Here is a 54,723-nt window from a genome sequence, read left to right as displayed (position 1 = left end):
CGGCACTCGGACGGCCTTTTTAACGACACGTCACGTTAAACGCACGCCGACACGCCTACAGCCACTTGGCCTGACCGGCATCATAAACACCACGTTTAGTTCCTATAGGCCGCAAACCGCGAGCCCAATCGTCACAACCTTCTACCGATGCTGGCGGGTGCCTCAGTGTCGGCAGAAGCTGTGGTTTCGACGCCGTGTCCATCTTTCACTTTCTGCCGACGCTGGGGGGGGTGAGCTTCGGTAGAGGCAGATGCATGCAACACGGTGTCGTCAACACGTATGCGACTGGCGTCCCCGTTCCCAAACTGTCTACGCTGAGCCCTCCGTTAGCGTAGACAGTTTGTACCAGACCACAAACTGGTGACGATGGTGGCGTCGTTGTCGTAGACAGTTTGTACCAGACCACAAACTGGTGACGCTGACGAGGGTGTTAGCGTAGGCAGTTTGACAGGCAGGGTTTATTTCTTGCGTAGGGCGCGACGCAGGCGGCCGAGCAATCCGGGTTTGCGCAGCAGGTCCATCGATTCGCCGATTTGGTCCGCCTCGCTTGCAATGGCGAACGTATACGTCTTATGCGAGTTGGGCTTGCCGACCAGGTCGCCGAATTCCAGTAATTGCGTGCGCGGATGATACGGGTGCCGGATATCGAATTCGAACAGCCTCGCCGCCACGCGTGCAGGCGCAGGCCCATACGACCCGAATCCGCAAGTCGGGGAAGCGACCATCAATATGCCATCGACTTCACCTGCGAAACCATTGCGGTGATCATGCCCTGCACAAATCGCGAAATATCGGTCGCCGTTCGTAAGAATCGCGTATTCCCCGCTGTCGGCATCAGGACAGCTCACGCCTTCGCCCAGATAACTGCCAGGCAAGGTCTTGTCTTCGTCCAGAACATAGCTATGCCCAGAGAACACGCGATACCCTTCCACGGCGTGCGCCGCGTTCGGCGGCACCGATTTGAGCAGCCGGTAATACTGCGGGATGGGGAAATGCTGGAACACCATCATGCGAGTGTGCAGAACATCGGGCATGAGGCCAAGGAATTTCAACGCCGCGTCCGATGGCGAACCGTAACCGCCGGAACGGGCATAGTCCCCGGAATCCACCACGGCCAGCCCCAGCACGGTGCGCTTGCGGTCCACATCCATCACCGGCAGCGCGAGCGTCCCCGCCTCACACGGGTAGATGCGCTGGTCGGGGAGTCCGGAACTGGAGCGGGTGCGAGGCAAATCAGGCCGCGATGCGGTTGATTCGGCGTTGAGACACCCGGGGAACTCGCGATAGATGGCGTCCATTTCCTCGCGACTCAGCCCGCATTGACTGTCGTGGTTACCGTACGTGACCACCCACGGGATGCCACGGTCGATCAGCGGCTGGAGAAACTGCCCGATGCTCTGTCGTACCATGTCGCGCGTATGGTCGAGCTGCTCGCGGCTCGCCTCGTTCTGCCGGATACGTTCCAGCGGGGTGCGCCAGCTGCGCTTGCGGAACGTATCGGCGTAAGCGCTGTCATACCCGGCGATCTGATTGCCGGTGAAGATGACGACATCCGGTCGCGCGGCATCTGCGGCGGCAGCGATGAGACGTATCGTATCGCTGGATACCTTCGGGCCGTCCTGGATGTCGGAAAGCTGTAACACTCGGAATTTGCCGGATTCATGGAATTGCAGACGTCCCAGACGTGCGGACACCGATGTCGGACGGTGTGTGGCGTTGCGTGTTCCATGATTGGGACGGCTGTCGGGACGTTGCTTGTCGCTCATGTCATCCACACTAGTGCACGCCGGCCCGGATTGCATGCCGAGTGGCCTGTTCGGCGAGGCCCGGTTTTGCCGTGGCGGGTCACGGAACCCTGTGCCAGCTGGACGCATTTGGTCGAAATGCCCCCTGCCGTTGCCCCGGGGACGATTGCCGTCAGGCTGGATGAACCCGGGCATGAAGCTGAATGATCTGCCATGCAATTGGTAGCGCATACCCAGTGTGCTGCATCGTTGTCCCAAGCATCGGCTGGTTATATAAGAGCTACCGGCAAACGGAACCCCTTCGGAGCGAAGCAAACCGGCGAGGTTTCGTCCGAAGCCCCATAATTATAACTGAACCCTTCTTCTTCTCTTCTCTCTCCTTGGCCCCGGCGGAAACGTCGGGGCTTCTCTTTTACGCATGACAGGGCGGCAGACGCGCAATGATGGACAAGAACCCGCTGACGAGATATCTGAGCATGTCTCGGCTGCCATATCGCTTCGTTGCCTCCAGCTTTTCCAAACTGGTTACGCCAACGGCCTTGTGGGCGTAACCAGTTTGCGGAGAATCGCGGTATCGTTCGACCACCTCGCCGGCTATCCGGCGGCGACAGTCTGTCAAAGAAAAACCTTCTACCGACGCTGACGAGCGTCTCAGCGTCGGTAGAAGGTTATCGGTGATGCCGAGATATCGGCGGACGGTTGCGATTGTTGGAGACCGTCTGACCAGACGGCAGTCTCTCAGCGCTCGCTCTCAGTCCTCTCCCTCAGCGCTCGCCGCTGGCACGCAGCAGGGCTTCGGTGAGGTATTTGCCGGCGGCCATCACGAGCGGGGCGTACCGGCGGCCAGGGGTCGTACCCATGCGGCCAGTCGGCCCGGAGATGGAAATCGCGGCGATGACCTGGCCGGAGGGGTTGCGAATCGGCGCGGAGATGGAGCATACGCCGTCTTCGCGTTCATTGACGGATTCAGCCCATCCGCGCTTGCGCACGGCGGCAAGCTTGGCGGCGGTGAATTTCGCGTGGCGCAAGCCCTGATGCAGGCGTTCTGAATCTTCCCACGCGAGCAGGATCTGCGCGGCGGACCCGGCTTCCATGCTCAGCAGCGCCCCGACGGGGATGGAATCGCGCAGACCACTGGCACGCTCCACGGCGGCGATGCACACGCGCTGGTCTCCCTGGCGACGGTAGATTTGTGCGGATTCGCCGGTGCGGTCAAGCAGAGTCTGCAGAATTGGGCCGGACGCGGTGAGCAGGCGGTCTTCGCCGGCGGCGGCGGCGAGTTCAGCGAATCGTGATCCGAGAACGAAGCGTCCATGCTGGTCGCGGATTACGAAACGATGGCGTTCCAAAGCAATGGCCAGACGATGTGCGGTTGGTCGGGCAAGGCCCGTTTCGTTGACCAGCTGGCCGAGGGTGGCAGGCCCTGATTCGAGCGCATCCAATATTTTGACCGTTTTGTCAAGTACTCCGACGCCGGAATGGATATCGCTATCGGCTTGCGGCGACTGATTTTGATCGAGGTTGGGACCCATGAAATCCTTGGTGTCAAAGCGTTCCGGTCCCACGGGGACGCGCAATGTGGAAGAAGTCATATTCCGGATTATGCCATCTCACATATCGAAACGCAAAAGCAGGCACCCGTCGAAAACCGACATAGTGGAGTACAGAGGGCCATGTGGAAACGCATGGCTGAAGTAATTTTAGGGCGAAAAACGTTGAAATTCCGCCAAAGGAGACAGCATGGGAACCACATTGGCCGAAAAGGTATGGGCTGACCATCTCGTACGGCAAGGCGAAAACGGCGCGCCGGATCTGATCTACATCGACTTGATGCTGATGCATGAGGTCACCAGCCCGCAGGCGTTCGAGGGGCTTCGTCTCGCGGGCCGCAAGCCGCGTCACACGGATTTGCTGATTGCGACGGAAGACCACAACACGCCGACCGTCGACATCGACCGTCCGAACCCCGACAAGACTTCCGCGCTTCAGCTGAGCACGCTGGAGAAGAACTGCAAGGAATTCGGCGTCCGTCTGCACCCGCTCGGTGACGCCGACCAGGGCATCGTGCACGCTTTCGCCCCGATTCTGGGCCTCACTCAGCCGGGCATGACCATCGTGTGCGGCGATTCCCACACTTCCACGCACGGCGCGTTTGGCGCCCTCGCGTTCGGCATCGGCACCTCCGAGGTCGAACACGTGATGGCCACGCAGACGCTGTCGCTCAAGCCGTTCAAGACCATGGCCGTGAACATTGAGGGCGAACTGCCCAAGGGCGTGAGTGCCAAGGACATCATCCTCGCCATCATCGCGAAGATCGGCACCGGCGGCGGCCAAGGCCACGTCATCGAATACCGTGGCGAAGCGATTCGCAAGCTGAGCATGGACGAGCGCATGACCATTTGCAACATGTCCATTGAGGCGGGCGCCCGTGCCGGCATGATTGCTCCTGATGAGACGACCTTCGAGTACCTGAAGGGCCGTCCGCACGCGCCTGAAGGCGAGATGTGGGACAAGGCGGTTGCCTACTGGAAGACGCTCAAGACCGATGACGACGCCGTATTCGACAAGGAAGTGACGCTCAACGCCGCCGATTTGACGCCGTTCGTCACTTGGGGCACCAACCCCGGCCAGGGCGTGCCGATCACCGGCAATGTCCCCGATCCGGCCAATATCGCCGACGCTGAGCAGCGCGCAGCCGCCCAGTCCGCCATCGACTACATGGGCTTGAAGCCCGGCCAGCCGATGAAAAGCATCCCGGTGGACACGGTGTTCATCGGCTCGTGCACCAACGGCCGCATCGACGACCTGCGCACCGCGGCGAAGATCATGAAGGGCCATCACAAGGCCGATTCCATCCACCGCGTGCTCGTGGTGCCTGCATCCTCCCGTGTGCGGCTTGAGGCCGAGCGCGAAGGGCTTGACAAGATCTTCAAGGATTTCGGCGCGGAATGGCGCAACGCCGGTTGCTCGATGTGTCTGGGCATGAACCCGGACAAGCTGGTGCCGGGCGAGCGTTCGATTTCCACTTCGAACCGCAACTTCGAGGGACGCCAAGGCAAGGGGTCGCGTACGCATCTGGCGTCGCCCGCCGTTGCCGCCGCAACGGCGATCCGTGGCACGATTTCCAGCCCCGAGGACCTGTAAACCGCAATCCCACGCCAAACAGGCTGAACAACTTAAGACGCATAAACGCGCAATCCGGCCGCTGACAACACGCCCGCGGCCGGTGAAGGCCGGCAGGCAGACGCCGGCCGATGAAAGGAATCGTTATGGAAAAGCTGACCGTGGTGACCGGAACCGGCGTTCCGCTCCGCCGCTCGAATGTGGATACCGACCAGATTATCCCCGCCGTGTTCCTCAAGCGGGTCAAGAAAACCGGGTTCGAGGATGCGCTGTTCTACGCATGGCGCCGCGACCCTGATTTCGTGCTCAACCGCCCCGAATATAAGCAGGGCAAGATTTTGGTCGCCGGACCGGATTTCGGCATCGGCTCGTCGCGCGAACACGCGGTGTGGGCGCTGCGCGACTACGGTTTCCGCGTGGTCATCTCCTCCCGCTTCGCCGACATCTTCTACGGCAACACCGCGAAGAACGGTGTGCTGGCCGCAATCATGCCGCAGGAAAGCATCGAGCTGCTGTGGAAGTTGCTTGAAGAGGAACCCGGCCGTGATATGACCGTCGATTTGGGTGCGCGTACCGTGACTTGCGGCGACGTGACCCTGCCGTTCGAGGTGGGCGACTACGTGCGCTGGCGTCTGATGAACGGCTATGACGACATCGATCTGACGCTCCAGCATGAGGATGATATCGCCGCCTACGAGAAGATGCGCGCCAAGAAGTTCCCGTTCAAGCCGAAGACGCTGCCGGCCAAGCATTGGCCGGACGTGCCGATCCAATCCGCGCGTGAGCCTGAGCAGGCCAAGCCGTGGGCCGGGCCGATTGGTAGCCGGGAGTAGTCGGGGCATACGCTGTTGGCCGCGGAATCCGTGTGGATTCCGCGGCCTTTTGCGTTGCAGACGCGGGTGGCGGGATGCTTGACTACGGGCGCATTGTGCAGGCGAGCGGTTGCGGGAATCCGGTGAATACAACCATTTCTGGGGCGTCGCTCCCGCGGGACTTCAGAAATCACAAGGCGGAAACCAACACCCGTCTGCTGTTGGCGATTTGGCGATTCGCCGCGCCGGATACGGTACGCTTACGGGGACAGCGCAGCCGCATCCGGACGAAACCGGAGCACGTCCCGACCGGAATGGAGCAACACATGGCGAAATACGCGAACGTCGAGGAATATCTTGGCTCAATTGCCGACGAGCGGCATCGCGCCGAATTCAAGGAACTGCTCGACTGGGTGCATGCCACATGGCCGCAGCTGGTCTGCGAAGTCAAATGGAACCAACCCATGTTCATGGACCATGGCACATTCATCATCGGGTTCACCGCGCTGACCAACCATGTGACCGTCGGCTCAGAACCGCGTGCATTCGAGCATGCCATGCCGCTAATAGAGCAGCAGCATCTCAAGCGTGGCAAGAAAACCTTCCAGATTCCGTATGAGCGTAGTGACGCGTGGGAGGTGCTCGAGCAGATTATCGAATTCACCATCGCGGACAAGCACGACGTGCAGACCTTCTGGGATCAGCGCCGTCCCGGATGTTGATATCCGCGGTTTCGTGAGGTAAGCCGCGGGATTGCCTGCGTGGGTTGGCGGCGGATTATCCGCGGATTGTCCGCGCAGAACCCTAAGCACACGTCAGCTTTCTGTTTCTGCCGACGCTGAGGGCCTCGTCAGCGTCGGCAGAAACATAAAGCCGGGGGAGCCACAAACAGTATGCCCGTGCTGACCTGCTTGCCCGCTCTGATGGGATTGATCTACGCGGTTTGGTTCACGCGCCGATGGCAGCTTTGATGCGCCGGGCGAGCGTCGCATCCCACATGGCGCCGGTCGCGCTCATCACCGCATCTGCACCCGCCTCTCGGTACGCGAGGTAATGTTCCGGCTCGATGACCCCGCCGACGCCGATGATTGCGAAATCAAGCCCGAGGCGCTCACGAATCGCCGACAGGCGGCGGACCATGTCCAGTCCAGCCCCACGGATCGCGTTTCCGCACACACCGCTGCGGTCGCGCCCCTCGCCGGGAAGCGCCTGATTGCCGGAAGCGTCCACGAGTTTCGCGGAAATCGTGTTGATAGTGGAGAAACCTTGTGCCGTGCCATGTCCGACGGTTTCGCGCACCATGGTCTCGAGCTCGATATCCGAGGGGAAATAGGCGAGTTTGACGATGAGCGGCCGGTCGCCGATCTCGTTCTTGACTGCTTCGGTGATGCGGCCGACCAGATGCGGGTCGTGGCACAGCAGCCGGTTATGGCCTTCGTTCGGGCAGCTCGTGTTCATTTCCATGAGCTGTGCGCCGGTTTCGCATACGAGCCGTGCAGTGGCCACGTGGTCGGCGATGTACTCGTCGGTGCTCATGCCGGCGACGCGTGAGCCTTGGAAACTCGGCACCAACAGCTGTCCGGGGCCGGCGGCGGCGATGGCGTCACGCATATCCGGCTGCCATACATCAGGATCGCGCGACGGCACGCCGAAGGAATTGGAAATGGAAATCGGCAAATCATACCGGGTGTCCGCGAGCACGCCTTCATCGAGTTCGGGGCTGCCGGGGGTGAGCGATCCGTCTGCCGCCTTGGGGTGCACGGCCAGTACGTTCGGGAAAGGATTGCAGCCCCATGCGCGCGACCGTACGGTCTTGTACACAGCCAAATCGAATCCCATACGGAAGGCGGCGGTCGTGAACCGTGAGTTGAGCAGCGGGCCGGCGGGAATGCCGAACGGCAGATTCACCGGGAAACCGAGCACGGTTGCGGGTTCTGTGGGGGTTGCGTGTGTCGCAGCGGTTTCATCGGTTGCCGGAGCCGATTCGGAAGTCGCCGCGGAAGCCATCGTGCCGCTGTTGGACGCTGCAGCCTCGCCTTTCAGTGCCGAAGCCTCACCCGCCAGCGCCTGCGCGAACTGGCCGAACGGCCCGCGCCGGTAATTGTCGTCATAGGTGAGGTTGACGTCATAGAACGGCTCGAATTGCTGGTTGGTCATGCTTGCAAACTCCCGTCATTTGCCTTTTGGCACCCGTATTTGCTCCCAGTATATGGATTGGTGCGATTGGTCGTGGCGATGTGCGGCGCTGGTGAGACGATTTGCGCGGCTGATTCAGAACGACCGATTCGGGTGGTATCCCGAAACCGACCGCGCAGTCGATTCCGACCAACAATCACTCGCAGGCTACGCCGTCGCCATCGCGGTCGAGTTTCCTCGAATACCCCGGTTGCCCTTGATACAGCGGAGCCTTGCCCGCCGCGCGGACGGCCGAGCAGTTCTGGTAGTAGACATCCCCGCCGGATTGCTGCGCTGGAGCTGGAGCCGGTGCAGCCTGTGTCTGCGCCGGTGCGGGCGCCTGCACCGGCTGGCTGTCTGCTTGCGCAGAGGCGGCCACACCGCCGCCATCGGGCACGGTCTGCCCCGGGCAGCCGGACAATACGTTGGTCATCGCGTCTTTCTCAGCCTGCGTCACCCACAGTGCGTACTTGTGTTTCACGCCGATCTGCCGTGCGACATACTGGCAGCGGAACGACTTGTTCGACGGCAGCCAGGACGCCGCGTCGGAATCGGATTTCTGCTGGTTTGCCGGCCCGTCCACCGCGAGCAGATTGTATGGGTCATTCGCCAGTTGCAGCCGCTGGTCAGCGTTGAGCTGCTGCGCGCCCTTTTGCCACGCGTCGGACAACGCGACGACATGGTCGATCTGCACGGCGGTCGACGTGTGCTGTCCGCGCACGAAATTGATGGTTTTCCCGGTGTACGGGTCGTTGAGCGTGCCGGTCTTGACCACGCAATCATGCGTGCCAGATTTGAAGGTCACGTTCGTCATATCGCGTTTGAGGATGTCGTTGCGCGTGTCGCAGCCGTTGTGATCGACGTCCGACCAGGCGGCACCGAATTGGGTGCGCGCGTATCCGGTCTTGGGTGCGCGCCCTTTAACCGGCAGGGTTGCCAGCATGTCGACGGCGGCGCCGGACGCGTTGTACGATCCTGAATTTGCGTCGGATTGCGCGGATGCGTCGTCTGACGGACTTGCGCTGGATTCGGACGTTTCGCTCGGAGAGGCGGATTCGGACGGAGTCGCGCTCTCCGACGCGGAATCGCTTGACAACGCCGATGTATCGCTGTCGGACCCGCCGCACGCGGACAACGGCACCAGCATTGTGCCTGCGAGGATTGCGGCGATCAGCTTGGTCAGCGAACGTCCCCTGGAAAAGACGCCACGCGTGATATTCGAATATTGGCGCTCTCCCGCGCCGCCGGAATTGCTCATGTGATGCTCCTCCACATGCTTGATCATTCCAAATCCCTCCGAAGCACCGCCCGATAGCGTGCTTCAACGAGACATTCTATGTCCGCAGGAAGGCTGACAACCGGCATCTCGCAAGCGTGTCATGGACGGTGTTGTCGTTGTTCTGTGGCGATTGGCGGAAAACCGCTTTTCACGTACGATTCGGCTGGTAGCATGTTCATCGCTTATGCACATGCGGTGTGGCACCATGGTGATACCAACCAGTAGTGTGTCAGCGTCGGCCGCCCATTGGGGCGACAGACGCGTCCGGGCAAGGGAATCGAAAGAGGTCGACGTGGTCGAAGAGAAAGACGATGTGCTCCATGTTGAGGGCGGCAAGCCGCTCCATGGCACGATCAAGGTTCGCGGAGCCAAGAATTTCGTAAGTAAGGCCATGGTCGCCGCCCTGCTCGCGCCCGGTAAGTCCGTCTTGAAGAATGTGCCGGAAATCCGCGATGTCCATGTGGTGTCCGATTTGCTGCGCCTGCACGGCGTGGACGTGAATGTGGACGGCAAGAACGGTATCGTCACCATCGACGCCACCTACGTCAAACTCGCGGATGTCGCCGATGTGGACACCTTGTCCGGCTCCTCGCGCATTCCGATCCTGTTCTCCGGCCCACTCGTGCATCGCTTGGGCGAGGCATTCATCCCGGCGCTCGGCGGTTGCAATATCGGCGGGCGTCCGATCAACTTCCATCTCGACACCCTGCGCAAACTCGGCGCCGATGTCGACAAGGAACACAAGGACGGCATCCATATCACCGCTCCGAACGGCCTGCATGGCGCGAAAATCCATCTGCCGTACCCATCGGTTGGGGCCACCGAGCAGACCCTGCTGGCGGCTGTGCTCGCCGAAGGCAAGACGGAACTGTCCGGCGCGGCCATCGAACCGGAAATCATGGATTTGGTCGCGGTTTTGCAGAAGATGGGCGCAATCATCTCCGTGGATGTGGACCGCACCTTCCGCATCGAAGGCGTGGAAAAGCTCCAAGGCTTCACCCACACCGCACTGACCGACCGCATCGAAGCCGCTTCCTGGGCTTCCGCGGCGCTCGCCACCCGCGGCGACGTGTTCGTCAAGGGGGCCACGCAGGCCGACATGATGACCTTCCTCAACGTGTTCCGCAAGGTCGGCGGCAAATTTGACATCACCGACGAGGGCATCCGCTTCTGGCATCCGGGCGGCGATTTGCACCCGGTGGCCATCGAGACCGATGTGCACCCCGGCTTCATGACCGACTGGCAGCAGCCGCTCGTGGTCGCGCTGACCCAGGCGAAAGGCCTGTCGATTGTGCACGAGACCGTGTACGAGAACCGTTTCGGCTTCACCAAGCCGCTGGTACAGATGGGTGCGACCATTCAGCTGTACCGTGAGTGCCTTGGCTCGTTGCCCTGCCGTTTCCAGCAGCGCAACTATAAGCATTCCGCGGTGATTTTCGGGCCGACCCCGCTGACTGGGCGCGACATTGACGTGCCGGATTTGCGCGGCGGTTTCAGCCATCTGATTGCGGCGCTCGCGGCTTCCGGGCCGTCCGACGTGCATGGGATTTCGCTGATTGATCGCGGATACGCCGACTTCCGCGGCAAGTTGCTCGCGCTTGGGGCTGATATCGACTGACGTAGGCATGGTGCTTGACGCTAGGTGCTCTGTACTCGGCGGCTGGTCCGGTAGGTCTGAACCGAGATGTTGCCAGGTTAGCTGATCCCGATGGCTATTGGTACTGATGGTGCCGTTCTCCGATGTGGAGGGCGGCACCACGTGTTTTCGGGCGGTATCTGGACGCGGTGTGATGGGGAAGTCACACGGCGGGCAGATGACGGATGACAGCAACGAGCCGATACCTATCGTCAGCCGCGTGTCGCGATGTTAAGATGGCGCTCAGTTGAGAAGTACAGCCCGGAAGACGAGCGTTGTTGTTCGGTAGGATTCGGGGCGCTGAGACGAAGGGATTCGCCATGTATTGTGGGCACTGCGGATGGAAGAACACCGATGATGCCAAGTTCTGTGCGTCATGTGGCAACCCTCTGCGTCAATCGGGTGCGGGGCAAGCAGCGGCGCAAACCGCGGTACAAACCCAGCCCGGTCAGGTGATGGCACCTGATGACTCTCCGGCTTCGGCTCCGGATCCTGTACGTCCAACAGCGTCGCCATCATCCATCGAACCGAATGCCACTGCATCGAATACCCCTGTGGCTGCCACACACCAGCCCAAAGCCATCATCGCGGCGATTGTCGCAGCGGTGCTTGTCGTCGCAGCGGGTGTAACGGCAGGCCTTACATATCATGCTGAACTCTGGGGCGGCAAGACCTTGCCTGATATCGCTGCAGCCAGTGCGAACGCCGGAAAACAAACAGGAAAGGCGAAAGCTGCCGTCACTGCGGATTCCGTGGTCGCGCAGTTGAAGACCAAAGGCATCACTTCAGCCAAGCGCCAGGAATTTTCCGGGGCTGAGAAAGGCGCCTTCCTTGGGTATGGCAACGCCAAGGCCGGGCAGCGCGTGCGGTCCGGTTCCAGTGTGGTCGTACGTGAATCCGCAGGGCCCGGCGTCCCTAGCAACGTCCAACATGCGAAAGCCAGCACGGCAGTCACCATACTCAAGACCATGGGCGTGCCGGTTCACACCAAGCAGATCGCAGTGAGCTCCTCCTCAAAACTCGCCGGTGGCACGGTCGTTGCGACCTACCCGCTGGCCGGTCAGGCGGTCACCGACGCAACCACCGGCATCTACGTCGGCGTTGCGGCGAAAACCGACAGCAAGACCCCGGCCATCCCCTATGACGCCATCGGTACGGATATCAACAGCGTGAAAGACATACTCGCCAAAGCCGGCGTAAACGTCACCGCCAAGCCTCATTTCTCGTCCAAGAAGAATGTCGGCAAACTGGTCTCTTCAAGCCCGGCGCCCGGCACTGTGCTGTCCTCGGGCGAAAGCGTGACGCTGTACTACGGCATCGGCGCCGACAAGGTGCAGGAGGCGACCGTAGGGCAAAGCAATGCCCCGTATTTCTACGCTTCGGAACTCAACGACACGGTGACTGGCACGTATTGCAAGAGCGCTGTGACCGACGTTGCAAAAGATTGCATCACGCTCGCGCAGGATGAAAACGGCTCGGTATACCGCGTCACGGCGAAAGACACCGGCACAAGCAGTGATGGGCACAGCAACGACATCCTTACCATGTGCTTCCCCTTCGCGGACGGCAACGCCGGCGACATCGGCACCTGCTCGTACGGCGGCTCGCAACTGCCGGCAGGGGAGGGCGGCATGGCGAAGCGCCTGATCGCCAAGCAGTGGGGCGCCTTCGATTTCGGCGAGCTCGGCGGCTCACCAAGCTGCGGCACCGCCATGTTCTCCCCGTACGATGAAGGCTGCAACGCCAGCAAACAGGTTGTGCAAGACTCCCATGACATGTCCGGAGCAACCTTCGACATGCGCGACTTCTACGTGTTCTTCGCTTCCGGAGCGAATCTGGACGCCATCGAGAAGAGCGGGTATTTCGACGACAGCGCGCTCGCGGCTGCGAAGAAAGGTTCGAAGCCGGACACGTCCCGCCCGTTCATCCTCGCCCGTGACGCCTCGCAATACGACACCACCAGTGTCCCGTACAACAAGGCGCCGGTGCCGTCCGGGCAGACGCTGGTGCAGGACCCCTTCGTCCCCGGAGTCGGCGAGTTCTCTGCGTCCGTGAAGTTCAAGCCCGCCCCGACCGACGCGAACGCCTACTATCTCGTCGAATCCGGCCAGCCCGACTGGCAGAGCCTGCCCGACTGCGACGCCAACGGCACAGTGTCCGAAGCCGCCGCGCAAGAGCAGGGATTCTGGCGCCAGGTGCAGGGGAAGTATATTTTCTCCGTTGGTGCTGGCGCATGGTCAACGATAATGACGGTTAATGCAGATGGCACATTCTCTGCTGATTATCACGATTCCGACCTTGGGGTAACCGGCGATGGATATCCGAATGGATCCAGATCGATCGCGTCCGGCACAGGTAAGTTCAACTATTCCAAGCGCAACGATGATGGCTCGTTCAGCATGACATGCGACCCAAAGGCGTTCCACCAGAACGGCACCGTCGGCGACGTGACCATCAAGGACGGTGTCCGGGTGGAAACGGTTGACGGCATCTATGGGCTGACCCCGTGCAACACATTCACCGTGTATCCGACCGGATACGCGACCAGCGCGCTGAGTGACGACGTGAAAAGCTGGATGTATGGCGTGATCAGCAATCCGCTCCCATCGACGCTGGCCGGTCCGCTCATCGTCAATGACCGCGGTACGTTCGCCTTCATCTACGACCAGAACTGATGACGGAGTGGCTATCTTCCGGCAGTATATTGAAATCTTTTTTGCACTGATTGGTTCAGAATAATGATTCAAGGATCGGCCAGATTTTTCGTTAGCCCATCGGAACTGGTGAAGCGTTTGTCGATACGAGCATCCGCCTGTTGCGTGGCTTCGACGCTTGTCAGACTTTCCCGTCTGATTTGAACGGCATACCGTTCTCACGGATGGATTGCCGCGGAAATACGCTGAAAGGCAGGTGATATTCCGGGTAGGCCATTCTGCGCGTATTGCGATTCGCTCCCGGGAGATCTCGCGCGAATCGGTCGAGAACGGGTAAACTCCCGGATTCTTGCGGGAGTTTACGGCAGATATGCGAATACGGTGCTGTTCTCCCAAAATCGGCTTTTGGACCGTTTTTCAGAACCGCGGAATTCCAACGTTCCTGTTGGGAGATTATTTGTCAGGGCACCGGATTGCGCAAAACTCCCACGTCCCGTGCGGGAGTTTAGACGCGAATCGCATGATTCGCCGAGTTCTCCCGCAGGAACGTCCCTTTCGGTGGCGGCAGGGCAATCAGATCAAACCAAGCCGGCTGAACGCGTGAGCGAACCCGTCGTCCTCCACGCTGTCGGTGACCATGTCCGCCGCCTGCTTGATCTCCTCGATTCCGTTGCCCATCGCGACGCTGGTGCCGGCTGCGAGAATCATTGCCATGTCGTTGCCGCCGTCGCCGAGCGCGATGGTGTCCTCGATGCGATACCCGAGTGTGCGCGCGACCTGTGCCACGGCGGTGCCCTTGTCGACGCCGGGGATCAGCAGCTCCCCGTGATTGTCCGAGATCTTGCCGTACGTGCCCGGCACGGCGGTAAACCACCGGCTGAGCGCCTTGCACGTGTCCTCGAACGACGTCGGATTGCCACGATCGGCGAAATACGAGCCTTTGCTCGCCCTGATGGATGCGCCGAGGCTCTGCCCGTGTGTGTCGAGATCCTCGATGACATGCCAGCGGGACGCGAACTGCGGATCCTTCCACGCGGAGCCTTTCGCCTGCAGATACTGCATGTACCCGCGCGACACGTACATGCCGTTCGGCCCCTGCCACTGGTAGTTGCGGATGTCGTGCTCCCGGAAGTACGCGGTCGCCGCATCGATGGCTTCGGGGCTGATTAGATGTTCGAACAGTGTGCGGCCGTTGATGTCCGCCCGCGCCCCGGCGACCGAGACCACGCCATCGAAGCCGAGGTCGAGGATGCTCTGCTCGATTTTCATGAGCGACCTGCCGGTGCAGATGAACAGCAGATGCCCGTTGCGCTGGGCTTGCCGGCACGCGTCGACAGCCGATTGCGGCACGTGATGATGCTCGTCGGCCAGCGTGCCATCGATATCGATGAACACGAGCTTGCTGCCGGCAGGCGCATGCTGACCGGATATACGCGGTTCGGCAGACACCTGTCGGTCGTCCGGTGGCACATTGCTGCGATTTCTGCTGTCCTTGCTGTCCCTGTCGCCCTTTCCACACATGCAGTCCATACAGCTCATGCTGCCAGTGTCGTCCCTGCGGTTCGTGCCATTCGCATCGCTGATATCGCTCATACCGCCACCGTACCGCCCGCCACAGTCAGATTCCTGGCGATTGAACGCCGGGAATCCGCACAAGGTCCGATTTTCGATTGATGCCGGCGATCCGCCGCTGACAACCAGTCGGGCCCCGACGGATTGACGGATTTCATGCGCTCGCAGCCCTCAGCCCCTTCTGCCACTGCCTTGGCTGGCGGTTGCGGCACAATGGTGGTATGACTTCGAAAGGCAAACCATCGCCGCGCAGCGCGGTCAAGCCGCTGAGCGACGAACAGGTAGCGAAACTCGCCCAGCGCCATCATCTGGTCGATCCGACCAAGGAATACCCGACAGGCCCGCGTACCCCGAACGATGCGGAGATCAACGCGCAAAACCCGAAAGCCACCGCCCGCCTGCTCAAAGGCGTGTCCGTGGTGCTCAGCCAGCGCAGCAAAGTGTACGCGTGGGGCTTGGAACATGTCCCGGAAACCGGACCGTTCATCACCGCCGCCACGCATGTGACCATGTACGACGTATTCGTCCCGATGATGAGCTTGTTCCACCTTGGCCGCCGTCCACGATTCATGGCCAAAGCAGAAATGGCACACTGGCCGGTCATCGGCAAATGGTTCCAGATCGTCGGCATGCAGCCGGTACCAAGACGTTCCGGCAAAGCGAAAGCCATCGAAGCGGAATCCATCAACATCCTCACATCCGGGCGCCCGCTGACCATCTGGCCGGAAGGCACCCTCACCCGCGACCCGCAGAAATGGCCGATGAGCATGAAATCCGGCGTCGGATACATCGCGCTCGAAGCCTCACGTCGCCTCGGCTACCAAATCCCGCTGTACTGCTCGGTCACATGGGGCGCGGCAAGCATCAACCAATGGTGGCCGTGGCCGCGCAAGAACGTCGTCATGTGCTATGACGACCGGCTTGATTACGCTGATCTGCTCGCCACCCAGGATTCATGGGGTGACGAACCGCCCGTTGAGCTCGCCCAAGCGCTCGCCGACCGTGTGCGCGCCCGGATGGAGACCGTCATGGCTGAAATCCGCGGCGAAGAGCCGCCGGCTGAAGGGTACTGGGATTACCGCACGATGAGTCGCATACCGCGTCCGCAGATATCCTTCCATCGTGAAGACGGCGAGACGCCGTTCATCACCGCCACGTCAGGCGCCGCACCGAACCCAACCGCTTGAGATCGGTGTGCTCGCAAGAGTTTGCAGTACCCTCACCTCGTCTTCGCGCGTGCATAGGCGGGGGCGAGTACCATGAAGCCCAGCAATACGGAGTCCGCCCGCAGCAGGCGGATCCCGGCGGCAACGATAACCGCCACGACCACGAATCAGGCGCCACACAACGCCTGCAAGGAGATTGACATGAAGAACATCACCGTTCTGGGTGCAGGAGCATGGGGAACCGCGTTCGGCCAAGTCCTCGCCGATGCGGGCAACACCGTGACCATGTGGGCGATCGAGCCGGAAATCGTCACGGACATCCATGAGCATCACCGCAACTCGTACCGTCTGCCCAGCGTCGAACAACTCCCGGCGAATATGGACGCCACCGGTGATCGCGCGCAGGCGGTGGCGAATGCGGATATCATCGTTGTTGCGATTGCGGCACAGTTCGCCCGCGTCGCACTCGCCGAATTCAAGGATCTGATTCCGTCCACAGCGCTCGTCGTCTCCCTGATGAAAGGCATTGAACGCACCACAGGCAAACGCATGGACGAAGTGGTGCGCGAATCCCTGAACCTTCCCGCGGAGCGCTTCGTCGCGATTTCCGGACCGAACCTGAGCAAGCAGGTCGCCGACCGCCAGCCTGCGGCCACGGTTGTCGGCTGCGCTGATATCGCCAACGCGCGCACTGTCGCGCAGGCGTGCGAAACCAAGTATTTCAAGCCTTTTGTCACCACAGATGTCATCGGCTTGGAAATGTGCGGTTCGCTCAAGAACGTGGTCGCGCTCGCCGTCGGTATGGCCCGGGGAGCCGGCTACGGGGAGAATACCGCTGCAATGATTGAGACACGCGGTCTGGCGGAACTCACGGCATTGGGCAAGGCTGCGGGCGCGGATCCGAAGACCTTCGCGGGACTAGCCGGCGTGGGTGATCTGGTTGCCACGTGCGGGTCCCCGCTGAGCCGTAACTACACCTTCGGTGCAAATCTGGGCAAGGGTCTGAGCGTCGAGGAAGCCACGAAGGCAAGCAATGGCGTCGCTGAAGGCGTGCCGACCACTGATGCGGTGGTTGCGCTTGGCCGCCAGCTCGGCGTACCGACCCCGCTCGCCAACGCGATGAGCGATGTGTTGGACAAGGGCATCTCCTGCGCCGACATGCTGGGCGAGTTGTTCGGCGGCGACATTACTGAGGAGTGACGCCGCCGAAAAGCGACATCACCGAACGGTGTCGCTGCACGGGCAGTGGCGCCGTAAAGATTTCCGGCGATTCGTGCCCGCCAGCGGCCGCCGAACCATGGTTCGCGCTATGGTTGCGGCAGACGAACGCGCAGCGATCCGCCGCCACGAGGTCTATTCGAAGTCAAGGTGAGAAACCGGGCGCCCGCGCAAAGGCGGGGAACTACCCATAACGTAAAGGATGATCATGACGAAGCAACGCATTATGGTGCTGTACGGCGGCAAGGCCGACGAACATTCGATTTCCTGCATTTCGACCGCCGGTATGCTCAATGCGCTTGATACCGAGCGTTTCGAGCCGGTTCCGGTGGGTATCACCAAGGACGGCAAGTGGCTGGTCGGCGGAACCGACCCGCGCACCTTCTCGCTGGATGGCGGTGAACTCCCGGTCGTCCAGGCCAGTGCCGACGCGCGCGAAGTGGTGCTTGACCCGGCGCGTGGGGCGGATGGGTTCTTCGCCCGCGAACAGAACGGAACACTGACTTCCCTCGGCCATATCGACGCGGTGTTCCCGGTGCTGCACGGCCCGTACGGCGAGGATGGCACGGTTCAGGGCCTGCTTGAGATGATGGGTGTGCCGTATGTGGGTTGCGGTGTGTTCGCTTCCGCCGCTTGCATGGACAAGCATTTCACGAAGGTGCTGCTCAACGCCGCCGGCATCGCCACGGCTCCGGGCATCACCCTTGACACCCGCGATTTCGATGCGGCCGACGGGTTCGCCACCCAAGGCGAGGCGCTGATCTGCCAGGTGCGGGAGGCGGGGCTCGCATACCCGCTGTTCGTCAAGCCGTCGCGCGCCGGTTCAAGCTTCGGTGTGACGAAAGTCGAGCATGAGGGCGATGCCGCCGAACTGGCTGCCGCCGTGTTCGAAGCTTCCCACCACGACTGGAAGGTGCTGATTGAGCAGGGCATCGACGCGCGTGAAATCGAATGCGCGGTGTTCTCGCCCAAGCCGGGCGGACAGCCGCGCGCCAGCTGGCCGGGTGAGATTGTGCTCGACCGTCGCGACGATGGCGAAGACCAGTTCTACGACTTCGACAGCAAGTACATGGACGCGCAGGCATCTCACGTCGAGGTGCCGGCCAAGCTGCCACAGGAGACGCTCGAGCTGGTGCGCAGCACCGCGATTAAGGCGTTCAAGGCTGTTGACGGCGCCGGATTGAGCCGCGTGGACACCTTCGTGACGAAGGATGGCTCGGTGATGGTCAACGAAATCAACACGATGCCGGGATTCACGCCGATTTCCATGTACCCCAAGGCCTGGGCCGCGACCGGTCTGCCGTATGACGAGCTGATTTCCCAGCTGATTGACGGGGTGCTCAAGCACTGAAACCGCCGTCGTACGCAAGCCGGCGGAACTTGCAACCGCTCGGCTTGCTTCGCGCTTGAAGCATCCCTTGCTATGATGAACCTCACCAGTGCTTTGCGGCGAGGGCTGAGCATGTGGACAGTGGTCGGACAACGCAAGGGATGCTCATGACGTGGATGAATGATAACAATCAGCCGGATGACAGCCAGTCAGGTGACAGCCAACTGGACGGCTGCCGGCAGGACGGCAACGGGACAACGGAATCTCAGCAGTCGGCGCAGCCGCAGATGCCGTCTGCGCCGGAGGGACAGCCATATCAATCGGCCCCGCAGCAAGTGCCAGTGAATTCGGCGGCGCCATTACCGTATACTGTGCCGTATGCTGTGCCGCCGCAATCGCCGGTGTCGCCAGTTGCTCCCGGTCCGTGGGCCATGGCGTATCCTCCGGCGATGGAGTATCCGCCAATTCCACAACCCGCTCCGCAGCAGGTTCCTATGGCTCAACCATACGGGCAACAATACCGGGCGATGCCCCCGCAATACCCCGCTGTGCCGCCGCAGATGCCGCAGTCTGCACCGCAACCGCAATTCCAGACCCTGCCGCCGCAACCCCGGTCAGTGTCACAGCCACAACAAGCACCGCAATTCGAGCAGACGCCACAATCCCAGCAATCCCCGCAGGGTCAGCAGACTCCGCAGTCATCTTTGCCTCCGCAACAGCCGTCGCCGTCCCCGCAACCGCCTTATCAGCCGGCATACTCTGGATATCCAACGTACCCAACGTACCCGGCATACCCAACGTACCCGCCGTATCTTCCGCAGGTCTTCCCGCCCGCCCAATTCGCGCAGATACTTCCTCAGCAGTGGCAGGCATGGTGGCAGGCGAAGCGCCGCACGCAAGCGGCGAAACACGACTACTCAATCATCGGCTGGGCGCTGATACTCATCATCGGGGTGTGGCTGGTCGGCGCGTCCCTCGTGACCGTCGGCGTCGCCTTGTCCCACAATGGTGAAAACATCCCCACCGGTTTGCTTCTTCTGCTGAGCAACCTGCCGTTGTATGCCATCGCGATGCCCCTGTCGTTGCTTGTGTTCCGCAACGTGCCGAGGCTGGCGACCAAGCGGTTCGACATGTCGCCCGGCACATTCATCAAGCTGTTCGTCGCCATTGTGCCGATCATGTATATCGGCGCGATTATCGGCAATCTCGTCTCCGCGCCGTTTTCAGGCGACGACCAGGATACGCTCGAATCGGCGTTGGTGAATACGGACTATTTCTCCCTGTTTCTGTTGACCTGCGTGTGCGCCCCGATTTTCGAGGAGTGGATCTTTCGCAAGGAAATCATCGACAGAACCCGCAAATACGGGGAAAAGACGGCGATTGTGGTGTCCGCGCTGTGCTTCGGACTGTTCCACGGCAATGTGCGGCAGTTCTTCTACGCATTCGGTCTTGGCTTGATTCTCGGATACATGTATGTGCGTACGTCGAAACTGTGGTATTCGATGCTCATGCATGCGCTGGTCAATCTCAACGGCGGAGTCATTTCGATTTGGGTGACGTCCCGTATCGACGACAAAGCGCTGATGCGCGCAATGGAACAGTCCAACGATGCTGCGATGCGTGAGGTGCAGCGCCAGATGGGCGGACTGATTATCGTCGGTGTCTATGTGCTAATCATGTTGGCGTTGTTCATCGCGGGCATCGTCATTCTTGTGCGCAACCGTAAGCGTTTTGTCTTCTTTGATGCGCCCGAGCAGCTTGAACAGGGTACCGGCGTGAAGACGGCGCTCGGCAATCCCGGCATGATCGTGTTCCTCGTCGTCGGCACCCTCATGACCATCAGCGCGTTGGTGATGTCGAAGATTCCGGCGGAGGGATCGTTCGGCGTCGATGATGCGGGTTCGGCAACTATCCTGCCACAGATGCTCGGAGCACTGATCGGCTGAGGGTGCCGGCGTTCCGCCTGTGCCCTGTCGGAGTGTGTTGGAGCTTCGCCGGAGTTCTGCTGGGTCTCCGCAACGCCGTTTTCCGCAGTTTTGATATCGCTGAAATCAATGCCGCTGAAACCCGTTGTGTGAGGATTTGCTCGCACAACGGGAGGCGTGGTAGTCGCGCTCTGCCGGATTGGCGGGGTCTCAGGTAGTCGTGTGAGGATTTGCTCGCACAACCGGACGGATGCCTTTCAGCTCACTCCCCGGTCGCGGCGCGCTGCTCGAGGAACTCCTCACCTGCCAAGGATCGGACTGCGGCATCCCGAATCGTGGACGCGAAGATGCCGGGCTTGGCGAACACCATGATCTCGCCCTCGACCCCATACGGGGAGAAGCCGGTGAACTTGACAAGCGGCGGGTTCCCGTCCGCCGCATATTCCGCTGTCGCCTTGCCGACTGTGGCGATCATCCGCATGGAGGCGGAATCGAGGTCGGTTCCTGATTTCAGTGTGAACGGCACGGTGACGCACCCCTCGCTCGCTTCGGTCACGCGCTCGAGCGACGAGGTGTTCAGCACCGAATTGGGGATGACGATTTCATCGCCGCTGCGGGCTTTGACCACCGTGTGCCGCCATGTGATGTCTTTGACTACGCCTGTCGTACCGGCGACGGTGACCAAATCACCGGGCTGAATCACTTTGCCCAGCATCAGCCCGAATCCGCCGATGACATTCGCGATGGTGTCTTTCATACCGAGGGAGATCGCGACGCCTCCAACGCCGAGCGCGGTAATCAGCGTGGTCGGATTGATGCCGAACACCGGTTGCAGCACGATGGTCACGGCAATCACCCAAATCAGGACGCGCGCCAGATTGATGAAAATCGAGGCGCTTGGCACTTGCGAGCGGTTGAGCAGCGTGCGCAGCCCCCGGCTGACGAGTTTTGAGATGATGACCGCGGCGACGATGACGGTCGCCAGCCAGATGAGTTTGCCTGCGTTGGCGCTTAGCCACGCGATGATATATTCGACGATGCTCATATTCCCTCGATTCCCGGGTTGCCAACGCCGGTGCAGTGCCGATACCGCATTTGGATACCGCATAAATCCGGCAGAACCAATCCGGCAAATCAGATTCGTTCCGTTCCCGTTCCAGTATCTTGTATCTTGCGCCATCGCGTCGCGACTGTGCGCCCGTTCGCGGCCGATTCGCACAGAATCAACGAATTGCCGGCAATCGTGTTGCGGGCATGGCTCGCAGAACTGGAAGAATCGCCGCCATGCCCTGTCACGGTGTTGAACGGTTCTCGATTACGATGATGGTATGGGCAACATCGTCGATTATGTGCGCACCGATTTTCGTACCTTCGCCGAGCATCCGTTCTCCGCTGTTGATTCCTTGGTGCTCAGCGAGCTGTCGTATATCCGTTTGCCGTTGGTGGTCCCGGTGTTCGGGGCGGCGCGTTCGATTGACACCATCGCGTTGACAAGAGTGTTGCGGGCGGAGGATTTTCCGATGATGTTCGCCGCCGACTCCCAGCAGGTCAACAGCGCTCGTCTTGATTTGTTGGTTGCCGTCGCTGAAAGCCCGAGATTCCGCGGCTTGCGCGTGGGCGAGTACATCCAGCGCGACGATGTCGACCGTGAGCAGCAGTTCGCCGCGATGACCTTCGACCTTGGTGATTGCACCGGAATCCGTGGGTTGTTCGGCCCGGGCGGTCTGTTGTATGTCGCCTTCCGCGGCACCGACGGCACGCTGCTCGGATGGAAAGAGGACTTCAATATGGCGTTCCGCTGCCCAGTCCCGTCGCAGGAGTCGGCGGCGAAGTACCTTTCCTCAATCCTTGACCGGTCGGCGGGCGTACCCGGCGGCGATGCCTCCGCCGTGATGGTGGGCGGACATTCGAAGGGCGGCAATATGGCGGTGTACGCGTCGGTTCGTATGGCTGCGCGCGATTTGGATGCCATGCAGTGGCTCGCGGATGAATCCGGCGGATCGCAGTTGCCGATGATTGAGGCGACGTCAATGGCGGGCCGCCGGACATCCGACAAGCAGTTGCGCATCGGTAGCGCCGACCCCGGTGACGCCGGCAATATCAGCCGGGGCGTCCAAGACAGCCAAAACCTCCCCACTGACGGCACCGTCCAACACGTTCAACCGACCCAACGTAACCGGTACGCCGCGCGTATTCGCCGGGTGTTCTCCCATGACGGTCCGGGATTTCCCAAGCGGCTCGAATCCGCGGCGTTTGATGCGGTGGCGTCGCGTGTGGATAAAACCGTTCCGCAGTCATCGGTCGTCGGCATGCTGATGGATGACGGTCTGCCACACCGGGTCATCGAAGCCGATGCCGTCGGTATCATGCAGCATCTGGGCATGTCGTGGCAGGTGCAAGATGGCGAGTTCGTCGCGGCGCCCGGATTGTCGGCGACCGCGATGTTCGCCGGCAGCACGGTCAACGCATGGATGCTCGGTATCGACCCGGCTGACCGTCGGAAGGTGATCGACGAACTGTATGTGATTTTCTCGACTCCCGGCTACCGCAGTTTCGGCGAGCTTGCAGAGCATTGGACGACAGCGCTCCCGGTGATTATCGATGCCACGCGCAAGACGGACCGTGAGACGCGTCGGCTGGTCGCCGGTGTACTGGCCGCGTTGCCGGCGACGGCTTGGCGCAACTTGCCGCAGGTTCCGCAACTGGTGATTGATTCGCTGCGTTGACGGTTCGCGATAACAAAACGTTCGTCGCGCCGGCAGTCGAATCTTGGCAGCCGAGTCCAAGTAGCCATGTCCTGACAGTCAAGCCCCGCCGGCTCTGTGAGCCGCCGACTATTGGATGCGCGGCGCAGCAGACGGGTTGAACACCCGCTTCCAATAGCCAAGCATGTCGGTTTTCGACAGGCTCAGATACATGCTCATGGCTAGTGCGGCGGTATCGTCGTTGAGCAGGTCTTCCGGCTTGATGCGGCCCGACAGTTCCGGCCAGCGCCGCAGAATGCCGAACATGCCGCCGATGGCGAAGTCAAGCATGAGGTCGGTTTTCAAATCCAGTTGTTGCGGGTCGATTTGCAGGATACTCATCAGGTTGAGCCGCGAGAAGTCCCGCAGGGATGCAAGCAGTTCCGCCGAACCGTGCGGCCCGGTGACCAAGGACAGCCGGTCAAGCCGTTCGCGTTGCTCCGGCGACTGCAAAACATTGGCGACATTTGTCCGCCAAGCTGTTTCCGGGTCGGTGCCTGACTGTGGCAGCGAAACCGGGGTGTTCTCCACCATGTGCAAGATCGCGGCGTCGGCGAGTTCGGGCAGGCCGCTGAAATGGTAGTAGAAGGAGTTGCGGTTGACGTCGGCTTCGTGCACGATGTCGGTGACGGTGATCTTCCGGTATTCGCGTGATGCGAGGAGGTCCCAGAATGCGTTCTCCATGCGCTCCTTGGCGGGAGGGATTTCCGAGTCTCGGCGTGGCCTTGCCATACGTGCCTGCTCCTTTTCTTGGGATTGTGGCGTCCGCTGCGCCACAGGTCACCATTGTCGCATTATTGATTGACGTTGCCGAAGATGGACAAGAGAGGGGGGTGGAGAGGGGGTATTGATATCGCGGATATTGGAAGGTTGCGGAATCCTGGTGTCACAATCACCGTCCACCACTAACGACTCGATGCATCTCGGGGGGCTTTCACCGGGACGACCAGTAAAACAAGCAAGAAATCGGTTCCGGCACGGGTACTTTGTCGCTGATTCGCTCGAACTGGTCGAGGAACCCAGGCCTCCGGTGCGGGCTTATGCTCTGGTTTGGCGTTACACCGTGAGATGCCGCGTTTCCTGTATTGTGGATAGCCGGATGTGTCTGACGTACAGTCATCAGGTGTGTTGTATCGAGCAACGCGTCACAATGGCATCCGGCACGAATCCGCATTCCGCGATGCTCGCGTTTGAAGGCATCGGCGGATGTGATGAGAAGAAAGGCAGGCGGCATGCAGGTATTGGAATTCGTGGAGCGGCTGTTCCTGACATGGGTGTTGTACAGCTGTATCGGCTGGATTTGGGAGACCGGGCTGTCAATCGTCGTGCGCCGTCGTTTCGTCGACAGGGGTGTCCTGATCGGACCGCTGTGCCCGATATACGGCTTCGGGGCGCTGCTGGTCCTGTTCCTGCTCAACGATGTGACCAATCCCGTCGCGTTGTTCCTCAGCAGCGGCGTTGTCGCATGTACGTTGGAATACATCTCCTCATACGTCATCGAAAAGCTGCATCACGTCAGATTGTGGGATTATAGCAACAAGCCGTTCAATATCAACGGCCGCGTATACCTCAACGGCTTCATTGCGTTCGGAGCCGGTGCGACGCTGGTCAAACTCTTCGTACAACCATGGTTCATGGGGATTGTCCGTCAGTGGACGCCACTGGCCTTGCATATAGTATGCGGCGTCATCGCAGTGCTGCTCATTGTGGACGTCTCGTTGACCGCGGCATACTCGTGGAGCTTCGACACCAAACTCAAACGCATCAGCGAAGATGTCAATGCGGTGCATGCCGAACAGGTCGCGAATCTTGACGAGAAGGTGGTCACGGCGAGTGAGCGTCTCGAGGAGCGCAGGCGCGCTGTGCTCGATTCGCATGTGTCGCATACGCTCAATTGGCAACAGCGACGATTGATGCAGGCGTTCCCCGCCATGCGTTCAGCGCGCGACAATGCGATCATCGACCAGCTGCGCGAGAGCATGGAAGGGTTGCGTTCCGGCCGTCGGACGCGCGATACACGGCATGACGGCGATGATACGCGCGCTGACAAGTAAACTAAGTAACGCTTGCGGGCAGAGCGTCCCGTCGAAACCCCCGTGCAGTGCGAAGCCCAGAATCGTCAGGCTTGCGCGCCGCCCTGTTCACGGCATGTCTGGCCCAAACGGCGGGACAAGGTAATCGGGTCAAGCAGTTGGTCGAGACGACCGTCGGGCATGTCGGTGCGCTCGCCGGCGACTTCGCGGACCGTGCGCTTGGTACGCAACGCCTCTTTGGCGATGGCCGCGGCACGCTCATAGCCGATTTCGCTGTTGAGCGAAGCCGAGATAGACGGCGATTCGGCGGCAAACTGGCGCCCCTGCTCGAGGTTGACGGTGATGCCGTCCACGCAGTTGAGGCGGAAGGTGCGCATCGCATTGCCCAGCAGGCGGATGCCTTCGAGCAGCGTATGCACGGCGACCGGTTCGAAGGCGTTGAGCTGCAGCTGGCCTTCGGCGCACGCCCAGTTGACGGTCGTGTCCATGCCGAATACGGTGAAGCAACACTGATCTACACACTCTGGGATTACTGGGTTCACCTTGCCTGGCATAATGCTCGAGCCAGCCTGACGTGGGGGCACATTGATGTCGTTGAATCCGCAGCGTGGACCGGAGTTGAGCAGACGCAGGTCGTCCGCAGCCTTCTTCAGGTGCACGGCGAGGTTTTTCAGCGCGGACGAGGTGTTGACGAACGCGCTCATATCGCTGGTTGCGGCGATCGGGTCAGGTGCGGCGGTCACCGGATAGCCGGTAATTTCACCGAGGTGCTCGATCGCGGACTTGCGGAAGCGGATATCCGCGCAGATGCCGGTGCCGATGGCGGTACCACCCAGGTTCATCACCGCGAGTTCAGGCTCCAGCTTGTCGAGGGATGCCTTGTCGGCCTTGAAATACGAGGCGAAGGCGTGGAATTCCTGACCGTAGGTCATCGGGACCGCGTCCTGGAGCTGCGTGCGACCGATGGTCACATCGTTGATGTGCTTGTCGGCGAGCTTGTGGAAGGCGCGGGCGAGCAGCCGGCATTCCTCGATCATTGGCTTGAGTGCGGTGATCAGGGCGAGACGGCATGCGGCCGGGTACGTGTCGTTCGTGGATTGCGACTTGTTCACGTGGTCGTTCGGGTGGATGTACCCGTAGTCGCCGCGCTGGTGGCCGGCGAGTTCGAGCGCGCGGTTGGCGATGACCTCGTTCATGTTCATATTCGTCGAGGTGCCGGCGCCGCCCTGGCGTACGTCCACGGGGAACTGGTCGGCGAGCTCGCCGGCTTCGATGTCACGGCATGCCTGCCGGATGAGTTCGGCGCGCATCGGGTCGATCAGGCCGAGCTCCTCGTTGGCGTCCACGCAGGCGCGTTTGACTTGTGCATACCCGGCGATGAGTTCCGGATGCCTGCTGATGGGCGTGTCGGAAACAGGGAAGTTCTGGATGGCGCGCTGCACGTTGATGCCCCAGTACACATTCGCCGGGACCGGCATTTCGCCGAGGGAATCGTGCTCGATGCGCGCGGGGCCGCTGAACGGCAACGGCATATGGGATACTGTCGCGTCGCGGGGGTCGCGCAGTTGTTCTGTCGCGTCCTCGCTGACCGCCGCTGCGGCGGCTTTCGCGTCGGCGTCGTGCCCGCTGTTGGCCGGCATCGTTGTGATGCCGCTGATGGCGGTGTCCGCGACATCCGCGGTGTCAATGGTGTCGTTGCTGGTAGCTGCTGTATCCATGGTTTCACCCTAGGCTTTCTTCGTTACCTATGATGCCGCATCGTAATACGACACGCCTGAAGCTGAAACTGTGCGGAAACGTGTCCGGGTACATGTGGCCGGTGGGTTCGTGGAGGGGCTATTCCGCGTCCCTGATGAATCGCAGGTACTGCGATGCCGGTTCAAAAATCGCCCATTGCGCTGCGAATCGTTCGTCGCCTCGGTAGATGACGAACCGGTGTTCGGCTGGGATATCCAGCATTGTTCCGACGGTTGACAGATGGCGGACGAAGGTGAGCCGGGCCGTTTGTCCGGATTTGATTTCGATGAGTTTCGGCGATGATTGATCCGTCAGGTCCATGAGGTCGACTTCTACCTGGTTGGAATCACGGTAGAAGCACAGTTGCGGTGTTTGCGCGTGGTTGTAGTAGTGCTTGAGTGTTTCCTCGATGATGAGGTTTTCGAATACGTCCCCGCGTTTATCGCTCGTGTTGTATTGTTCTGTTGTCGTGAATCCGCCAAACGGTGGTATGGACTCGCGTCATGCCGCGGTTTCGCTTGCGGCAGCCGGGTCGCGCTGCAAGACGAGGAACACCAGCGCCACCACAAGCAGCACGCCGATGGACAGCACGCCGAGCGACGCATTGCCGGTGGCCGATGTGGTCGCCGCGACGATGAAGGTACCGAGAATGCTCGCGGTCTTGCCGAAGATGTCGTAGAAACCGTAGTATTCGTTGGCGTGCGACTTGGGGATGATTTTGCCGTAATATGAGCGGCTGAGCGCCTGAATACCGCCTTGGAACATGCCGACCAGGATCGCGAGAATCCAGAATTCGGTGGCGGAACGCAGGAAGAACGCCGCGAAACATACGATGCCAAGATATGCGATGATCGCGGCCATGATCATCGGTTTGCATCCGAATCGCCTGGCAAGCCGCCCGTAGGCGATTGCGCACGGGAAGGCGACGAACTGGGTCACCAGCAGGGCAAGCACCAGCTGCGTGGAGTCGATGCCAAGCTGCGTACCGTATGACGTGCTCATCGAAATCACCGTGTTCACGGCATCGATATAGAAGAAGAACGCGACCATGAACATCCACAACGGTTTGTTGCGGGAAATCTCGCGGAAGGTGTGCCCCAGCTCGGCGAATGTGCCATGTACGGCATCGCGCATATGGTCTGCGGTTTCACGATAATGCGTCTGGCGGTAGCTGCTGATCAGCGGGATGGTGAATGCCGCCCACCACAAGGCGGTGATGATGAAGCTCGCGCGAGTGCAGGCCGCGGTGCTCCACCCGAATGCCGAAGGGCCGGCGAAAATCAACGCTATGCAGGCGATGAACGGGATAGTGGATCCGACATACCCCCATCCGTAGCCGTGCGAGGAGACCTGGTCCATGCGCTCGTTGGTGGTGGTGTCGATGAGCATCGAATCGTAGAAGGTCAGTGAGCCGTTCAAACCGATGGTGGCAAGCATGCATACCGCGAGGAATGCGACCCACCCCAGGGGCAGCGCCATCGCGAAGCAGGCGAGGACGCCGGTGCCGAAGAATCCGATGAAGAACTTGATCTTCATGCCTTGCACGTCGGCGATGGAGCCGAGGATCGGCATCAGCAGCGCGATGATGAGGGATGCGATGGTCTGCATGTAGCCCCAGGTTGACACGATGTTCGATTCGCCGGCGGCCTTGAGCAGGGAGTTGACATAGATGGGGACGACTGCCGTGGACAGCAGGACGAATGCGGAATTGCCGACATCGTAGAGCGCCCACTGCTTTTCCAGACGATTGAGATGGTTGGTGTTACCGGTGCCGTCGGTGGCGGTGTCGGTCTGCGTGCTGGGTGTGATGAGTGCGGTGGGCGTAGTCGGCACGGTCGCCGGTTTGGCCGGCCGTTGCGCTGTGTCAAGAATATTGGTCATGGGAACTCCCGTCTGTCTACCAGAAGGGTATGTTTGTGCAAACAACAGACGGGGTGGATCGGATGAACAGCCCATGAACACTAGGTGATTTTCTCGGGTGGCAGGTGCGAGGCGCGATTGGTGATGGGATGCGGCCGGTGATAGAAGATGGCTGGTCAGAGGGGACGGCCGGTGACGGAAGGCGTTTGGGTTGGCGGCGCCTGTCGTCACCGGTACTGCCGTGAAACCGCCGCTACGCTTGCGCGGAGGTGTCTGTGTCCCCTTCATGCTGTTTGATCAGCGCGATCGCATCCTCGACGGGCGGGCAGTCGGGCACGCCTGCCTTGTTGTTGCTGATGGCAATCGAGGCGGCCGCGTTGGCGATCCGCACCGCGTCAAACAGCGACCAACCCTGGGCGAGCATCGCGCACATCACGCCGGTGTGGCATGATCCGGCGGAACGCGTATGCGTTGATTTGACAGGGAAGCCTTCCACGTGCACTACTTCGCTGCCGGGCACACGCACCCATGCTCCCCGTGCGCCCGCGCGCAGGACGAGCGGGGCGCGCAGCGTCGAGCCGAGCGCGTCGCACAGACCGGTCATCGCGTCGTCGAAACCGCCGCCGATGGTCAGTTTGGAATCATCCATAGGAGGGATTCCGAGCCGCTCGGCAAGCGTATTGGCTTCCTGACGGTTGCACGACCATGTCGGCCGGCATAGCACCGTGTCTTCAATGAGATGATCGCTGACCAGATGCAAGGAATTGGTAGGATTCAGCACAATCGTGTACGGGCGTTTGCCGGGGTTCGTGCCGGCGCGATGCAGGAACCCGTCGATTCCGGCTGCGGAATGATCCAACAACGTGTTGCCACTGATGTGAACGACATCGCCATCCTGCGGTTCGATTGCGTCGAATGTCCGTTCGTCGCCCTGTGCTTCGGCGCCATACGTCGCAATGAAGGTCTTGTGCGATCCATCATTCAGCACCAGCCGGAATCCTGAGTCTTTATCAAGCCGGTCGCCGCCGATATGCTGGATGCCATTCGCCTCGAATTCGTCACGGATCACCGACGACCACAGCCCTGTGCCGATTATGCCCGCGTGCTTGGCGGGCGATCCCGACCGCGCGGCCGCCTGCAACACGCGGAAGCTCCCGCCCACCGACGGCGTCACCGAATCGGCGACGGCGAATCCGCCCGGCTGTGGAAGTTCTCCAACGCCCATCATGATGTCGACCCATACTTGGCCGAGCGAAATCACCGATGCTGCGCTCTGCTCCGGCTTGCGCGAGTTGAGGATATCGTGAAGCATACAACCTCCTGACTCATCCTTGTGCGATGCGTATGCGAGGCAACCGAGGCAACGTGGTTACCGCAGACTGTTCTCACATTCTATCGGTATTTCTGGGATTATTGTGGAGGTTGAAGTTAGACATGTTGCTTGAAAATGCCGGGATTTCGCTGCTATCCACGAATGCGGCACGCAGGTTTGCGCTTGATCGGATTTGGTTGTAGTCTAGTGTAGTTGTGTGTTCGGCGGACGCATATGCGGCGGTCGGGCAGACACGACTTGCAAGTCAAAGAAATGTATAGGGAGTCCATCATGGCAGCTCGTTGCGCAGTGTGCGGCAAGGGACCGCAAACCGGTTTCACCGTGTCGCATTCGCATATTCGCAATAAGCGCACCTTCCGTCCGAACCTGCAGCCCGTCCGCACTACCATTGACGGTCAGAATGTCCGCCTGCGCGTGTGCGTGAAATGCATCAAGGCTGGCAAGGTTCAGCGTGTGGCCGCGTGAATCGCGAATGAAGAAACAAGACCCCGGAACTTCAGTTTCCGGGGTTTTTGCTTTTCTGGTGGCGCTGGGTTGGTGGTGATGCCCCGGATTGACGCGGGGGATTATCGTTGCACAGGCTTGCGTGTGATGATGTCCAGGACGGTGGTGTGGGAGTTTGTCGGAAAATCGGTGGGCTGGGGGTGATGTCCTGAATTTCCCGGGAGTTTATCGCGGATGCGTGGATTCGCCGCTGTTCTCCCGGTCTCGGCTTGTTGGTCGGTTTTTCTGAATCGCGGATTTCCAACGTTCCTGTTGGGAGATTATCCGCAGAGTGCCTGATTCGTGCAGAACTCCCGTGTCCTGTGCGGGAGTTTATGCGCGTTTCGTGCGGATCCGGCACTTCTCCCGGGAGCATTTCGTCCTCCGGGTGCTTTCCCGACCGACAAGCCGCGGACGATTCAGTGGCTCACCGGTAAGGGGCATCCTTGGACCATGACACTATGACACGCTTACCGCACAACGCCGACGGGGATGAGCGGTAATATCTGTGATTCCTACATGCCTATCTGCCTGCTGTGAGATTGGGCTGTCGCGCGGCGGTGAGATACCGACGGTTTCCGATGGCTGGTGGGGGCTATCTGTCTGTGGTGCGACTGGGGTGTCGCACGGCGTTGGGATTGTCGTTGGCTCGCCCCGAGAAGTCGGGACTATCTGTCTGCTGTGCGACTGCGTTGTCACACTGTGACAGGGTGTCGACGGTTATCGGCGGGTGGTGGGGACTATCTGCCTGCTGTGCGACCCTGTCATCGCACGACAGGTGAGTTCCGTCGCCCTCCCGCTGCACGGAACCTGATGTGGGACAATAAGAGGTATGACCGTTTCACTGACCACCCCGCTAGCCAAGCTGTTGACCAATCGTCGTCGGGTCAGCGCGCTGAAAGGCCTTGGCTTGGTCACGTGCGCGGACGTCCTGACGTATTACCCGTTCCGGGTCACTGATCCAGTGCCCCTGCGGGCGGTGCGAGAAGGCCGAATCGGCGAGCCGATGGCTTTCGCCGGTGTTGTGCGCGATGTTCGCGTGATGCAGATGAACGCCCGTCGCGGCTACCGGGTCCAAGCCATGGTCGACGATTCCGCGTTCGCCGCCCAACGCCACGTGCCCGGCTCCGTCACCGCACTCGTGTTCTTCTCCTACAAGCAGCAGTACGTCAATTGGCTCAGCGCCCGACTACACGCCGGCGCATCGGTGGTCGTGTGCGGTACACCCAGCGAATACGACGGCATGCCACAGTTCACCCACCCAGAAGTGCTCACCGTTCCGCCCACCCCAACCGCATCGCAGGAATCCGCCCGTGGCCTGCGTTTCGACGCTGACAGCATCGATGACGCGTTGCGGCGCGTCTGCCGTCCGCGCCCGGTTTACCACGCCAATTCCCGTATTTCCAGCGAGCATATCCACGATTCCATCGTCACCGTGTTGCATGCGCTCGCTGCCGGAGACGATGACGAAGCCGAGCTGTCTACCGCGCAATCCGAAAGAACCGCGCAATCCACACAATCCGGAACACACGGAACGACCGGCACAACCGCAATATCACCGGAACCCGCGGAACCCCAAGAATCCGCACCGTCACTATCCCGCGCATCTTCCCTCTCGCCAGCCCCCGACGGCATAGAGACATCCCCCAAAATCCCTACTGCCGCCTTGTGTCGCGCCATTCCTGACATCCTGCCCGAGAGCGTGCGTGAAGCATGCGGCCTGATGCATCGGGCCGAAGCCTTCCTTGCCATACATGAACCTGATTCGGTGGACTCGTTCCGGCAGGCCCTTCACACCTTGCGATATGAGGAAGCGTTCATCTCGCAGACCGCCGTCCTGCAAGAACGCGAGCAAGCGCGCAAAGCCGAGACCTTCCCCTGCACTGACGGCGACATGCGCGAAACTTTCATCGATTCGCTCCCCTTCACCCTGACCGGCGGGCAGGCCAGCGTCATCGACGACATCGTCCAAGACATGGGCCGCGACTACCCGATGCAGCGCCTGCTGCAAGGCGAAGTCGGCTCCGGTAAAACCGTGGTCGCGCTCGTCGCGATGCTGCAAGCCGTCGGATCGGGCTATCAAGCGGTGCTTGTCGCCCCCACGCAGGTGCTTGCCGAGCAACACGCCGAAACCATCGGCGGCATGGTCAGCAAGGCGGGACTTGACATTCCGGTCACGCTGGTCACCGGCGGCATGAAGCTTGCGGCACGTCGCAAAGCGCTCGCGGCGGCGGCGAGCGGCGAGCCGGGCATCATCATTGCCACGCACGCCGCGTTCTCGAGGACATTCCAAGCGCCGAATCTTGCTCTTGCGGTTATCGACGAGCAGCACCGATTCGGCGTCGAACAGCGCGAAACCTTGCTGCAACGCGGTGAGAAGATCCCGCATCTGCTGGTTATGACGGCCACGCCGATTCCTCGCACGGCCGCGATGACATGGTTCGGCAGCCTTGATTTGTCGTGGCTGACGGAGCTGCCGGGCGGTCGCAAGCCGATCCGCACCTTCGTGATTCCCGAGGCTGACGGCCCGACTATGGCGAATATGTTCCGGCACATTCGCCGCAGGATTGACGCGGGGGAGCGCGCGTACATCGTCTGTGCGCGCATCGACGAGGATGAGAGCGACGACCAGGCCGGTCAGGATGCCGAACTGTTCGAAGAGCCGGACGATGCCTCCGGCTCGGGGGATGGCTCCGGCGGGTCGTCGTCCGCCCAACCCAAGCCCCCGCTGCATGCGGTCAGCGAAATCGCCGCGCGGCTTGAAGCACTCCCGCAATTTCAAGGGGTGCGGTTCGCGACCTTGACCGGGCGAGATGATGATGCGACCAAGCAACAGGTGATGGCTGATTTCGCGGCCGGCGTCACTCCGGCCCTCGTGGCGACCACGGTGATTGAGGTGGGTGTGGACGTTCCGCAGGCCAGTTGTATCGTGATTTTCGATGCGGACCGATTCGGCTTGTCACAGCTGCATCAGCTGCGTGGGCGTGTCGGGCGCGGCGGCACGGATTCGTGGGCGTTTCTCGTGTCCCGGGCGGAACCGGGCAGTATCGCCGAACAGCGGCTGGCTGTGATTCAGGGTTCGCTTGATGGCGCGGAAATCGCGCAGGCGGATTTGGAGTTGCGCGGCGCCGGCGATGTGCTGGGCGATGCGCAATCCGGCGGAAAATCGGGCCTTAAGCTGCTGCGTGTGGTCAAGGATGCGAAGATGATTGCGGATGCCCGTGCCCGCGCTGAGCAGGTGCTCGCGGATGATCCGGGGCTCGACCACGAGGTGCAGCTCGCCGGAGCGGTCCTCGATTTCACGCGCGGCAACGAATCCCACCTCATTAGCAGCTGACTCTCTGTTTCCGCCGACGCTGGCGGGTGGCTGAGCGCCGGTAGAGGGTTATGGTTCTGTTTTTGCCGACGGCTCAAGATAGATGACCGCGGTTTCGCCGTATGTACGCGCGTCAGCCTCATGCCATCCCGCCGGTGGAGTGAGCGCATCAGACCGCACAGACCGCTCGACTACGATCATTGTGTCCGGGCCTGTCGTCGCTCCCTGCGCGAGAGCATCCAACAGTGCGTTGCATTCCTCGGTCGCATACGCGTACGGCGGGTCGATGAACACCAAGTCAAACGGCGCGCCATGATACGAGTCAACGAACACCTCAGCGCGCCGTCTCATCACCCGTGCGGACAATTCGGGACGCCACGCCTTGGAACGCTTGAGCTGGGCGAACGTGCCGTTGATGAGCGCCGCGGCGGGCCCGGCGGACTCCACAGCCACCAACGACCGTGCTCCGCGCGACAGCGCTTCGATACCGAGCGCTCCTGTCCCGGCGAACAGGTCCAGTACATTGGCTCCCCGCACCAGATTCCACGAGTCGAGATGGGAGAACACCGCCTCTTTGGTGCGGTCGGTGGTCGGTCGGGTCCCCGGCTTCGGTGTGGCCAACGCCATGCCCTTGAATCGTCCTGCAATCACGCGCATACTGACCACTCTACCCGTGCTCCGGTCACTGGCGTGCGTGTGACGTCGCCCACATATTCTGTCAGAGAAAACACGGGTGTCGAACCGGTCCGACATGTACCGTAAAACCAGCAGGACGGATGATAGGCCCGTTGCAACGGTACGCGCATCATCTATCCTCGGCAGCAGTCCGCTGAACCATATCATTTGTATCACCGAAAACCCGGATGACCGGAACATTCCGCAACTCCGCAACCGCCACTTTGGGAGGCACTATGTCCGCTTTTGTTTCCGCGATTTCCACCCGTCGTTCGCAGTATGCGCTGTCTGACGCGGCCGCGCTGCCGGACGTCGAAATCGTCGATCTTGTCCGCTCGGTCGCCGGCGAGGTTCCCAGCGCTTTCAACTCCCAGCCGCAGCGCGTCATCGTGCTGTTCGGCGCGGAACATCACCGCCTGTGGACGATTGTGCACGACGCCCTGCGCGCCGTGGTCAAGGACGATACCGCGTTCGCCGCCACCGAGCAGAAGATCGCCGGTTTCGACGCCGCGCACGGCACGGTGCTGTACTTCGATGACACCACCGTCACCACGAACTTGCAGGAGCAGTTCCCCTCCTACGCGGCGAACTTCCCGGTGTGGGCGCAGCAGGCGAACGGCATGCTCCAGTTCGCCATCTGGTCAGCGCTCGCCGAGGCGGGTATCGGTGCGAACCTGCAGCATTACAACCCGCTGATTGATGACGCAGTCCGTGAGGCCTTCGGCATTCCCGAGAATTGGAAGCTGGTCGCGCAGATGCCGTTCGGCGAGGTCACCGCGCCCGCCGGCCCGCGTGAGCATATGCCGCTGGACGAGCAGGTCCAGGTACGTGGCCTGTGACGCGGTGTCGCGGCTGAGCTCTGGTAGCATGCGGTGAATCTACAGCTAACCTACAGCTGACTTGCGGCCTGTCGGGAGTGATTCCGGCAGGCCTTCGTCATATCCCGGATATGTGTGGTGCGGGGGATACGCAGCACATCTGGAACGCCGGAACGTCCAGAATGCGACGGACGACATGCCCAATCGCCTAGCCGCTCGGCTGTTTACTCCCGATTCAGCCGCCGCGGATGCTCTGCCGAAACCTCCCAGCCGAGCGCCATCAGTGTTTTACGGTCGACCTTGCTCAGCTGCGCACAATCCAACTGTTCGATCAAATCAGGCCGAATCGCATCGGTGCGCGCCAACGCCTCATCGCGGCGGAAGCGGTTGACTTTCCCGTGATCGCCGGAGAGCAGCACGTCAGGCACGCCCATTCCGCGCCACACCGCCGGCCGCGTGTACTGCCGATGCTCGAGCAGCGCCTCGGAGCCCGTATACGATTCCTCCACAATGGACTCCGGGTTTCCCATGAACCCGGGCAGCAGGCGCGTAATCGCCTCCAACATCACCGATACCGCGACCTCGCCGCCGTTGAGCACATAATCACCGATCGAATATTCGCGTACATCCACGCCCTGCGCCCGATAGTATGCCGGAATACGCGCGTCATAGCCTTCGTAGCGCCCGCAGCCGAACACCAACCGTTTGGCGTGACTCAGTTCGGTCGCGTCGCGTTGGGTGAACAGGGGAGCGGAAGGATTGGGGAAGATCAGCACGGTATCGAGATTGTGGGTGGGAGCCTGCGAATCGCTGTCGGGTACCGTATCTGCCGATGCACTGTCGGATGCAGGCTGATGTTCCGCGTCGCCGGTGCCGTTGCTCGGGGATTCGCCCGCTGCAGCGCTCGTCGTAGCTGTGACATCAGCGCCGTCAGGGATGCCCGCGCCGGAATTACTATTGCTGTCGCTCTCGCCATCGGCGTTCATTTCGCGCGGTTCCAGCCCGAGCAGATCGTCCAGGCATTCCGCCCAGACCTCCGGTTTCATGACCATGCCGGCGCCGCCGCCGACCGGGGTATCGTCCACGGAATGATGCACGTCATGCGTCCAATCGCGCAGATTGTGGGCGTGGACACTGACGAGCCCCTTGCTTTGCGCTTTGCCGAACAGGCTTAGGTTCAGCACGTCGAAGTATTCGGGGAATACGGAAACGATATCGATCTGCATGCCCACCACTGTACCGGCCCGCCGTCCCAAGACGCGGGAATACCGCCGCCGCGTGCTCAACGGTACCGATGCCGACGATTCGCGGACGGTATCCGTCGGGCGGGCCAGACGACGTGAGGGGTGTGCGCCCGGTTTGGAACGCACACCCCTCACGTGTTCTGGTCTCTTGATGTCGCGTGACAGTGATGATGACGAGATGTCGATATCATCGGGCGTCATGCGCCGGACGCAGATCGTCAGCCAGTCACAAGGCGGTCACCAGCCGGGAATCAGCCCTCCCGGCGGGTCGAGCGTCAAATACCCGTTCTCGAGGTCGATATCCGACACCAGCTGGTCGACGAACGGCACCAGCGTGCTGGTTTCGCCGTCCACCGGCTTGGCGAGGCGGATTTTGAGCAGGTATTGGGCGCCTTCGATGACGTCCACGACTTTGCCGACCTTCTGTCCGGCTGGCGCGCCGAGCATGTTGTCCTCGGCGAACCGGGCTTCCAGCCCCAAGAGATCCTTCGGATACCATGCGTCCTCTTCGAGCATGTCCTCCGGATCGTCGGCTTCGCCGTACAGGACGGTGCCGTTGAGGGCTTCGGCGGCGTCACGGTCGTCGACACCTTCGAAATGGATAATCCAACGGTTCTTGAAGGTCCGCGAATGCGCGACCTCGAACTCCTGTTCGCTGTCACGCGTATAGAGCAGGGAACCCGGTTCGAACCGGTAGTCAGGCTCGTCGGTGAACACCTGCACGGTGACTTCGCCTTTGAGCCCTTGAGCGCGGCCGATACGACAGACCCTCAGCAGTTCGCGCTGCTGAGGGTCGTCGGAGTGTTGCTGATGCACCACGCTCTCGCTCACCTGCGTACGTCCATGATGTCGACACGCACTTTGTGGTCGGCGATGGCCTGCACGACCGTGCGAATCGCATTGGCCGTACGGCCCTTGCGACCGATGACACGGCCGATGTCCTCAGGGTTCACGCGCACGCGCAGCAGTTCGCCGCGCGCGTTCTCGTGGGATTTGACCGAAACGTCGTCCGGGAAATCCACGATGTTCTTGATGAGGTGTTCAACAGCTTGGGCGAGCATGTCACTCAGCCTTTTCCTCGGCCGGTGCTTCAGCGGTCTCCTCGGCCTTCTCAGCCTCGGCGGCGGCTTCGGCCTCAGCCTTGGCCTTGGCCTCAGCTTCGGACTTGGCGGCCTTCAGCTTCTGTGCCTGGGCTTCAGCGGCCTCGACACGAGCGGCGGCGTCAGGACCGGCTTCCGGGGTCTTCAGGGTGCCTTCGGCGCCCTCAATGCCCTTGAACTTCTGCCAGTCACCGGTGATCTTCAGCAGCTTGAGCACAGGCTCGGACGGCTGCGCGCCGACACCCAGCCAGTACTGAGCGCGCTCGGAGTCAATCTGGATAAGCGAAGGCTGCTTGTTCGGATCATAGATGCCGATCTCCTCGATGGAGCGGCCGTCGCGCTTATTGCGCGAATCCATGATTACTACGCGGTAGAACGCGTAGAACTTCTTGCCCATGCGCTTCAGACGAATCTTGGTTGCCAAAATGGCTCTCCTTGTATTGATAATGCGGGTTACAGCTTCTGTGTGGGGCACGGAAACCGAACCCACGTGTTCCTCATGACTGCGGAAAGAGAGGGCTCCGCACCCATGAATAACTGAACAAGTATAGCGCAAACCCCACGATGTTTCGGCGTGTCGTGCGCAGTGCCATCTCCTCTCCCACAAACTATCTACGCTAAGGCTCCTGTTTGCGTAGACAGTTTGTGGAGGGGAGGGAGGTTACCGCACACTCAAGGTGACGAGCAGCGCCCGATGATCGGTATCGCGCACGGTGATGGCTTGCGCCGAATGGAAGACCACACCGCTGTTCGCCAACGCATGGTCGAGTTCAATACGCGGCCACGGCGTCCAAGAGGGAAACGTCAGGGTCGGGCCATGCGCAACATCAAGGCTCGCGTCATGCACTCCGGCGGCAAGTACATCACGCAGGCACCGGTGGTCAAGGCAGGCGTTCAGATCCCCGAGTACGACCACAGGTTCCGGACTGGTCGCGATGGCATCCAGCGCCCGCACGCCGTACGACCATTCCCGGCACCCGCGCATCGGCGATTTCGTGTGTGCGGCGGCGAATGTGACTTGGCGTCCCGGATTGCTTGGAGCGCCCGGTGTGTCGCCGGCGTCCGCATCGATGGTGATGGCGGGAACATCCGCCGCATGAATATTCAGGAACGTCGCAATCCGCCCGACCGGTTCGGCGCGTGACCAGATCGCGTTGAACCCGCCGTTGTCTCCGGCATGCTGCGCGCCCTGCTGGCAGTAGGGCAGCAGCGTGTTCAAGCCCGCGTGCGAGAGTCGTTCGACGAGCTCGTCAGTGAGTTCTTCAAGCGCAAGCACATCGATGTGCCGCTCCCGGACCAGCCGCACGATGTTCTCGGCATCGGCACGTCCATAGCGGCAGTTGAGCGTCATCGCGCGGATGACACCGTCGGCAGAGGCTCCCGAATGGCCGGTTCCATCGGCCGCGGTGTTCGCCGTTGCCTGCGACGTGTTGGCAGTTCTGCCGAACAGATGCCGATAATACGGGGATTCGCCCGCAATCACCAGAACGAGCAGCAACGCATACAGCGCCGCACCCCACCAGCAGCCGAGCGCCGCCGACCAGACCGCGCCGATGACCGCCGGCACCCACAGATGCCGGTCAAGCGCGGTGCTGTACGGCATTGGCATATGCGCTTCCACACCCGCAGGCACAAAGCGCAGCAACCACCACAGCAGCAACAGGACGGCGATTATCGTCAATACCACAGCCATTCGCGTTCGCTCCATTCACGTCTGTACAGTTCACCTAACCTGTGATGGGCATTATAGTGGAGATGATGTGATGAGGCCCGCAAGCATCGCGAACGCTTGCGGGCCTCATGAGATTTGCTGATTCAACTGACTGATTCAATCATTGACGCCGCCGCCGGACGGCCATGAACCTGAATCGGCGTGGCTTCAGCCGAGCAGATCGCCCAATCCATTGCCGAGATTCGGCGGCAGATCAGGCATGCCGTTCTCGCCCATCATCTCCTGCAATCCGGCAGGAAGTGCGGGGTTCTGTGGCTTCTTGGCGAATGCGGAACCGCCGGAGCTCTTGCCGCCGCCAGCGAGCCGTTGACGCAATGCCTTCTCTTCGGCTTCGCGCTTCATCGGATTGCCGGACTTCGAGCCTTTCTTCTTCTTGCCGCCCTTCTTGTTCTTCTTGCCGCCGCCGGGGCCGCCGAATCCGGGGATACCACCCATACCGGCACGGTTAGTCATGCGGCGCATCATCTTGGATGCCTGCTCGAAGCGCTCCAGCAGACCATTGACCGCAGACACGGTATTGCCGGAACCATAGGCGATGCGGGCGCGGCGAGAGCCGTCGATGATCTTCGGGTTGCGACGCTCCTCAGGCGTCATCGAGCGGATAATCGCCTCGGTGCGGTCGATTTCATGCTCGTCGAGCTGCTCCAGCGCCTGACGATGGGCCGCCATGCCCGGAATCATGCCGAGCAGGTTCTTCATCGGGCCGAGTTTGCGCACCTGCTGCAACTGCTCTAAGAAGTCGTCAAGCCCGAAGGTGCCTTCGGACATCTTGGATGCCGCCTCGCGGGCCTGCTCCTCGTCGAACTGCTTCTGCGCCTGTTCGATAAGCGTGAGGATATCGCCCATATCGAGGATGCGGGACGCCATGCGATCGGGGTGGAAGACCTCGAAATCCTTGAGTCCCTCGCCGGTTGAGGCAAACAGGATCGGCTTGCCGGTCACGCTTGCGACCGACAGGGCGGCACCACCGCGGGCGTCGCCATCGAGCTTGGACAGGACCACGCCGGTGAAGTCCACGCCTTCGTCGAAGGCCTTCGCGGTCTTGACCGCATCCTGGCCAATCATCGCGTCGATGACGAACAGGATTTCATTGGGATGCACGGCGTCGCGGATGTCGCGCGCCTGCTTCATGAGCTCTTCGTCAACGCCCAAACGGCCGGCGGTATCGATGATGACGACGTCGTACAGCTTGCGCTTGGCGAATTCGATGGAATCGCGCGCAACCTTCACCGGGTCGCCCGTGGTCTGGCCGGGTGCTGCGACCGCCTCGCCGCCGTCGGACTGCACACCCTTCTCGGGCGCGTACACCGGTACGCCGGCGCGTTCGCCGACGACCTGCAACTGGGTGACCGCGTTCGGACGCTGCAAATCAGCGGCGACCAGCAGCGGGGTGTGACCGGCGTCTTTCAGCCAGTAACCGAGCTTGCCGGCGAGCGTGGTCTTACCGGCGCCCTGAAGGCCGGCGAGCATGATGATCGTCGGCGGGTTCTTCGCGAAATTCAGCGGACGGTCGACGCCGGCACCGAGAATCGCGGTCAACTCCTCGTTGACGATTTTCACGACCTGCTGTGCCGGATTCAGCGCCTGCGATACTTCCTCGCCGAGCGCGCGTTCACGCACGCGGCCGGTGAAGGAACGCACGACTTCAAGCGACACGTCGGCGTCGAGAAGCGCACGGCGGATTTCGCGGATGGTGCCGTCGATATCCGCTTCGGAAAGCTTGCCCTTGCTCTTCAAATGCTTGAAGGCATTCGAGAGCCGGTCTGTCAAAGAACTAAATGCTGCCATAATGCATTCCAGTCTAGCCGTGATGCGGGAAAAACCGCCACCCGCGCACCTCCTGTTTCTGCCGATGCTGGGACCGGTGTGAGCGTCGGTAATGGGTTGTGGTTCTGCTTCTACCGACGCTGACGGGTAGCTGAGCGTTGGTAGAAGCTTGCATACACAAACTGGTTACGCGTGGGCTCTCGTTAGCGTAGACAGTTTGGGGAGATGGACAGTCATGACTTTGCGCGATTGGGATTCCTAACGCCGTGGACCCTAACCTCGTAGGACCTCAAACCTCGTAGGAACCCTAACGCCGCAGGAATCCAAACGGCGCAGGAATCCAAACGGCGCAGGAACCGAGTCGCTCGGAATCCTGCGCCGTTCGCATCGTTGCTTCACTGTGCTGCTTACGCCATTTGCGTCACTTGAGCGACCAGGTCGAGCCGGACGGCGTGTCCTCGATGGCGATACCGACCGCCGCAAGCACGTCGCGAATCGCGTCGGCCTTCGCGAAATCCTTCGCGGCGCGCGCGGCCTGACGGGCCTGAAGCTGCTCGGAAACCAAAGCGTCGAGCGCGTCAGTGGCCTTGGAATCCCCGCCGTCTTCGGCACCGGCCCACGGTTCAGCCAGCGGATCGAGCCCGAGCGTATCGAGCATCGCGCGTACGGACACCAACGCCTCGCGCACCCGTGCCTGCACCACGTCATCGGCATGGTCCTCAACCTGCGACAACAGCGTGTTGCCGGAGCGAATCGTGTTGAAGACAGCTGCGATGGCACCGGACACGTTGATGTCGTCGTTCATCGCGTTGACAAAATCAGCAGGCAGCTGATCAGCGCCCACCGCGGTGATTTCCTCACGGGACGGCTGACCGCCGATGGCGGCGCCGGCGCGTTCGATGAAGTTGCTCACGCGCTCAAATGCGGCCTGCGCTTCGGTGAGCGTCTGGTCGGACCATTCAAGCATTGACCGGTATTGCACGGATCCGAGCGCGTAGCGCACCACCCACGCGCTGTGCTCGGCGAGCACAGCCGGCACGGACAGTCCGTTGCCCAATGATTTGGACATTTTCTCGCCCTTGGCGGTCACCCACGCCGAATGCATCCAGCGGGCCGCGGAATTCCAGCCGGCCGCGCGGGTCTGTGCCATCTCGTTCTCATGGTGTGGGAAGCGCAGATCGAGCCCGCCGCCATGGATGTCAAACGCCTCGCCCAGATACCGGTGGCTCATCGCGGAGCACTCGATATGCCAGCCGGGACGCCCCACGCCGAACGGGGTCGCCCAGCGCGCATCCTGCGGATCGGTGGCCTTCGGCGCCTTCCACAGTGCGAAATCACGGGGATCATGCTTGTCGGGGGAGGCATCGGCCGGGTCAATGGGGTTGTATTTGTCGTTGCCCGCTGCATCCACGCTCGGACCCATGCGGTCGGCGACCTCCGCGGCCTCATCCGTCTCGACGGCGCCCTGCTTCTGATGCGTCAATTCGCCGTAGTGCGGCCAGCTTGCCACATCGAAATACACGTTGCCGGTCGGGTTGCCGTCGGCGTCCTTCACCACGTAGGCGTGCCCGTTGCGGATAATCCGCTCGATGAGCTCGACCATGTCGGGGATATGCCCGGTCGCACGCGGCTCGACTGTAGGCGGCAGCACGCCGAGCGTATCGTAGGCGCGGGTGAACTCACGCTCGTAGTAATACGCGCGCGCCCACCACTGCTGGCCTGCGGCGGCGGCCTTATCAAGGATCTTGTCGTCGATATCGGTCACGTTGCGCACGAAAGTCACGTCATAGCCCAGACGCAACATCCAGCGGCGGACGATGTCGAAGGCGACGGCGGCGCGGATATGCCCGATATGCGGGGAGCTTTGCACCGTCGCACCACACACGTAGATCCCCACATGGCCGGGACGGATCGGCCTGAACGGCGACACGGCATGCGAGGCGGTGTCGTACAGATTCAGCCCGGCGGCGGCTCCAGCGAGCTCATGTGCGCCGGAAATGTTGGAATTCTGCGGTTTTTCGACGTTTCCCATACCCATGAGCGTATTCGATTTGCCAGACAAAATCGGCCGGGTGTCCGCATGTTTACATAGGCAATGCCACAATGGTGTGTATGACGCAACCAGAAGTGCTTATCGTGCAGCATGTCCCGTGGGAGAAGCCAGGGCGTATTTTGGATAGCCTTGAGGACTTGCAAATCCCGACGCAGACCGTCAACATCGTCAAGGAAAAGAAGCCCGACCTGCCGGATTTCAAGGAGCTCGCAGGCGTGGTGATCATGGGTGGGCCCATGGGCGCCCAGGACTATGACAAATACCCGGGTCTGAAGGCGGAGGAGAAGCTCGCGCGAGCCGCGATCAGCGTCGGCAAGCCGGTGCTCGGCATCTGCCTAGGCCATCAGATCATCGCCGGGGCGCTGGGCGCGAAGCTCAGCCACGGCAAGGAGCCGGAAATCGGTTTCGCTCCGATCAAGCGCGTTGACAAGCATGATTACTTCTCCATGTGGAGCAAGGAACTCAACGTTCTGCACTGGCACAACGACGTGGTCGGTCTGCCGGAGGGCGCCCAGCTGCTCGCCCGGTCGGCGAATACGAAAAACCAGGCGTTCCGGGCGGGCTCGGCCTTGGGCTTGCAGTTCCATCTGGAGGTCACGGCCACGCTGCTTGACGAATGGCTCGCCGAACCGGCCATGGTCGAGGGGATGAAGAAGTCGCAGATTGCCAAGATCCGCGATGATTTCGCCGAATACGACCCGCAGCTGCAGCCTTTGGCCGACCAGGTCTTCTCCGGGTTCGCGGCGCGTTGCGACACGTATATCCGCACGTTGCGCGGACGCTGATGCCGCTGCCGTGCCCTCGGCGGTCGGACTCGTCTGTCCGGGCGTGCCTATGCCGGGCGATACCATGGGGGCATTATGCCGACTTATGATCTTGGACTGGAACACGTTTCGCTTTCGTTCGCCACGAAAACCATCTTCACCGATGTCACGCAAGGGGTGTTTGAGGGCGACCGCATCGGTATCGTTGGACGCAACGGCGACGGCAAATCCACGTTGTTGCGCCTATTTTCCGGGGAGCAGCAGCCCGATTCCGGCCGTGTAATCACGCGCAACGGGCTGACCTTCGGCATGCTCAGGCAACGTGATCCGCTGGACGACAACGCGACGCTGCGCGAGGCGGCGCTCGAGGGGCGCGAAGACTACGAATGGGCGTCCGACACGTCATCGCGCGAAATCGTTGAGGCGCTGCTCGGAGGCATGAGCCTTGACGCCAAAGTCGGCTCGCTGTCCGGCGGCCAGCGCCGTCGCGCCGATCTGGCCCGTCTGCTGCTCAAGGACTGGGATATCCTCGCGTTGGACGAGCCGACCAACCATCTTGACGTCGTGACGATTCACTGGCTTGCCGAACACCTGAAGAACCGTTGGGCGTCCGGTCAGGGTGCGCTGCTGCTGGTCACCCACGACCGGTGGTTCCTTGACGAGGTGTGCGAATCGATGTGGGAAGTGCACGACGGGCTGATCGACCCCTTCGAAGGCGGGTACAGCGCGTACGTGCTACAACGCGTGGAACGTGACCGTCAGGCCGATGTGCGTGAGGAACGCCGACGCAATCTCGCCCGCAAGGAGCTCGCATGGTTGTCCCGTGGCGCGAGGGCGCGTTCGACCAAACAGAAGTTTCACGTGAAACAGGCACGCGAACTGATCGCCGATGTGCCGCCGATGCGCAACACGTTGGAATTGAAACAGATGGCGACATCCCGGCTGGGCAAACAGGTCGTCGATCTGATTGATGTGACGCAGATTTATTCGCAGGATGACGAGCGTCGACTTGATGCCGATGCTGCCGCCGTCACCGCGGCATCCGGGCGTGTGGACGTGGTTCCGCCGCTGTATGCCGAGCCGATTGTCACCGGTTCGGTCCAGCTGTCCGTCGACCCGGATGCGCCGATTCCCGGCACAGGGGAGCGCGAGGCTTCCGCTCATGTGTCCGAGGCAAGCGATGCGGACGGGATGCCGGCCGCTGATACCGCCGCCGCACGCACGGTGACCGTATCCGGGCGCAAAATCCTTGATGATGTGACCTGGCTGATCGGCCCAGGCGACCGATTCGGCATCGTCGGTGCCAATGGCGCCGGCAAATCCACGCTGCTCAGGATCATCGACGGCACCCTCACCCCGACGTGCGGGCACGTGAATATCGGCAAAACCGTGAAATTCGCGGTACTTTCGCAGCGGCTCGACGAGCTGGAGAAACTCGGCAAATACAAGATCAAGGAAGTGCTCAGCCGATACAAGCCAAGCTATATCGTCGACGGCAAGGAAGTCACTCCTGCCCAGCTTATGGAACGGCTCGGCTTTTCGTCAGCCCAGCTCATGACACCGATCAGGGACCTGTCAGGCGGCCAGAAACGCCGGATGCAGCTGTTGCTAATCCTGCTTGACGAGCCCAATGTTCTCATCCTCGACGAGCCGGGCAACGACTTGGACACCGACATGCTCGCGGTGATGGAGGATTTGCTTGACACCTGGCCGGGCACGCTGATCGTCGTATCGCACGATCGGTACTTGCTGGAACGCGTCACCGACGAGCAGTTCGCGTTGATTGGCGGCAAAGTCAGGCATCTGCCCGGCGGCGTTGGCGACTACCTTGATATGGTCGAACAGGCCAGGAAAGACGGCGATTGGTCGGCTATTCTCGGCACCGGCGATGACCGGAAGGGCGGCACTGGTACCAAGGGTGGCTCCGCCGCCTCGGATGACGGCAAGCAGCCGGACACCGACCAAGCCAAGCCCCAGACGCATAAGCTGGGCGGCAAGGAATTCCACCAGGTGTCCAAGCGGGTGTCCGCCATCGAGCGCAAACTGGCGAAACTCGAGGAAAACCGCGCTGATATCGAGGCGAAGATGGCCGCGCATGATCCCAGTGATTTCGCCGGACTCAACGAGCTCAACACGCAGCTCAACGCAGTGACGGACGAGAAGGACTCGCTTGAAGCCGAATGGCTGGAACTATCCGAAGAGTTGGAAGGCTGACCGGCGGGCAAATGACATCTGAGCTGGACAGTCATCCAGTTCAGATGCTGCACGCCAATCGTTTGGTGGACAGGCGACCGCCTGCCAGACGGACATCTGCCAGGCGGGCGACCTTTGAAGCAGCCAATCTCGCTTGCCTATGAAACAGCCCCGTGAAGCCTTGGGTTTCACGGGGCTGTTTCATAGGCAAGCGTACGGCTCGTACACTTCGCACAAATCGCTGATAATCAGCGGCCGGTAATCTCCGAACCGATGACCTTCTCGCTCAGCGCCTTCGGACCGCGGGTCACCGCGACCGCGCCGGAACGGACCAGCTCAATCACGCCGTAATGCTCAAGCAGACCGAGCAGCGCGTCAATCTTACCTTCCGCGCCGGTCGCTTCGATGGTCAGCGACTCCGGGTTCACGTCGACCACGCGCACACGGAACAGACGCACAATCTCGAGCACGTCGGAACGGTTGGATTCGTCGGCGCTGACCTTGATGAGCACAAGTTCGCGTTCGACCGTGTTGTTCGGATCCAGCTCGACGATCTTCAGCACATGCAGCAGTTTGTTGAGCTGCTTGATAATCTGCTCCAGCGGTACCGCCTCGACATCGGCCGTCACCGTGATGCGGGAGATATCCGGGCGTTCCGTAGGCGAAACGGACAGCGAGTTGATGTTGAACGCACGACGGGCGAACAGGCCGGCCACGCGCGCGAGCACGCCAGGACGGTTTTCGACCAGCACGGACAGGGTGTGACGCTCGGAACCGGGCTGTGATGCGGGATAGTTTGCCATGATGACTCCTCTAAACCTCGATGCCTTCCTTGCTGGACTCACGCCGCGTCCGCGGCTGCGACGGAATTGCCAGTGCTGCCGGCTGCGGCCTTCGCCTGTGCGGCGGGGCTGAGCAACGGTCGGACACCCGGACGGTAGGCGACCTCGTCGTTCGAGGCACCAGCCGGAACCATCGGCCACACCATCGCGTCCTTCCAGACGCGGAAGTCGATGAGCACCGGGCGGTCGTTGATCGCATTGGCCTTCTTGATCGCCTCAAGCGCCTCATCCTTGGTGAATGCGCGCATGCCGACGCAGTCGTAAGCCTCCGCCAGCTTCACGAAATCAGGCACATCGACGATATCGTCGCGGTTCTCACCGTCGTTCAGGCTTGTCGCCGAATAATGATGGTCGAAGAACAGGGTCTGCCACTGGCGGACCATGCCGTACACGGAATTGTTGATGATCGCGATCTTGACCGGCGTGTGGTCGAGCAGGGCGGTCGCCAACTCCTCTGAGGTCATCTGGAAGCTGCCGTCGCCGTCGATAAGCCACACCGGCTTGCGGCCGTTGAATTCGCGCTGCGAGCCGACCTTCGCGCCGATCGCGGCGGGCAGGCCGAAGCCCATTGTGCCCAGGCCGCCGGAGGAGATCCACGAATGCGGATGCTCGAAGTCGATAAGCTGCGACGCCCACATCTGGTGCTGGCCGACGCCCGCGACCCAGATGGTCTCGGGATCGGCGTTCTTGGACAGCTGCTCGACGACCCACTGCGGGGAGAGCGATCCGTCCACGGGGGCGTCCTGCGGTTCGTCGTACGTGGTCGGATACTTTTCGCGCCATTCGTTGATCTGTGCCCACCACGGCTTGAGGTTCGGCTTGCTGTGGATAGCCTGCTGACGCTTGATTTCGGGGATTAGGTCGTCAAGCACTTCGGCCACGTCGCCGACGATTGGCACGTCGGGCTGACGGTTCTTGCCGATTTCTGCCGGGTCGATGTCGATGTGGATGACGCGGGCGGCGGGAGCGAAGGAATCGAGCCGGCCGGTCACTCGATCGGAGAATCGCGAACCGATGGCGACCAGCAAATCGCAACGCTGGACCGCGCCGGTCGCGGCGATGGTGCCGTGCATACCGAGCATGCCGAGCACCTTCGGATCGGAATCCGGGACGATGCCGCGTGCGGGAAGCGTGGTGACGATTGGTGCGCCCGTCAGATCGGCGAGTTCCTTGACCTGCTTGCCGGCGTTGGAGCGGACCGCGCCGCCACCTACATACAGCACCGGGCGGTAGGACTGCGAGAACAGCTTCGCGGCATCCGACAGCACATGGCCATGCGCCTTGGTGGTGGGGTTGTAGCCGGGAAGAATCATTCGCTGCGGCCAGGAGTAATACATCTGGCCGTTTTGCGCGGTCTTCGTCAAATCGACGACCACCGGGCCGGGGCGGCCGGAACCGGCGATGTAGTAGGCTTCGGCGAGCACACGCGGAACATCCTGCGCATTCGTGACCAGATATGAATGCTTGGCGACCGGGTAGGTGATGCCGACGATATCGGCCTCCTGGAAGGCATCGGTACCGATGGCGCCCACGCCCACCTGGCCGGTGATGACGACCATCGGGATGGAATCCATATTGGCGTCCGCGATGGCGGTGACCACGTTCGTGGCGCCCGGGCCGGAGGTGACGATGCACACGCCGACCTTGCCGGTAGCGACGGCGTATCCTTCTGCCGCATGGCCTGCAGCCTGCTCATGACGGGTCAGCACGAAGCGGAACTTGGTGTGCTGGTTGATGGCGTTGTAAACAGGCAGGATGGCTCCGCCGGGGATGCCGAATACGTCCTTGACGCCCAGATCCTCCAGTGCACGGACCAGCGCCTGTGCGCCGGTCATTTTCTCACCGTCGACGATGGACTGTTTCTCCGTTGCGGTTGCCTTAGGCACGCCGCTGAATGCCTGAAGTGGCGTTGGTGTAGCCATGATCCCTCTCATGTGTGTATTGGTGGTGCTCCGCTGCGGCGTCGCCCCTGGTGAGGCGCAACCCGGTGAGGCTCCTGTACCGCCTGTCCCGCTTGTGGCGGTCTGGCAGGCAAGATAGTTGTATTGGTCTTATCGTAATCGCCTGTGGAGAGATAATCGCCGGACCGACCACATGATGGTAACGGTTCGGCGATTATCTCTGTAGAGGCGTTGCGGCTGGGTGAGGGCGTTGCGGCTGTCTGCGGGGCTGACCAGCACGTTGCCTGCGGAGACCTGTGCGCCTGCCTGCAACGGTGGCGTGTATGGGCCGTCAGGCGGCGTCAGTTGCGTGGTCGGTACCTGTGGTTGCGGTGCTGTCGTCAGCGTTGCCGTTGCCGCTGATGTCCTTACCGTCGTTGTTGCCATTAACATCTGCGGTATCGCCGGAGCCTGCATGGGCGCGCATACGATTGCAGTCACGTTCGCGTTGTTTGAGCGTATGCCACGCCTGTTCCGCCGCGGCAAGTTGCGCCTTGCGCTTGCTGGTCCCCGAACCGGTCCCCAGCAGCGGGTCCTCGCCTTCCTGCGCGATTGAGCCATGTTCGTCACGGATCGGCAGTGTCCAGCGCTTGCCATATCCGCCGGGAAGAATGGCCCGGGCGGTGAACTGTTGCGCGTATTCCGGACCGCTGACCGACATGCGGTACACCGGCTCGGTCAAATCCATGTGATGGGCGAGCACGGTCAGCGAGGTCTTCCAATCCAAAGCCGGGCCTTCTGTGGCGACTTCCCGGAGCGTATCGTCCACCAGCCGGTGAACCACTTCGCGTGCCCCGTCGATGCCGTGTTCGACGAAAGTGGCGCCGATCAGGGATTCAACGATGTCGCACAGAATGGAACTTTTATCAGCTCCGCCGGATTCGGATTCGCCGTGGCCGAGCAGAATGAATCGTCCGACATGGAGTTTGTCGCGCGCAATGGCCGACAACGATTCCTCGGACACCGCCTTGGCCCGCATCTTCGCCAGCTGCCCTTCCGTCATGTCGGGATGCGCCTTGAACAAGGTCTCCGTGGAGACCAGTTCCAGCACTGCATCGCCGAGGAACTCGAGCCGCTCATAGTTGGGGGCGCCGGGATGCTCATGGGAGAACGAGCGGTGCGTCAACGCCTGGACGAGAAGCTCGGGGCTGATAGTGGTGCCGAGTGCGTCGAGCAGTTCCTTGGTCGGCGCCTGATTCGCCGCTTCCTGTCCGGAAACGCCGACATGATGTCGTTGCTGGGACATCTCGTCGGTATGGTTTGCGGGCGATGCGCCGGATGGGTGGCGCTTGTGGTGGCGCTGATGTTCTGGTGTGCCGTCGCGGTTGATAGCCATGCTGGGTTCCCCTGTCTGTGTCCTGTTCTGTCGTCATGCGTGGTGCGTGACGGCTCGGCGGCTTCCGGTGTTCTGCTGACGGCCGAATTAGGGGATGTCCCCGTTGTGGTAGCCGGCAGGATGCCTGAAGTCCATGTCTTGATAGCTTGCGCCTCAGGGATTGCTCGTCGGTTGGCGGGCATTCCTTCTGTGCAAGACCTGACCACTATCATACCGGCGGCCGTGATATTGCCGGTTTCGGCACAGCACACCAAGGGGGACGGGTGGGGGTATCTGCTCGGTGTGCGACGTCTCGGTCGCACTGCGGACGGAATCGTCGCAGATACGACAGAACCCTGCCACCCGTCGATGGCAGGGTTCTGATCTACTGAATTACCTCAGCTGCTCCGGAGCGCTCACTTGGTGTGGGCGGACTGGATGGCGTCACGATAGACGCGGCCGCGGAAGGAGCCGCAGCTCGGGCAAGCCACGTGCGGCAGCGTCGGGGCGCCGCAGTTCGGGCAGGTGACGGTCTGCGCGGCAGACGCTTTCCAGTTCGCGCGACGCGAATGCGTATTGGCGCGCGAGGTCTTGTACTTAGGCAGTGCCATGGTGTAATCCTCTATTTCGTTCGAACGATTGAGCTTAAGCGTTCAGAATTGTACCGCATAGCTCGTACAACGTCCATCGGAGCGGCATGGCGCCGGTCAGTGATCCTTCGTCTCCCGCTCAAGCTGTTCCTTGAGCCCGGCGAGTGCCGCGAATCGGATGTCCGTGGTGTCGTGCTTGTGTTCGGGGTGCTCGTTGAGGTTGATGCCGCATTGCGGGCACAAGCCTTTGCAGTCGGGCTGGCACAGCGGTTGCAGCGGCAGGCTTTCGGCGAAGGTGTCGCGCAGCAGGGCCTCGAGATCGGCGAAGCAACTGTCGGGGCTAAGCGGGTAGGTGTCTTCGGATTCCTCTTCTCCGGCGATGATGTCGGTGTCGTCGTCCGTTTCGTCTTCCTTGTAGGAGTAGGGGAAGAACGCGGTGACGTCGGTGCCCCAGTCGTGTTGCAGAGGTTTGAGGCAGCGGGTGCATTCCGCGTGGACGGGGGCGGTGATGTGGGCGTGGAATACCAGGCCGTCCACGATGGAATCGAACGCTCCGTTCACATGAATCGGTTCACCTTCGGTCACGCCGACAATGGCGTCGCCGATTCCGCTCGGGGCGGGGAAGTCCGCGTCCACGGGGGAGCTTTGCCCCGGTCGTGAGGCGACTTGCGCCACGGATACTGCCCATGCTGAATCTTCTGGACGTGCCATATCAAGCCTCCGGATAGTCGTCTGATTGGATGTGGTCAAGCCGTGCGCTCGCTTCGCGTTCGCGCTGGTCGAGTACTGTCAGGCCGCCCCGCACATCTTGGCTGAGCTTGTCGAGCTGGTCTTGCAGACCTTGCATGACATCGGTGCAGTACTGGTTGGCGCCGCTGGTGAGTTTGTCGGCTTGTGTTTGTGCCTGGTCGAGGATAGCACGCGCTTTCTGCTTCGCGATATTGGTGATGTTGTCCTGCCCGGCGAGGAACTGCGCCTGCTCCTGGGCGTCCCGCACGATGTCCGCGGCGCGGCTTTGGGCGGACGAAACGACGACGTTCGCTTGGGTTTGCGCGTTTTCGAGACGGCGTTCCGCTTCGCGCATCAGCGCCGAGGCGCGTTCCAGCTGGACGGGCAGCATGGCTTTCAATTCGTCGAGTTGGCTTGCGAATGCGTCGCGGTCGATTCTGACTTGGGAAGGGGTGAAGATGCTGCTTTTTGCCTCGTCAAGCTGCTGTTCAAGAGAGTCGATGATGTCGTAGACGGTGGTGAATTCCGCGCGGCTCTGGTCCTCCGGATCGGCGTGCGGGTCAAGAACGTGCGGATCGGCGGCATGCGGGTCGCGTCGCGAGTTGGCACGCACATCATTGCGACCGGTGGAAGCGTCTGCGCGGTCGTCGTCCGCGGGTGTGTCCGCGTTGGCGCCGCCGCGGCTCGACGGGTCGCGCAAATCCGGCAGGGAAGACATATCGAACGGGGAGAACACCGGTTTCGCCGTCGGTTTCGTGTTTTCGGGGTGTTCTGCGACTTGTGCGGTACGAGTGTTGCCGTCATGGGGGACGGCGCTCGGGTCGTCCCCCGCGGCGGGTGCGTCTTGCCTGGCGTCGGCGGATGGTGCCGATGCAGAAAGCGGCGTGGTCTGGTGTTGTGCGGGAGTCTGGGCGTTTGCTGACATGCTGGCTGACGCGCTGACTGGTTCGTTTGCCGGATTGCTCGCTGGAGCACCCGTTTGACCGTCGCCGGTATCGGTTGCGTGCTGAGGATCGTTGGCGTTGTTGGCTTCCTCGCCTGTCATGCTGTCTCCTTGCTACCTGTGGTGTCCTGTGGCTGTCAGTGTCGGTGTGCGGTCGGTCGCGCTCGCCGCATCCGCAATGTCCTGCTGCCACATCGTTGCGTCTTCCTCTATCGTAGGCGATACGCCGGCGGTGTCGGGATCGTTTTCTGCGGTGTGTTACCGGTTATTTCCCGGCTTGTTGACCCTGTTCTTCCTCGTGCAACGCCCGTTCGAGCAGGGGGATGACGCAATCGGGGACCATGCCGGTCACATCGCCACCATGGCGGGCGACATCTTTGACGACGGAGCTGGAAATGTGCTCAAGCACCGGGTCGGCGGGCAGGAACAGGGTTTCCACGCCGGCGAGTTTGCGGTTGACGAGCGCCATGCCGAGTTCCGCCTCGTAATCGCCGTTCTGCCGCAGGCCTTTGACGATGACGGTTGCGCCCACTTTCTTGCAATAATCGGTGATAAGGCCGTCGGTGGATGCGACGGTCACGTTGTCGCAGGTCCCTCCGAGGGCCTGACGGATGATATCAACCCGGGTGTGTTCGGAAAACATCGGTGTTTTCGCTGCGTTGACGGCTACGACCACATGCACTTGCGTGAAGAAACGCGAGCAGCGTCGGATAACGTCAAGATGTCCGGCGGTTACCGGGTCGAACGAGCCGGGGCATACTGCGATAGTCATAGCACAAGCGTACCGCGTTTCCCGCCGGGAGCGTCAGCTGTCTCAACGTCGGTAGAAGGTTGTGCCGCCGCTGAGTGGCTGGTGAGCGTCGGTAGAAGGTCGCGCTTCTGTTTCTGCCGACGCTGTGTGGGTCGTGAATGTCGATAGAAGGTGGCGGGGGCGACGGGCCGTGGGCGCTTCCGGCGATGTGCCGCCGCCGTCGGATATCTCGCGTGACTATGATGGTGGCATCGACGACAATCCGGTGGAAGGCGGAAACTCATGAACAGGTACGGAGAAAGCATCAGCGACAACAAGAATATGCTCGTGGAAGAATCCTTCGATACGCTCAGGGCATCGGGCTCAGCGGCGGGCATAGCAACGGGCCGAGCTGCGGGCGCCACAGCCGGATTCGCTGCGGGTTCCGTGGCGGGGCTGATCGCACGCGATGCGGATGAGGCAGTCTCCCCGCTGTCGAATCCGGATTCCGCGACCGGCACGGCGGTGTTGGAGCGCCCGCAGGCGGAAGAGAAGCTCAAAGGCACTGATGACGGCGACGCGGACCGTTTCGCACATTATGTCTCCAAGCGCCGCATGGAGCAGTCGCGCCTGACCGGTCGTCCGGTGGTCGCGTTGTGCGGCAAGATCTGGGTGCCGAAGCATGATCCGTCGCAGTATCCGGTATGCCCGGAATGCAAGCGCATCTATGAGCAGATGATGGGCGGCGCCGGCAACGGGGGCGAGTGAGCCCCGTTCCCTGCCGACATGCCTTCCCGCGTGCGAATGATATCAATATGACGAATGCGATGGGCCGGCTGTGGGGCGTTGAAACGTCCTCGCAGCCGGCCCATCGTGCATATGGATGCAAAACCATGCGCTGATTGACGTCACCTGTTCACCGCATCGCAGCAACGGCGACAATCATTGCGCTACCAGCACCATCGCAGCGCTGATGACGTCGGTCAACCATCAATCACAGTCACAGCACCGTCGTCTCGGTCGGGATCGCCGGATCGCCCTTCATCAGGCTTTGCGCGGTGATCGGCAGCTCGGCCAACGCCTTCGCGCGGTAGTTGTGTGCGTTGACAATCGCGTCATGCCCCTGGTAATCATGGTTGATTTCGCC

At 61.4% G+C, this 54,723-nt stretch carries 44 protein-coding genes and 1 pseudogene (1 of these 45 cut by a window edge); 18 read left to right on the top strand and 27 right to left on the bottom strand.

All coding sequences use genetic code 11. The features are described from left to right. Window positions 1-458: 458 nt before the first annotated feature. Window positions 459-1,766 carry a metallophosphoesterase gene (locus ACTQYB_RS05815; RefSeq protein WP_441482058.1) on the bottom strand — a complete coding sequence of 436 codons (1,308 nt, stop codon included), beginning with the start codon at window positions 1,764-1,766 and terminating at the stop codon, window positions 459-461. A gap of 743 nt (window positions 1,767-2,509) precedes the next feature. Continuing rightward, a complete protein-coding gene (locus ACTQYB_RS05810) occupies window positions 2,510-3,277 on the bottom strand; it encodes an IclR family transcriptional regulator (RefSeq protein WP_015449792.1) in 768 nt (255 codons plus the stop codon). Window positions 3,278-3,485: 208 nt separating this feature from the next. Here ACTQYB_RS05810 and leuC point away from each other — a divergent pair, with 208 nt between their 5' ends. The 3 genes from leuC to ACTQYB_RS05795 all read left to right on the top strand — a co-directional run bounded on the left by leuC (window position 3,486) and on the right by ACTQYB_RS05795 (window position 6,402). Then, the gene (gene leuC / locus ACTQYB_RS05805; protein ID WP_015449793.1) at window positions 3,486-4,889 is read left to right on the top strand and encodes a 3-isopropylmalate dehydratase large subunit; all 1,404 of its coding nucleotides are present in this window, start codon (window positions 3,486-3,488) and stop codon (window positions 4,887-4,889) included. Between the two features lie 125 nt (window positions 4,890-5,014). Then, window positions 5,015-5,701 carry a 3-isopropylmalate dehydratase small subunit gene (gene leuD, locus ACTQYB_RS05800; RefSeq protein WP_441482059.1) on the top strand — a complete coding sequence of 229 codons (687 nt, stop codon included), beginning with the start codon at window positions 5,015-5,017 and terminating at the stop codon, window positions 5,699-5,701. A 305-nt stretch (window positions 5,702-6,006) separates the two neighbouring features. Beyond that, complete coding sequence (locus tag ACTQYB_RS05795; RefSeq protein WP_321046992.1) at window positions 6,007-6,402, top strand: iron chaperone; 396 nt, start codon at window positions 6,007-6,009, stop codon at window positions 6,400-6,402. A gap of 226 nt (window positions 6,403-6,628) precedes the next feature. Here the strand turns inward: ACTQYB_RS05795 and ACTQYB_RS05790 are convergent, their stop codons facing one another. Together ACTQYB_RS05790 and ACTQYB_RS05785 are read right to left on the bottom strand one after the other, a co-directional pair. Next, window positions 6,629-7,837: a diguanylate cyclase gene (locus tag ACTQYB_RS05790; RefSeq protein WP_101454829.1), complete on the bottom strand. Its 1,209-nt coding sequence runs from the start codon at window positions 7,835-7,837 to the stop codon at window positions 6,629-6,631. Window positions 7,838-8,012: 175 nt separating this feature from the next. Next, on the bottom strand, window positions 8,013-9,113 hold the full coding sequence (locus ACTQYB_RS05785; RefSeq protein ID WP_441482104.1) for a GmrSD restriction endonuclease domain-containing protein: 1,101 nt from the start codon (window positions 9,111-9,113) through the stop codon (window positions 8,013-8,015). A gap of 313 nt (window positions 9,114-9,426) precedes the next feature. Between ACTQYB_RS05785 and murA the strand changes: the two genes are divergently transcribed. The 3 genes and pseudogenes from murA (at window position 9,427) to ACTQYB_RS05770 (ending at window position 13,445) form a co-directional block, all read left to right on the top strand. Then, a complete protein-coding gene (murA, locus tag ACTQYB_RS05780) occupies window positions 9,427-10,752 on the top strand; it encodes a UDP-N-acetylglucosamine 1-carboxyvinyltransferase (RefSeq protein ID WP_441482060.1) in 1,326 nt (441 codons plus the stop codon). A 338-nt stretch (window positions 10,753-11,090) separates the two neighbouring features. Beyond that, window positions 11,091-11,156: pseudogene (locus ACTQYB_RS05775) on the top strand (zinc-ribbon domain-containing protein); the annotation flags it as partial. A 168-nt stretch (window positions 11,157-11,324) separates the two neighbouring features. Beyond that, complete coding sequence (locus ACTQYB_RS05770) at window positions 11,325-13,445, top strand: PASTA domain-containing protein (protein ID WP_441482105.1); 2,121 nt, start codon at window positions 11,325-11,327, stop codon at window positions 13,443-13,445. Between the two features lie 552 nt (window positions 13,446-13,997). Here the strand turns inward: ACTQYB_RS05770 and ACTQYB_RS05765 are convergent. Beyond that, entirely contained in the window at window positions 13,998-15,017 is a 1,020-nt protein-coding gene (locus tag ACTQYB_RS05765; RefSeq protein ID WP_441482061.1) for an HAD family hydrolase, read from the bottom strand. 200 nt (window positions 15,018-15,217) lie between these two features. Here ACTQYB_RS05765 and ACTQYB_RS05760 point away from each other — a divergent pair, with 200 nt between their 5' ends. The 4 genes from ACTQYB_RS05760 (at window position 15,218) to ACTQYB_RS05745 (ending at window position 20,656) form a co-directional block, all read left to right on the top strand. Beyond that, window positions 15,218-16,183 (top strand): lysophospholipid acyltransferase family protein, encoded by a 966-nt coding sequence (locus tag ACTQYB_RS05760; RefSeq protein ID WP_033506732.1) that lies wholly within the window; start codon window positions 15,218-15,220, stop codon window positions 16,181-16,183. 180 nt (window positions 16,184-16,363) lie between these two features. Next, on the top strand, window positions 16,364-17,362 hold the full coding sequence (locus ACTQYB_RS05755; protein ID WP_441482062.1) for an NAD(P)H-dependent glycerol-3-phosphate dehydrogenase: 999 nt from the start codon (window positions 16,364-16,366) through the stop codon (window positions 17,360-17,362). A 226-nt stretch (window positions 17,363-17,588) separates the two neighbouring features. Further along, window positions 17,589-18,731, top strand: coding sequence for a D-alanine--D-alanine ligase family protein (locus ACTQYB_RS05750; RefSeq protein WP_441482063.1), 1,143 nt, complete (start codon window positions 17,589-17,591; stop codon window positions 18,729-18,731). Window positions 18,732-18,877: 146 nt separating this feature from the next. Next, window positions 18,878-20,656, top strand: coding sequence for a CPBP family glutamic-type intramembrane protease (locus tag ACTQYB_RS05745; protein ID WP_441482064.1), 1,779 nt, complete (start codon window positions 18,878-18,880; stop codon window positions 20,654-20,656). Window positions 20,657-20,897: 241 nt separating this feature from the next. On the opposite strand, the gene ACTQYB_RS05740 is transcribed toward ACTQYB_RS05745, so the two are convergent. Then, window positions 20,898-21,680, bottom strand: a complete 783-nt coding sequence (locus ACTQYB_RS05740) for a mechanosensitive ion channel family protein (RefSeq protein ID WP_441482065.1) — start codon at window positions 21,678-21,680, stop codon at window positions 20,898-20,900. A 283-nt stretch (window positions 21,681-21,963) separates the two neighbouring features. Between ACTQYB_RS05740 and ACTQYB_RS05735 the strand changes: the two genes are divergently transcribed. Then, the gene (locus ACTQYB_RS05735; protein WP_441482066.1) at window positions 21,964-23,361 is read left to right on the top strand and encodes an Mbeg1-like protein; all 1,398 of its coding nucleotides are present in this window, start codon (window positions 21,964-21,966) and stop codon (window positions 23,359-23,361) included. A 108-nt stretch (window positions 23,362-23,469) separates the two neighbouring features. On the opposite strand, the gene ACTQYB_RS05730 is transcribed toward ACTQYB_RS05735, so the two are convergent. Continuing rightward, a complete protein-coding gene (locus ACTQYB_RS05730; protein ID WP_033506742.1) occupies window positions 23,470-24,111 on the bottom strand; it encodes a TetR/AcrR family transcriptional regulator in 642 nt (213 codons plus the stop codon). 500 nt (window positions 24,112-24,611) lie between these two features. Here ACTQYB_RS05730 and ACTQYB_RS05725 point away from each other — a divergent pair, with 500 nt between their 5' ends. After that, window positions 24,612-25,433, top strand: coding sequence for a putative ABC transporter permease (locus ACTQYB_RS05725; RefSeq protein ID WP_414600827.1), 822 nt, complete (start codon window positions 24,612-24,614; stop codon window positions 25,431-25,433). A gap of 65 nt (window positions 25,434-25,498) precedes the next feature. On the opposite strand, the gene ACTQYB_RS05720 is transcribed toward ACTQYB_RS05725, so the two are convergent. From ACTQYB_RS05720 to ACTQYB_RS05705, 4 genes are all read right to left on the bottom strand, one after another. Then, window positions 25,499-26,944: an aspartate ammonia-lyase gene (locus ACTQYB_RS05720; protein WP_044093086.1), complete on the bottom strand. Its 1,446-nt coding sequence runs from the start codon at window positions 26,942-26,944 to the stop codon at window positions 25,499-25,501. 304 nt (window positions 26,945-27,248) lie between these two features. Next, window positions 27,249-27,641, bottom strand: a complete 393-nt coding sequence (locus ACTQYB_RS05715; RefSeq protein ID WP_441482106.1) for a DUF4143 domain-containing protein — start codon at window positions 27,639-27,641, stop codon at window positions 27,249-27,251. A 9-nt stretch (window positions 27,642-27,650) separates the two neighbouring features. Continuing rightward, a complete protein-coding gene (locus ACTQYB_RS05710; protein ID WP_441482067.1) occupies window positions 27,651-29,030 on the bottom strand; it encodes an MFS transporter in 1,380 nt (459 codons plus the stop codon). A gap of 232 nt (window positions 29,031-29,262) precedes the next feature. Beyond that, complete coding sequence (locus ACTQYB_RS05705) at window positions 29,263-30,309, bottom strand: PfkB family carbohydrate kinase (RefSeq protein ID WP_441482107.1); 1,047 nt, start codon at window positions 30,307-30,309, stop codon at window positions 29,263-29,265. Between the two features lie 303 nt (window positions 30,310-30,612). On the opposite strand from ACTQYB_RS05705, the gene rpmB reads away from it, so the two are divergent. Both rpmB and ACTQYB_RS05695 read left to right on the top strand, forming a co-directional pair. Beyond that, window positions 30,613-30,807 (top strand): 50S ribosomal protein L28, encoded by a 195-nt coding sequence (rpmB, locus tag ACTQYB_RS05700; RefSeq protein WP_015449820.1) that lies wholly within the window; start codon window positions 30,613-30,615, stop codon window positions 30,805-30,807. A gap of 850 nt (window positions 30,808-31,657) precedes the next feature. Continuing rightward, window positions 31,658-34,162 carry an ATP-dependent DNA helicase RecG gene (locus tag ACTQYB_RS05695; protein ID WP_441482068.1) on the top strand — a complete coding sequence of 835 codons (2,505 nt, stop codon included), beginning with the start codon at window positions 31,658-31,660 and terminating at the stop codon, window positions 34,160-34,162. Window positions 34,163-34,210: 48 nt separating this feature from the next. Here ACTQYB_RS05695 and rsmD read toward each other — a convergent pair whose 3' ends face one another. Beyond that, complete coding sequence (gene rsmD, locus ACTQYB_RS05690) at window positions 34,211-34,798, bottom strand: 16S rRNA (guanine(966)-N(2))-methyltransferase RsmD (RefSeq protein ID WP_441482069.1); 588 nt, start codon at window positions 34,796-34,798, stop codon at window positions 34,211-34,213. Window positions 34,799-35,004: 206 nt separating this feature from the next. On the opposite strand from rsmD, the gene ACTQYB_RS05685 reads away from it, so the two are divergent. After that, complete coding sequence (locus tag ACTQYB_RS05685) at window positions 35,005-35,655, top strand: nitroreductase family protein (RefSeq protein ID WP_441482070.1); 651 nt, start codon at window positions 35,005-35,007, stop codon at window positions 35,653-35,655. A 203-nt stretch (window positions 35,656-35,858) separates the two neighbouring features. Here ACTQYB_RS05685 and trmD read toward each other — a convergent pair whose 3' ends face one another. The 7 genes from trmD to cysS all read right to left on the bottom strand — a co-directional run bounded on the left by trmD (window position 35,859) and on the right by cysS (window position 43,509). Further along, entirely contained in the window at window positions 35,859-36,860 is a 1,002-nt protein-coding gene (gene trmD, locus ACTQYB_RS05680) for a tRNA (guanosine(37)-N1)-methyltransferase TrmD (RefSeq protein WP_441482071.1), read from the bottom strand. A 255-nt stretch (window positions 36,861-37,115) separates the two neighbouring features. After that, window positions 37,116-37,697, bottom strand: coding sequence for a ribosome maturation factor RimM (gene rimM, locus ACTQYB_RS05675; RefSeq protein WP_441482108.1), 582 nt, complete (start codon window positions 37,695-37,697; stop codon window positions 37,116-37,118). Between the two features lie 8 nt (window positions 37,698-37,705). After that, window positions 37,706-37,939, bottom strand: coding sequence for an RNA-binding protein (locus ACTQYB_RS05670; RefSeq protein WP_015449829.1), 234 nt, complete (start codon window positions 37,937-37,939; stop codon window positions 37,706-37,708). A gap of 1 nt (window position 37,940) precedes the next feature. After that, window positions 37,941-38,402: a 30S ribosomal protein S16 gene (gene rpsP / locus ACTQYB_RS05665; protein WP_033493826.1), complete on the bottom strand. Its 462-nt coding sequence runs from the start codon at window positions 38,400-38,402 to the stop codon at window positions 37,941-37,943. A gap of 237 nt (window positions 38,403-38,639) precedes the next feature. After that, window positions 38,640-39,671: an endonuclease/exonuclease/phosphatase family protein gene (locus ACTQYB_RS05660; RefSeq protein WP_441482072.1), complete on the bottom strand. Its 1,032-nt coding sequence runs from the start codon at window positions 39,669-39,671 to the stop codon at window positions 38,640-38,642. 186 nt (window positions 39,672-39,857) lie between these two features. After that, on the bottom strand, window positions 39,858-41,498 hold the full coding sequence (gene ffh / locus ACTQYB_RS05655) for a signal recognition particle protein (RefSeq protein ID WP_015449832.1): 1,641 nt from the start codon (window positions 41,496-41,498) through the stop codon (window positions 39,858-39,860). Window positions 41,499-41,898: 400 nt separating this feature from the next. After that, a complete protein-coding gene (gene cysS, locus ACTQYB_RS05650) occupies window positions 41,899-43,509 on the bottom strand; it encodes a cysteine--tRNA ligase (protein WP_441482073.1) in 1,611 nt (536 codons plus the stop codon). A gap of 80 nt (window positions 43,510-43,589) precedes the next feature. On the opposite strand from cysS, the gene ACTQYB_RS05645 reads away from it, so the two are divergent. Together ACTQYB_RS05645 and ACTQYB_RS05640 are read left to right on the top strand one after the other, a co-directional pair. Then, on the top strand, window positions 43,590-44,315 hold the full coding sequence (locus ACTQYB_RS05645) for a type 1 glutamine amidotransferase (RefSeq protein ID WP_033506756.1): 726 nt from the start codon (window positions 43,590-43,592) through the stop codon (window positions 44,313-44,315). Window positions 44,316-44,390: 75 nt separating this feature from the next. After that, a complete protein-coding gene (locus tag ACTQYB_RS05640) occupies window positions 44,391-46,508 on the top strand; it encodes an ABC-F family ATP-binding cassette domain-containing protein (RefSeq protein ID WP_441482074.1) in 2,118 nt (705 codons plus the stop codon). A 227-nt stretch (window positions 46,509-46,735) separates the two neighbouring features. Here the strand turns inward: ACTQYB_RS05640 and ilvN are convergent, their stop codons facing one another. The 7 genes from ilvN to coaD form a co-directional block, all read right to left on the bottom strand. Further along, window positions 46,736-47,290: an acetolactate synthase small subunit gene (gene ilvN, locus ACTQYB_RS05635; protein ID WP_015449836.1), complete on the bottom strand. Its 555-nt coding sequence runs from the start codon at window positions 47,288-47,290 to the stop codon at window positions 46,736-46,738. A 38-nt stretch (window positions 47,291-47,328) separates the two neighbouring features. After that, window positions 47,329-49,251: an acetolactate synthase large subunit gene (locus tag ACTQYB_RS05630; RefSeq protein ID WP_033506760.1), complete on the bottom strand. Its 1,923-nt coding sequence runs from the start codon at window positions 49,249-49,251 to the stop codon at window positions 47,329-47,331. Window positions 49,252-49,561: 310 nt separating this feature from the next. Beyond that, on the bottom strand, window positions 49,562-50,515 hold the full coding sequence (rnc, locus tag ACTQYB_RS05625) for a ribonuclease III (protein WP_152570390.1): 954 nt from the start codon (window positions 50,513-50,515) through the stop codon (window positions 49,562-49,564). 485 nt (window positions 50,516-51,000) lie between these two features. Further along, window positions 51,001-51,195, bottom strand: coding sequence for a 50S ribosomal protein L32 (rpmF, locus tag ACTQYB_RS05620; protein ID WP_015449839.1), 195 nt, complete (start codon window positions 51,193-51,195; stop codon window positions 51,001-51,003). 96 nt (window positions 51,196-51,291) lie between these two features. Continuing rightward, window positions 51,292-51,885 carry a YceD family protein gene (locus ACTQYB_RS05615; protein WP_441482075.1) on the bottom strand — a complete coding sequence of 198 codons (594 nt, stop codon included), beginning with the start codon at window positions 51,883-51,885 and terminating at the stop codon, window positions 51,292-51,294. 1 nt (window position 51,886) lies between these two features. Beyond that, window positions 51,887-52,828, bottom strand: a complete 942-nt coding sequence (locus ACTQYB_RS05610) for a cell division protein (protein ID WP_441482109.1) — start codon at window positions 52,826-52,828, stop codon at window positions 51,887-51,889. Window positions 52,829-53,111: 283 nt separating this feature from the next. Continuing rightward, a complete protein-coding gene (coaD, locus tag ACTQYB_RS05605; RefSeq protein WP_033493832.1) occupies window positions 53,112-53,618 on the bottom strand; it encodes a pantetheine-phosphate adenylyltransferase in 507 nt (168 codons plus the stop codon). A gap of 405 nt (window positions 53,619-54,023) precedes the next feature. On the opposite strand from coaD, the gene ACTQYB_RS05600 reads away from it, so the two are divergent. Next, window positions 54,024-54,344 carry a DUF3039 domain-containing protein gene (locus tag ACTQYB_RS05600; RefSeq protein ID WP_026650547.1) on the top strand — a complete coding sequence of 107 codons (321 nt, stop codon included), beginning with the start codon at window positions 54,024-54,026 and terminating at the stop codon, window positions 54,342-54,344. Window positions 54,345-54,576: 232 nt separating this feature from the next. On the opposite strand, the gene ACTQYB_RS05595 is transcribed toward ACTQYB_RS05600, so the two are convergent. Further along, window positions 54,577-54,723 carry the end of a nicotinate phosphoribosyltransferase gene (locus tag ACTQYB_RS05595; RefSeq protein WP_318249932.1) on the bottom strand. It continues 1,206 nt past the right edge of the window, so the window shows 147 of its 1,353 coding nt (coding positions 1,207-1,353); the start codon falls outside the window, past its right edge; the stop codon is at window positions 54,577-54,579.

Source organism: Bifidobacterium sp. LCP19S3_E9 (assembly GCF_052121135.1).
Lineage (GTDB): Bacteria > Actinomycetota > Actinomycetes > Actinomycetales > Bifidobacteriaceae > Bifidobacterium > Bifidobacterium thermacidophilum.
The sequence above is the reverse complement of the archived record's forward strand: the minus strand, read 5'-3'. Positions and strand labels throughout refer to the sequence as shown.

Excerpts from the sequence above, each read along its gene's own strand:
- ACTQYB_RS05815 (WP_441482058.1), bottom strand. The coding sequence starts at position 1,766 with ATGAGCGACAAGCAACGTCCCGACAGCCGTCCCAATCATGGAACACGC.
- ACTQYB_RS05810 (WP_015449792.1), bottom strand. The coding sequence starts at position 3,277 with ATGGGTCCCAACCTCGATCAAAATCAGTCGCCGCAAGCCGATAGCGAT.
- leuC (WP_015449793.1), top strand. The coding sequence starts at position 3,486 with ATGGGAACCACATTGGCCGAAAAGGTATGGGCTGACCATCTCGTACGG.
- leuD (WP_441482059.1), top strand. The coding sequence starts at position 5,015 with ATGGAAAAGCTGACCGTGGTGACCGGAACCGGCGTTCCGCTCCGCCGC.
- ACTQYB_RS05795 (WP_321046992.1), top strand. The coding sequence starts at position 6,007 with ATGGCGAAATACGCGAACGTCGAGGAATATCTTGGCTCAATTGCCGAC.
- ACTQYB_RS05790 (WP_101454829.1), bottom strand. The coding sequence starts at position 7,837 with ATGACCAACCAGCAATTCGAGCCGTTCTATGACGTCAACCTCACCTAT.
- ACTQYB_RS05785 (WP_441482104.1), bottom strand. The coding sequence starts at position 9,113 with ATGAGCAATTCCGGCGGCGCGGGAGAGCGCCAATATTCGAATATCACG.
- ACTQYB_RS05765 (WP_441482061.1), bottom strand. The coding sequence starts at position 15,017 with ATGAGCGATATCAGCGATGCGAATGGCACGAACCGCAGGGACGACACT.
- ACTQYB_RS05760 (WP_033506732.1), top strand. The coding sequence starts at position 15,218 with ATGACTTCGAAAGGCAAACCATCGCCGCGCAGCGCGGTCAAGCCGCTG.
- ACTQYB_RS05755 (WP_441482062.1), top strand. The coding sequence starts at position 16,364 with ATGAAGAACATCACCGTTCTGGGTGCAGGAGCATGGGGAACCGCGTTC.
- ACTQYB_RS05750 (WP_441482063.1), top strand. The coding sequence starts at position 17,589 with ATGACGAAGCAACGCATTATGGTGCTGTACGGCGGCAAGGCCGACGAA.
- ACTQYB_RS05745 (WP_441482064.1), top strand. The coding sequence starts at position 18,878 with ATGACGTGGATGAATGATAACAATCAGCCGGATGACAGCCAGTCAGGT.
- ACTQYB_RS05740 (WP_441482065.1), bottom strand. The coding sequence starts at position 21,680 with ATGAGCATCGTCGAATATATCATCGCGTGGCTAAGCGCCAACGCAGGC.
- ACTQYB_RS05735 (WP_441482066.1), top strand. The coding sequence starts at position 21,964 with ATGGGCAACATCGTCGATTATGTGCGCACCGATTTTCGTACCTTCGCC.
- ACTQYB_RS05730 (WP_033506742.1), bottom strand. The coding sequence starts at position 24,111 with ATGGCAAGGCCACGCCGAGACTCGGAAATCCCTCCCGCCAAGGAGCGC.
- ACTQYB_RS05725 (WP_414600827.1), top strand. The coding sequence starts at position 24,612 with ATGCAGGTATTGGAATTCGTGGAGCGGCTGTTCCTGACATGGGTGTTG.
- ACTQYB_RS05720 (WP_044093086.1), bottom strand. The coding sequence starts at position 26,944 with ATGCCGTTGCCGTTCAGCGGCCCCGCGCGCATCGAGCACGATTCCCTC.
- ACTQYB_RS05710 (WP_441482067.1), bottom strand. The coding sequence starts at position 29,030 with ATGACCAATATTCTTGACACAGCGCAACGGCCGGCCAAACCGGCGACC.
- rpmB (WP_015449820.1), top strand. The coding sequence starts at position 30,613 with ATGGCAGCTCGTTGCGCAGTGTGCGGCAAGGGACCGCAAACCGGTTTC.
- ACTQYB_RS05695 (WP_441482068.1), top strand. The coding sequence starts at position 31,658 with ATGACCGTTTCACTGACCACCCCGCTAGCCAAGCTGTTGACCAATCGT.
- rsmD (WP_441482069.1), bottom strand. The coding sequence starts at position 34,798 with ATGCGCGTGATTGCAGGACGATTCAAGGGCATGGCGTTGGCCACACCG.
- ACTQYB_RS05685 (WP_441482070.1), top strand. The coding sequence starts at position 35,005 with ATGACCGGAACATTCCGCAACTCCGCAACCGCCACTTTGGGAGGCACT.
- trmD (WP_441482071.1), bottom strand. The coding sequence starts at position 36,860 with ATGCAGATCGATATCGTTTCCGTATTCCCCGAATACTTCGACGTGCTG.
- ACTQYB_RS05670 (WP_015449829.1), bottom strand. The coding sequence starts at position 37,939 with ATGCTCGCCCAAGCTGTTGAACACCTCATCAAGAACATCGTGGATTTC.
- ACTQYB_RS05660 (WP_441482072.1), bottom strand. The coding sequence starts at position 39,671 with ATGGCTGTGGTATTGACGATAATCGCCGTCCTGTTGCTGCTGTGGTGG.
- ffh (WP_015449832.1), bottom strand. The coding sequence starts at position 41,498 with ATGGCAGCATTTAGTTCTTTGACAGACCGGCTCTCGAATGCCTTCAAG.
- cysS (WP_441482073.1), bottom strand. The coding sequence starts at position 43,509 with ATGGGAAACGTCGAAAAACCGCAGAATTCCAACATTTCCGGCGCACAT.
- ACTQYB_RS05645 (WP_033506756.1), top strand. The coding sequence starts at position 43,590 with ATGACGCAACCAGAAGTGCTTATCGTGCAGCATGTCCCGTGGGAGAAG.
- ACTQYB_RS05640 (WP_441482074.1), top strand. The coding sequence starts at position 44,391 with ATGCCGACTTATGATCTTGGACTGGAACACGTTTCGCTTTCGTTCGCC.
- ilvN (WP_015449836.1), bottom strand. The coding sequence starts at position 47,290 with ATGGCAAACTATCCCGCATCACAGCCCGGTTCCGAGCGTCACACCCTG.
- ACTQYB_RS05630 (WP_033506760.1), bottom strand. The coding sequence starts at position 49,251 with ATGGCTACACCAACGCCACTTCAGGCATTCAGCGGCGTGCCTAAGGCA.
- rnc (WP_152570390.1), bottom strand. The coding sequence starts at position 50,515 with ATGTCCCAGCAACGACATCATGTCGGCGTTTCCGGACAGGAAGCGGCG.
- rpmF (WP_015449839.1), bottom strand. The coding sequence starts at position 51,195 with ATGGCACTGCCTAAGTACAAGACCTCGCGCGCCAATACGCATTCGCGT.
- ACTQYB_RS05615 (WP_441482075.1), bottom strand. The coding sequence starts at position 51,885 with ATGGCACGTCCAGAAGATTCAGCATGGGCAGTATCCGTGGCGCAAGTC.
- ACTQYB_RS05610 (WP_441482109.1), bottom strand. The coding sequence starts at position 52,828 with ATGTCAGCAAACGCCCAGACTCCCGCACAACACCAGACCACGCCGCTT.
- coaD (WP_033493832.1), bottom strand. The coding sequence starts at position 53,618 with ATGACTATCGCAGTATGCCCCGGCTCGTTCGACCCGGTAACCGCCGGA.